The sequence below is a fragment of the Streptosporangium sp. NPDC051022 genome, from assembly GCF_040683035.1.
Lineage (GTDB): Bacteria > Actinomycetota > Actinomycetes > Streptosporangiales > Streptosporangiaceae > Streptosporangium.
Map to the genome: position 1 here is coordinate 161,227 of NZ_JBFBCF010000013.1, position 45,828 is coordinate 207,054.

General features: G+C 70.7%; 44 protein-coding genes, 1 pseudogene and 2 riboswitches (1 of these 47 only partly in view). Of the genes and pseudogenes, 23 read left to right on the top strand and 22 right to left on the bottom strand.

The window, feature by feature from the left end:
• The 5 genes in view from AB0N02_RS22225 to AB0N02_RS22245 are tightly spaced (at most 6 nt apart) and all read right to left on the bottom strand, a layout consistent with a single transcriptional unit that may run on beyond the window.
• Positions 1–320 carry the beginning of an enoyl-CoA hydratase gene (locus tag AB0N02_RS22225; protein WP_363949541.1) on the bottom strand. 457 nt of this gene lie to the left of the window's left edge, so the window shows 320 of its 777 coding nt (coding positions 1–320); its start codon is at positions 318–320; its stop codon lies beyond the left edge, outside the window.
• On the bottom strand, positions 317–1,195 hold the full coding sequence (mmsB, locus tag AB0N02_RS22230) for a 3-hydroxyisobutyrate dehydrogenase (RefSeq protein ID WP_363949543.1): 879 nt from the start codon (positions 1,193–1,195) through the stop codon (positions 317–319). Before mmsB ends, AB0N02_RS22225 begins: the two co-directional genes overlap by 4 nt.
• Positions 1,192–2,250, bottom strand: coding sequence for an enoyl-CoA hydratase/isomerase family protein (locus AB0N02_RS22235; RefSeq protein ID WP_363949545.1), 1,059 nt, complete (start codon positions 2,248–2,250; stop codon positions 1,192–1,194). Before AB0N02_RS22235 ends, mmsB begins: the two co-directional genes overlap by 4 nt.
• The gene (locus AB0N02_RS22240; RefSeq protein WP_363949547.1) at positions 2,250–3,389 is read right to left on the bottom strand and encodes an acyl-CoA dehydrogenase family protein; all 1,140 of its coding nucleotides are present in this window, start codon (positions 3,387–3,389) and stop codon (positions 2,250–2,252) included. The genes AB0N02_RS22235 and AB0N02_RS22240 overlap by 1 nt, the downstream gene beginning before the upstream one ends.
• 6 nt (positions 3,390–3,395) lie before the next feature.
• On the bottom strand, positions 3,396–4,895 hold the full coding sequence (locus tag AB0N02_RS22245) for a CoA-acylating methylmalonate-semialdehyde dehydrogenase (protein WP_363949550.1): 1,500 nt from the start codon (positions 4,893–4,895) through the stop codon (positions 3,396–3,398).
• Between the two features lie 199 nt (positions 4,896–5,094).
• A riboswitch (cobalamin riboswitch) is annotated at positions 5,095–5,279 on the bottom strand.
• A 185-nt stretch (positions 5,280–5,464) separates the two neighbouring features.
• A riboswitch (cobalamin riboswitch) is annotated at positions 5,465–5,685 on the top strand.
• A gap of 123 nt (positions 5,686–5,808) precedes the next feature.
• On the opposite strand from AB0N02_RS22245, the gene metE reads away from it, so the two are divergent.
• Positions 5,809–8,043 (top strand): 5-methyltetrahydropteroyltriglutamate--homocysteine S-methyltransferase, encoded by a 2,235-nt coding sequence (gene metE, locus AB0N02_RS22250; protein ID WP_363949552.1) that lies wholly within the window; start codon positions 5,809–5,811, stop codon positions 8,041–8,043.
• 259 nt (positions 8,044–8,302) lie between these two features.
• On the opposite strand, the gene AB0N02_RS22255 is transcribed toward metE, so the two are convergent.
• The gene (locus AB0N02_RS22255) at positions 8,303–9,124 is read right to left on the bottom strand and encodes a class I SAM-dependent methyltransferase (protein ID WP_363949555.1); all 822 of its coding nucleotides are present in this window, start codon (positions 9,122–9,124) and stop codon (positions 8,303–8,305) included.
• Positions 9,125–9,221: 97 nt separating this feature from the next.
• Between AB0N02_RS22255 and AB0N02_RS22260 the strand changes: the two genes are divergently transcribed.
• From AB0N02_RS22260 to AB0N02_RS22280, 5 genes are all read left to right on the top strand, one after another.
• A complete protein-coding gene (locus AB0N02_RS22260; protein WP_363949558.1) occupies positions 9,222–9,824 on the top strand; it encodes a TetR family transcriptional regulator in 603 nt (200 codons plus the stop codon).
• Between the two features lie 310 nt (positions 9,825–10,134).
• Positions 10,135–10,542 (top strand): YciI family protein, encoded by a 408-nt coding sequence (locus AB0N02_RS22265; protein WP_363949561.1) that lies wholly within the window; start codon positions 10,135–10,137, stop codon positions 10,540–10,542.
• The gene (locus tag AB0N02_RS22270; RefSeq protein ID WP_363949564.1) at positions 10,539–11,684 is read left to right on the top strand and encodes a DUF6596 domain-containing protein; all 1,146 of its coding nucleotides are present in this window, start codon (positions 10,539–10,541) and stop codon (positions 11,682–11,684) included. Before AB0N02_RS22265 ends, AB0N02_RS22270 begins: the two co-directional genes overlap by 4 nt.
• 178 nt (positions 11,685–11,862) lie before the next feature.
• On the top strand, positions 11,863–12,345 hold the full coding sequence (locus AB0N02_RS22275; protein ID WP_363949567.1) for a hypothetical protein: 483 nt from the start codon (positions 11,863–11,865) through the stop codon (positions 12,343–12,345).
• A gap of 78 nt (positions 12,346–12,423) precedes the next feature.
• The gene (locus AB0N02_RS22280; protein ID WP_363949569.1) at positions 12,424–12,909 is read left to right on the top strand and encodes a hypothetical protein; all 486 of its coding nucleotides are present in this window, start codon (positions 12,424–12,426) and stop codon (positions 12,907–12,909) included.
• Between the two features lie 160 nt (positions 12,910–13,069).
• On the opposite strand, the gene AB0N02_RS22285 is transcribed toward AB0N02_RS22280, so the two are convergent.
• Positions 13,070–14,203: an NADP-dependent oxidoreductase gene (locus AB0N02_RS22285; protein WP_363949572.1), complete on the bottom strand. Its 1,134-nt coding sequence runs from the start codon at positions 14,201–14,203 to the stop codon at positions 13,070–13,072.
• A 12-nt stretch (positions 14,204–14,215) separates the two neighbouring features.
• On the opposite strand from AB0N02_RS22285, the gene AB0N02_RS22290 reads away from it, so the two are divergent.
• On the top strand, positions 14,216–14,944 hold the full coding sequence (locus tag AB0N02_RS22290) for an AraC family transcriptional regulator (RefSeq protein ID WP_363949728.1): 729 nt from the start codon (positions 14,216–14,218) through the stop codon (positions 14,942–14,944).
• Here AB0N02_RS22290 and AB0N02_RS22295 read toward each other — a convergent pair.
• Together AB0N02_RS22295 and AB0N02_RS22300 are read right to left on the bottom strand one after the other, a co-directional pair.
• Positions 14,913–15,113: a hypothetical protein gene (locus AB0N02_RS22295; protein ID WP_363949575.1), complete on the bottom strand. Its 201-nt coding sequence runs from the start codon at positions 15,111–15,113 to the stop codon at positions 14,913–14,915. The genes AB0N02_RS22290 and AB0N02_RS22295 overlap by 32 nt on opposite strands.
• A 103-nt stretch (positions 15,114–15,216) precedes the next feature.
• Entirely contained in the window at positions 15,217–15,693 is a 477-nt protein-coding gene (locus tag AB0N02_RS22300) for a MarR family transcriptional regulator (protein ID WP_363949577.1), read from the bottom strand.
• Positions 15,694–15,792: 99 nt separating this feature from the next.
• Here AB0N02_RS22300 and AB0N02_RS22305 point away from each other — a divergent pair, with 99 nt between their 5' ends.
• Complete coding sequence (locus tag AB0N02_RS22305) at positions 15,793–16,908, top strand: epoxide hydrolase family protein (protein ID WP_363949580.1); 1,116 nt, start codon at positions 15,793–15,795, stop codon at positions 16,906–16,908.
• A gap of 79 nt (positions 16,909–16,987) precedes the next feature.
• On the opposite strand, the gene AB0N02_RS22310 is transcribed toward AB0N02_RS22305, so the two are convergent.
• Positions 16,988–17,923, bottom strand: a complete 936-nt coding sequence (locus AB0N02_RS22310; RefSeq protein WP_363949582.1) for a LysR family transcriptional regulator — start codon at positions 17,921–17,923, stop codon at positions 16,988–16,990.
• 135 nt (positions 17,924–18,058) lie between these two features.
• Here AB0N02_RS22310 and AB0N02_RS22315 point away from each other — a divergent pair, with 135 nt between their 5' ends.
• Entirely contained in the window at positions 18,059–19,297 is a 1,239-nt protein-coding gene (locus AB0N02_RS22315; protein WP_363949584.1) for an MFS transporter, read from the top strand.
• Positions 19,298–19,399: 102 nt separating this feature from the next.
• Here AB0N02_RS22315 and AB0N02_RS22320 read toward each other — a convergent pair whose 3' ends face one another.
• Positions 19,400–20,356, bottom strand: a complete 957-nt coding sequence (locus AB0N02_RS22320) for an alpha/beta fold hydrolase (protein ID WP_363949587.1) — start codon at positions 20,354–20,356, stop codon at positions 19,400–19,402.
• Positions 20,357–20,445: 89 nt separating this feature from the next.
• On the opposite strand from AB0N02_RS22320, the gene AB0N02_RS22325 reads away from it, so the two are divergent.
• The 4 genes and pseudogenes from AB0N02_RS22325 to AB0N02_RS22340 all read left to right on the top strand — a co-directional run bounded on the left by AB0N02_RS22325 (position 20,446) and on the right by AB0N02_RS22340 (position 23,367).
• Positions 20,446–21,075: a TetR/AcrR family transcriptional regulator gene (locus tag AB0N02_RS22325; protein WP_363949589.1), complete on the top strand. Its 630-nt coding sequence runs from the start codon at positions 20,446–20,448 to the stop codon at positions 21,073–21,075.
• Positions 21,032–21,844 carry a DUF4158 domain-containing protein gene (locus AB0N02_RS22330; protein ID WP_363949591.1) on the top strand — a complete coding sequence of 271 codons (813 nt, stop codon included), beginning with the start codon at positions 21,032–21,034 and terminating at the stop codon, positions 21,842–21,844. The genes AB0N02_RS22325 and AB0N02_RS22330 overlap by 44 nt, the downstream gene beginning before the upstream one ends.
• Before the next feature lie 89 nt (positions 21,845–21,933).
• The gene (locus tag AB0N02_RS22335) at positions 21,934–22,746 is read left to right on the top strand and encodes a phytanoyl-CoA dioxygenase family protein (RefSeq protein WP_363949593.1); all 813 of its coding nucleotides are present in this window, start codon (positions 21,934–21,936) and stop codon (positions 22,744–22,746) included.
• Positions 22,747–22,808: 62 nt separating this feature from the next.
• Positions 22,809–23,367, top strand: a pseudogene (locus AB0N02_RS22340) (AraC family transcriptional regulator).
• Positions 23,368–23,564: 197 nt separating this feature from the next.
• Here AB0N02_RS22340 and AB0N02_RS22345 read toward each other — a convergent pair.
• From AB0N02_RS22345 to AB0N02_RS22360, 4 genes are all read right to left on the bottom strand, one after another.
• Positions 23,565–24,569, bottom strand: coding sequence for a MerR family transcriptional regulator (locus tag AB0N02_RS22345; protein ID WP_363949595.1), 1,005 nt, complete (start codon positions 24,567–24,569; stop codon positions 23,565–23,567).
• Between the two features lie 6 nt (positions 24,570–24,575).
• Positions 24,576–25,244, bottom strand: a complete 669-nt coding sequence (locus AB0N02_RS22350; protein ID WP_363949597.1) for a HEAT repeat domain-containing protein — start codon at positions 25,242–25,244, stop codon at positions 24,576–24,578.
• A gap of 135 nt (positions 25,245–25,379) precedes the next feature.
• Positions 25,380–27,011 (bottom strand): penicillin-binding transpeptidase domain-containing protein, encoded by a 1,632-nt coding sequence (locus AB0N02_RS22355; RefSeq protein WP_363949599.1) that lies wholly within the window; start codon positions 27,009–27,011, stop codon positions 25,380–25,382.
• 74 nt (positions 27,012–27,085) lie between these two features.
• On the bottom strand, positions 27,086–27,736 hold the full coding sequence (locus tag AB0N02_RS22360; RefSeq protein WP_363949601.1) for a lysophospholipid acyltransferase family protein: 651 nt from the start codon (positions 27,734–27,736) through the stop codon (positions 27,086–27,088).
• A gap of 579 nt (positions 27,737–28,315) precedes the next feature.
• Between AB0N02_RS22360 and AB0N02_RS22365 the strand changes: the two genes are divergently transcribed.
• On the top strand, positions 28,316–28,870 hold the full coding sequence (locus tag AB0N02_RS22365) for a GNAT family N-acetyltransferase (protein ID WP_363949603.1): 555 nt from the start codon (positions 28,316–28,318) through the stop codon (positions 28,868–28,870).
• A 42-nt stretch (positions 28,871–28,912) separates the two neighbouring features.
• Here AB0N02_RS22365 and AB0N02_RS22370 read toward each other — a convergent pair whose 3' ends face one another.
• The 3 genes from AB0N02_RS22370 to AB0N02_RS22380 all read right to left on the bottom strand — a co-directional run bounded on the left by AB0N02_RS22370 (position 28,913) and on the right by AB0N02_RS22380 (position 31,897).
• The gene (locus AB0N02_RS22370; protein ID WP_363949606.1) at positions 28,913–29,893 is read right to left on the bottom strand and encodes a tyrosine-type recombinase/integrase; all 981 of its coding nucleotides are present in this window, start codon (positions 29,891–29,893) and stop codon (positions 28,913–28,915) included.
• Positions 29,894–30,156: 263 nt separating this feature from the next.
• Positions 30,157–31,530, bottom strand: coding sequence for a serine hydrolase domain-containing protein (locus AB0N02_RS22375; protein ID WP_363949609.1), 1,374 nt, complete (start codon positions 31,528–31,530; stop codon positions 30,157–30,159).
• A 40-nt stretch (positions 31,531–31,570) separates the two neighbouring features.
• Positions 31,571–31,897 carry a TetR-like C-terminal domain-containing protein gene (locus AB0N02_RS22380; RefSeq protein WP_363949611.1) on the bottom strand — a complete coding sequence of 109 codons (327 nt, stop codon included), beginning with the start codon at positions 31,895–31,897 and terminating at the stop codon, positions 31,571–31,573.
• Here AB0N02_RS22380 and AB0N02_RS22385 point away from each other — a divergent pair.
• Positions 31,896–32,552, top strand: coding sequence for an alpha/beta hydrolase (locus AB0N02_RS22385; RefSeq protein ID WP_363949613.1), 657 nt, complete (start codon positions 31,896–31,898; stop codon positions 32,550–32,552). The two genes, AB0N02_RS22380 and AB0N02_RS22385, sit on opposite strands and share 2 nt — an antisense overlap.
• A gap of 31 nt (positions 32,553–32,583) precedes the next feature.
• On the opposite strand, the gene AB0N02_RS22390 is transcribed toward AB0N02_RS22385, so the two are convergent.
• Entirely contained in the window at positions 32,584–33,741 is a 1,158-nt protein-coding gene (locus AB0N02_RS22390) for an erythromycin esterase family protein (protein ID WP_363949615.1), read from the bottom strand.
• 91 nt (positions 33,742–33,832) lie between these two features.
• On the opposite strand from AB0N02_RS22390, the gene AB0N02_RS22395 reads away from it, so the two are divergent.
• Positions 33,833–34,525: a TioE family transcriptional regulator gene (locus tag AB0N02_RS22395; protein ID WP_363949617.1), complete on the top strand. Its 693-nt coding sequence runs from the start codon at positions 33,833–33,835 to the stop codon at positions 34,523–34,525.
• A gap of 180 nt (positions 34,526–34,705) precedes the next feature.
• Complete coding sequence (locus AB0N02_RS22400) at positions 34,706–35,356, top strand: Tn3 family transposase (protein ID WP_363949619.1); 651 nt, start codon at positions 34,706–34,708, stop codon at positions 35,354–35,356.
• Between the two features lie 346 nt (positions 35,357–35,702).
• On the opposite strand, the gene AB0N02_RS22405 is transcribed toward AB0N02_RS22400, so the two are convergent.
• Positions 35,703–36,953, bottom strand: a complete 1,251-nt coding sequence (locus AB0N02_RS22405) for a DUF5074 domain-containing protein (RefSeq protein WP_363949621.1) — start codon at positions 36,951–36,953, stop codon at positions 35,703–35,705.
• 203 nt (positions 36,954–37,156) lie between these two features.
• On the opposite strand from AB0N02_RS22405, the gene AB0N02_RS22410 reads away from it, so the two are divergent.
• Together AB0N02_RS22410 and AB0N02_RS22415 are read left to right on the top strand one after the other, a co-directional pair.
• Positions 37,157–37,612 carry a class I SAM-dependent methyltransferase gene (locus tag AB0N02_RS22410; RefSeq protein ID WP_363949731.1) on the top strand — a complete coding sequence of 152 codons (456 nt, stop codon included), beginning with the start codon at positions 37,157–37,159 and terminating at the stop codon, positions 37,610–37,612.
• Between the two features lie 469 nt (positions 37,613–38,081).
• Positions 38,082–38,573, top strand: a complete 492-nt coding sequence (locus tag AB0N02_RS22415; RefSeq protein ID WP_363949623.1) for a tyrosine-type recombinase/integrase — start codon at positions 38,082–38,084, stop codon at positions 38,571–38,573.
• A gap of 4 nt (positions 38,574–38,577) precedes the next feature.
• Here the strand turns inward: AB0N02_RS22415 and AB0N02_RS22420 are convergent, their stop codons facing one another.
• On the bottom strand, positions 38,578–39,726 hold the full coding sequence (locus tag AB0N02_RS22420) for an NAD(P)/FAD-dependent oxidoreductase (RefSeq protein WP_363949625.1): 1,149 nt from the start codon (positions 39,724–39,726) through the stop codon (positions 38,578–38,580).
• A 280-nt stretch (positions 39,727–40,006) separates the two neighbouring features.
• On the opposite strand from AB0N02_RS22420, the gene AB0N02_RS22425 reads away from it, so the two are divergent.
• Together AB0N02_RS22425 and AB0N02_RS22430 are read left to right on the top strand one after the other, a co-directional pair.
• Positions 40,007–40,588 carry a helix-turn-helix domain-containing protein gene (locus tag AB0N02_RS22425; protein ID WP_363949627.1) on the top strand — a complete coding sequence of 194 codons (582 nt, stop codon included), beginning with the start codon at positions 40,007–40,009 and terminating at the stop codon, positions 40,586–40,588.
• A gap of 131 nt (positions 40,589–40,719) precedes the next feature.
• A complete protein-coding gene (locus AB0N02_RS22430) occupies positions 40,720–41,691 on the top strand; it encodes an alpha/beta hydrolase (RefSeq protein WP_363949629.1) in 972 nt (323 codons plus the stop codon).
• Between the two features lie 123 nt (positions 41,692–41,814).
• On the opposite strand, the gene AB0N02_RS22435 is transcribed toward AB0N02_RS22430, so the two are convergent.
• On the bottom strand, positions 41,815–42,687 hold the full coding sequence (locus AB0N02_RS22435) for an alpha/beta hydrolase (RefSeq protein WP_363949631.1): 873 nt from the start codon (positions 42,685–42,687) through the stop codon (positions 41,815–41,817).
• Positions 42,688–43,110: 423 nt separating this feature from the next.
• Between AB0N02_RS22435 and AB0N02_RS22440 the strand changes: the two genes are divergently transcribed.
• Together AB0N02_RS22440 and AB0N02_RS22445 are read left to right on the top strand one after the other, a co-directional pair.
• A complete protein-coding gene (locus AB0N02_RS22440; protein WP_363949633.1) occupies positions 43,111–44,133 on the top strand; it encodes a zinc-dependent alcohol dehydrogenase family protein in 1,023 nt (340 codons plus the stop codon).
• 307 nt (positions 44,134–44,440) lie between these two features.
• On the top strand, positions 44,441–45,697 hold the full coding sequence (locus AB0N02_RS22445; RefSeq protein ID WP_363949635.1) for a serine hydrolase domain-containing protein: 1,257 nt from the start codon (positions 44,441–44,443) through the stop codon (positions 45,695–45,697).
• Positions 45,698–45,828: the final 131 nt, after the last annotated feature.

Below are 45,828 nucleotides of genomic sequence, written 5' to 3' on the forward strand. Positions count from 1 at the left end.
AGCGCGTACCCCGCGACGGCCGCGATCGTGGGCTTGCGGATCTCGCCGAGCCGGTCCCAGGCGGAGAACCAGTCGGCCAGGTAGACGTCCATGTAGTCGTTGGGCTGCATCTCCTTGATGTCGGCTCCGGCGGCGAAGGCCCGCTCGGAGCCGGTGACGACGACGCAGCCGATGTCCGGGTCGCGGTCGAGCGCGGTGGCGGCGTCGATGACCTCGCCCATGAGCCGCAGGTTGAGCGCGTTGAGCGCCTTGGGCCGGTTGAGGGTGATCAGGCCGGTACGGCCCTTGCGGTCGAGCAGGATGGTCTCGTACTGCGTCATGAGCGTTCCCTGATGGCGTTGACGATCGCGGAGAAGTCCCTGCCCGCGCCGGGGCCGTCGGCGAAGGCGGCGTAGAGCTCGGCCGCGCGCAGGCCGAGCTCGGCGGCCACGCCGCTGGAGCGGGCGGCGTCGGCGGCCAGGCCGAGGTCCTTGGCCATGAGCGCGGAGGTGAAGCCCGGCCGGTAGTCACGGTTGGCAGGGCTGGCCGGGACCGGTCCGGGGACCGGGCAGTTGGTGGTCAGCGCCCAGCACTGGCCGGAGGCCGTCGAGACCACGTCGAACAGTGCCTGATGGGACAGGCCGAGGCGCTCGCCCAGGACGAACGCCTCGCTGACGGCGATCATCGAGGCGCCGAGGATCATGTTGTTGCAGATCTTCGCGGCCTGCCCGGCGCCGGGGTCGCCGCAGTGCACGACCTTGCGGCCCATGGCCGACAGCAGCGGCGAGACGGCCGCGAAGTCGGCGCCCCGGGCGCCGACCATGAAGGTCAGCGTGGCGGCCGTCGCGCCGGCCACGCCGCCGGAGACGGGGGCGTCCAGCGCGCGGTGCCCGGCCGAGACCGCGGCGTCGTGGGCGGCACGCGCGTCGGCGACGTCGACGGTCGAGCAGTCGGCGAACAGCGTGCCGGGCGCGGCGGCCGCCAGCACCTGTCCGTAGCAGTCGAGCACGTGCCGCCCGCTGGGCAGCATGGTGATGACCGTCTCGGCGCCGGTCACGGCGTCGGCCGCCGAGCGGGTGATGCGCACCCCGTTCCCCTCGGCCTGCCCGAGCGCCTCGGGGGACAGGTCGAATCCGGTGACGTCGTGACCGGCCCTGACCAGGTTGGCGGCCATGGGGGCGCCCATGTTGCCCAGGCCGACGAAGGCGATCGTCATCGGAGCCCTCCCGACAGTCCGAGTTCGTGCTCGCCCAGGGGCGCCAGGAAGCGGTCCACGTCGTCTTCGGTCACCTCTTCGAGGCGGGCCGGTGACCATCTGGGGGAGCGGTCCTTGTCGATCACCTGGGCGCGGATGCCCTCCACCAGGTCGGGGCAGGCCAGGGCCGCGCAGGAGACGCGGTACTCCTGGTCGAGCACCTCCTCCAGCGAGCCGAGCTCCCGGGCCCGGCGCAGCGCCCGCAGGGTGACCTTCAACGCCGTCGGCGACTTGCCGCCGATCCGCTCGGCCGCCTCCTTGGCGGCGCTCTCGCCGCTGTCCAGCAGCCGTTGCACGATCTCCTCCACCGTGGGCGCGGAGTAGCAGGCGTCGATCCACTCACGCTGCCCGGCCAGCTCGCCGGGCGGCACGGCGTGGGCGAAGGAGGCGACCGCCTCGGTCACCTCCCGCCGGGACAGCTCGGCGGTGAGCTCCTCCAGATCCGCGGAGGGCACGAAGTGGTCGGCCAGCCCGCAGGCCACGGCGTCGCCCGCGCCGATCGACGTGGCGGTGAGCGCCAGATGGGTGCCCAGTTCGCCGGGCGCCCGCGACAGCAGGTAGGTGCCGCCCACGTCCGGGACGAAGCCGATGGTGGTCTCGGGCATGGCCAGCATCGTGCGCTCGGTGACGACCCGCACGCCGCCGTGCGCGGAGACGCCGACGCCGCCGCCCATGACGATGCCGTCCATCAGGGCGACGTACGGCTTGCCGTACCGGGCGACGCGGGCGTTGAGACGGTACTCGTCGCGCCAGAACGCCGCCGAGGCGCCCCCCTTCGCCTTGGCGTCCTCGTGGATGGCGCGGATGTCGCCCCCGGCGCACAGGCCACGCTCGCCCGCCCCCCGGACGAGCACGGCGGCGACGGCGTCGTCGTCGGCCCACATCCGCAGCACGGCGTCGAGGCGGCGGACCATGTCGTGGTTCAGGGCGTTGAGGGCCTTCGGCCGGTTGAGCGTGATCAGCCCGAGACGGCCGATGACCAGGGTCTCCACTCCGGTGTCCGACAGTGTGCTCATCAGGCGGCTCCGGTCAGTCCGCGGGCGACGATGACGCGCATGATCTCGTTCGTTCCTTCCAGGATCCGATGCACCCGCAGGTCGCGGACGATCTTCTCGATGCCGTACTCGGTGAGATAGCCGTAGCCGCCGTGCAACTGCAGGGCCTGGTCTGCGACGGCGAAACCGGTGTCGGTGGCGAATCGCTTGGCCATCGCGCACAGCTCCGCGGCCCTGGGGTCGCCCGTGTCGAGCGCGGCGGCGGCGCGCCACACCAGTGCCCGCGCGGCCTCCAGCTCGGTCACCATATCGGCCAGGGAGAACTGCAGTGCCTGGGCCCGCAGCAGCTTGGCGCCGAAGGCCTCCCGGTCGGCGAGATAGGCGGTGCAGGCCTCCAGCGCCGCCTGCGCGCCGCCCAGGGAGCAGGCGGCGATGCCCAGGCGGCCGCCGTTCAGGCCGCTCATCGCGATCCGGAAGCCGTCGCCCTCCTCGCCCAGCAGGCGGGTGGCCGGGATGCGGACCCCCTCCAGGAGGACCTGGCGGGTGGGCTGGGCGTTCCAGCCCATCTTCTCCTCGTTGGGGCCGAAGGAGAGGCCCGGGTCGTCGCGTTCGACCACGAACGCCGAGATGCCCCGGGCGCCGGGGCCACCGGTACGGGCCATCACCACGTACACCTGCGCGGCGCCCGCGCCGGAGATGAACTGCTTGACACCGTCCAGGACGTAGTGGTCACCCTCGCGCACCGCTCGCGTACTGAGCGCGGCGGCGTCGGACCCGGCGCCGGGCTCGGTGAGGCAGTAGCCGGCCAGGGACCGCATCGAGCACAGGCCGGGCAGCCAGCGGGTGCGCTGCTCGGCGGTGCCGTAGTGGTCGATCATCCAGGCGACCATGTTGTGGATGGAGACGTAGGCGGCGATGGAGGGACAGCCGGTGGCCAGCGCCTCGAAGATCAGCGCGGCGTCGGTCCTGGACAGGCCCGAGCCGCCCATCTCCTCGGCGACGTAGACGCCGCCGAGGCCGAGGTCGGCCGCCTTGACGAGCACGTCCACCGGGAAGTGCTTGCGGCGGTCCCAGTCGACGGCATCGGGGGCCAGGTGCTCGCGGGCGAAGTCGCGGACCGTCTCCACGATCGCGACCTGGTCGTCGGTGAGTGTGAGCATCGTCCCTCACCCCATCGTGGGGATGACGAAGCTCGCGCCTTCCCTGACCCCGGAGGGCCAGCGCGAGGTGACGGTCTTGGTGCGGGTGTAGAAGCGGATCGAGTCCGTGCCGAACTGGTTGAGGTCACCGAACATCGACCGCTTCCAGCCGCCGAAGCTGTGGTAGGCCACCGGGACCGGGATGGGGACGTTGACGCCGACCATGCCGGTGTTGACCCGGCGGGTGAAGTCGCGGGCGGTGTCGCCGTCGCGGGTGAAGATGGCCACGCCGTTGCCGTACTCGTGTTCGCTGGGCAGCCGCAGCGCCTGCTCGTAGTCGGCGGCGCGCACCACCGACAGGACGGGCCCGAAGATCTCCTCCCGGTAGACGCGCATGCCGGGGGTGACGTGGTCGAAGAGCGAGGCGCCGATGAAGAAGCCGCCCTCGTGTCCGGCCACGTTCACCTGGCGGCCGTCGACCACCAGCTGGGCGCCCTCGGCGACACCGAGATCGAGATAGCCGCGGACCCGTTCCAGCGCGTCGGGGCCGACCAGCGGGCCGAAATCGGCGTCGGGGTCGTGGGAGGGGCCGACCCGCAGCCCGCCGATCCGCTCCACCAGTTTGGCCACCAGGGCGTCGGCGGTCTCCTGCCCGACGGGAACGGCGACGGAGATGGCCATGCACCGTTCGCCCGCGGAGCCGTACCCCGCGCCGATCAGGGCGTCGGCGGCCTGGTCCAGGTCGGCGTCGGGCATGATGATCATGTGGTTCTTGGCGCCGCCGAAGCACTGGGCGCGCTTTCCGCGGGCCGTCGCCGTCGTGTACACGTACTCCGCGATCGCCGTGGAGCCGACGAATCCCAGCGCGGCCACCCGCGGATCCTCCAGCAGGGTGTCGACCGCCTCCTTGCCTCCGTTGACCACGTTCAGCACGCCGGGCGGCAGACCCGCCTCGACGAACAGCTCGGCCAGCCGCAACGGTACCGACGGGTCACGCTCGGACGGCTTGAGCACGAAGGCGTTGCCGCAGGCGAGGGCGGGGGCGGCCTGCCACAGCGGGATCATCGCCGGGAAGTTGAACGGCGTGATCCCGGCGACCACGCCCAGTGGCTGGCGCATCGAGTACACGTCGATGCCCGTCCCGGCGCTGTCGGTGAACTCGCCCTTGAGCAGGTGCGGGATGCCCGCGGCGAACTCGACCACCTCCAGCCCGCGCTGCAGGTCGCCGTCGGCGTCGGCGACCGTCTTGCCGTGCTCGGACGACAGCAGCCGGGCCAGCGGCTCACGCTCGGCTTCGACCAGTCGCAGGAAGCACAGCAGCACGCGGGCGCGGCGCTGCGGGTTCCACCGTGCCCACTCCTCCTGAGCGGCCTCGGCGTCGGCGATCGCCGCCTCGGTCTCGGCCCGGTTCGCCAGCGGGACACGGGCCTGGACCCGCCCGGTGCCGGGATCGTGGACGTCACCGTGGGCACCCGATGCCCCGGGAACCTGTTTGCCGCCGATGAAATGTGTCAGCTCACGGACCATGAACGACCTGCTTTCGCCAGGTGGGATCCGAAGATGGGCGTGCCTCGCCCGCGGTCCAGCGCACCGATGGGCGGGCCGGAAACGGTGAACGGGTCAGGGCGCAGCAGGGCCGTCAGCGCGGGGGATCCTCCACCGCCGGGACGTTTCCGGGCTCGCGAGCGCGTACCGATGCCATGCGTGTTCGCTCCATCCTCGTGGACAACACGGATCAACCCGCGGCCGGTATCCTGACTCCCGGATCAGCGCACGTCATCCGGCCTTCCCGGCTCTCGCCAGTGGCCTCATACAGCGATGACGCACTCCCCGGTCACAGTGGCGGGACCGCGCCGGATTCACACCGGCTTCCCTGCACCGCGGGCCTTCACCCCGAAAATATAGTTGGACGTCCTAGTAAGTCCAGAGCGACCGGCCGGATATGTGGAAAGCCGTCGCCGCCGCTCACCGAGAGGCTCAGGTGGCGGCCCTTCGCCGCGCCTTCGGCCATCCGGTCGAAGGACCCGCGGAACGTGCCTCGGACCGGATGACGTCTCAGAGTACGGCGAAGGTATCCGGCCACCGCGTTGGCTGGTTAGAATCCCGCCGTGGATGGTTCGTCCGCGCCCGGCCGGGTGCGGACGTCGTAAGAGGGAACCCGGTGCGAATCCGGGACTGCCCCGCAGCGGTGAGTGGGAACGACCGCCGTCATACGCACTGGACCGAAGGTCTGGGAAGCGACGGCCAGTAGGTCACGCCTGAGGTTCAGGTGTGGTGCCCGCGAGTCCGAAGACCTGCCCTCCGCCCGTGCACCGGCCGGTGCGCGGTGGTCCGCGGCCTCGTGGGAGGGCCTGGGACGCGCCCGCCGGGGTTTTCCCTGCCCGTCGTGTGCCTCTTCCTCCTGCCCGGCCGCATGCTGGCAATAGCGAGGGAAGCTGCCATGACAACGACGATCCTCGGGTACCCGCGCATCGGCGCGCACCGAGAGCTCAAATTCGCCACCGAGCAGTACTGGGCCGGGCGCGTCGGCGAGGAGGAACTGCAGTCCACGGCCGCGACGCTGCGGCGGGCGGTGTGGACCGAGCTGCGGGACGCCGGGCTGGGGACGATCCCGTCGAACACCTTCTCCTTCTACGACCAGGTGCTGGACACCAGCGTCATGGTCGACGCGGTCCCCGACCGCTACCGGGCGCTGCCGGGCCTGGAGCGCTACTTCGCGATGGCGCGCGGCACCGCGGACATCCCGGCGCTGGAGATGACCAAGTGGTTCGACACCAACTACCACTACATCGTCCCCGAACTGGCCCTGGACGCCCGCTTCCGGCTCGCCGACGGCGCGCAGGCCAAACCCGTGGCCGAATACCTCGAGGCCAGGGCGTTGGGGATCGAGACCCGGCCGGTGCTGGTCGGCCCCCTGACCTACCTGCTGCTGGCCAAGGCCGCGCCGGGCTCGCCCGAGGGGTTCGTGCCGCTGGACCTGCTGGACGCCCTGGTGGAGGTTTATGCCGAACTGCTGGAACGGCTCGCCGGAGCCGGCGCCCAATGGGTGCAGCTGGACGAACCGGCCCTGGTCAGGGATCTCGGCGCCCGACAGGTCGAGGCGCTCGAGCGGGCCTACCGCCGCCTGGGCGAGCTGTCCAGCCGTCCGAAGATCCTGCTGGCCACCTACTTCGGCACCGTCGCGCCGGAGGCGTTGAAGGTGCTGGCCTCCACCGCGGTGGAGGCGGTCGGGCTGGACTTCGTCTCCCGCCCCGACACCCTGGACGCGGTGGCCTCGATCGGCGGGCTGCCCGGCAAGACCGTCGTCGCCGGCGTGGTCGACGGCAGGAACGTGTGGCGGACCGACCCGGCGCGGGCCAGGGCGACGTACGCGGTGCTGCTCGGGCTGGCCGGGCAGGTGCAGCTGAGCACGTCGTGCTCGCTGCTGCACGTGCCCGTCGACCTTGACGGCGAAACCGCCCTGGACCCGCAGGTGCGGGCGCGGCTGGCGTTCGCCCGTCAGAAGGTCGCCGAACTGGTGGCGCTGGAGGCCGAGCTGGATTCCGACGACCCGCGGGCGGCACCGGTGCCCGGCGCGGGGGTCGACGCCGAGGTCCGGGCCCGGCTGCAGGCCCTCGGCGACGTCCACCGGACCGACCGCACAACCCGCTTCGCCGCCCAGCAGGAGAAACTCGGGCTGCCCGACCTGGCCACGACCACGATCGGATCGTTCCCGCAGACCGCCCGGATCCGCAAGGCCCGCGCCGACCACAAGGCCGGCCGGATCGACGGCGCCGCCTACACCGAGGCGATGCGCGCCGAGGTCGGGCAGGTGATCCGGCTCCAGGAGGAACTCGGCCTGGACGTTCTCGTGCACGGTGAGCCCGAGCGCAACGACATGGTCCAGTACTTCGCCGAGCAGCTGTCCGGATACGCGGCCACCGACCACGGCTGGGTCCAGTCTTATGGGACGCGCTGCGTGCGCCCCCCGATCCTGCACGGCGACGTCTCCCGCCCCGACCCGATGACGGTGGAGTGGGCGGCGTATGCGCAGTCGCTGACGGCCAAGCCGGTCAAGGGCATGCTGACCGGCCCGGTCACCATGCTCGCCTGGTCCTTCGTCCGCGACGACCAGCCGCTGTCGCAGACCGCCCGCCAGGTCGCCCTGGCCCTGCGCGACGAGATCGCCGACCTGGAGGCGGCCGGGATCGGCATCATCCAGGTGGACGAGCCGGCCCTGCGGGAGCTGCTGCCGCTGCGCCGGGCCGACCAGGAGGACTACCTGGCCTGGGCGGTGGCGGCCTTCCGGCTGGCCACCTCGGGGGTGGCGGTCTCCACCCAGATCCACACGCACATGTGCTACTCGGAGTTCGGTGAGATCATCACCGCGATCGCCGACCTCGACGCCGACGTCACCAGCGTCGAGGCGGCCCGTTCGCACATGGAGCTGGTCGCCGACCTGCGCGATGCCGGGTACGCCAACGGCATCGGGCCGGGCGTGTACGACATCCACTCGCCCCGGGTGCCGACCGTGGAGGAGATGGAGGCCAACCTGCGCCGCGCCCTGAAGGCCGTCCCGGCCGACCGGCTCTGGGTCAACCCCGACTGCGGTCTGAAGACCCGCGGCTACGCCGAGACCGAGGCGGCCCTGGCCAACATGGTCACGGCCGCGCGCAACGTCCGGGCCGCCCACTGACCTGACTATCCGCGGCCGCCCCTCACGGAAGGGGCGGCCGCGGTGCGGTTGTGTGGCCATACAACGGTCATGAATTACGCATGATGACCTGACTTCCGAGCCTCAGCTTCAATAAGGGCCCATCACGAAGTCGGCGCGGCGGGCGGTACGACAAGGGGCAGCCGGGTACGGCGCGGCGCGAACCCGGACGGGCCGCCCGTGGCCAGGACGAAGGGGCGCCGCCGCGACCGGCCCGCGTGCCCTCGCGGTGGTGGACGACTCAGGCGTCCAGGGAGGCTGTGATCGCCATCGTGGTGTAAGCCATGGTGAAGCCGCCTCCGATCGCGTCGATGGCGGCCCCGACGCCCTCCAGCACCTCGGCCAGCTTGTCCGGTGGGAGTCGGGTGAGCCCGCCGGTGGTGGGCAGCAGGTCGAGCCAGTCGTCACGGCCGTAGTACTGCTCCCAGTCGAATCGCCACTGCTCCGGTTCGCCGAACCCGGCCACCTTCCGGATGCCGTCGGCGAACGTCGCGAACATCTCCTGGTAGATGTCCTGGGCTGGCCTCGGCGGTCCGGCGTTGAGCGGTGAGTCGGGCACCACCTTCCGGAAGACGGTGGCGAACGCCTCCGCGACGAGGGGCGGTGGGTCGTACACGTGCGCGAACACCGCCAGCAGGCCACCGGGACGCAGAACCTGCGCCGCCTTGGCCGCGCCCGCGACCGGGTCCACCCAGTGCCAGGACTGCCCGGCGACGACCGCGTCGAAGGTACGGCCGGCGGCGTCCCAGTCCTCGAACGTCGCCACCTCGACCTCGACCCCGGTACGGCGGGCGAACTCGGCCATCCGTACGTCCGGCTCGACACCCAGCACCTTGCACCCGGCCGTCAGGAACTGGCGGGCTTCCAAGCCGGTGCCGCAGCCGACGTCGACGATGTCGGGGCCGGGGGCGGCGGCGATGATCTGCCGCACCAGGGCATCGGGATAGCCGGGCCGGGCCCGGTCGTAGCGTTCGGCGTCGACCCCGAACGACTCCGCCATCTGCCTGGCCCTGTGGGGTTCGTTCCGCTGGGGCTCCGGTTGCTCCTGCATTAGAGTGGGCATGCGCCCACCATAGTGGGCGCATGCCCACTCGACAATCGGGCAACGGTTCGCGGTGAGCGAAGGCAAGCGAAGGCGCGTGAAGGAGGAGGAACGGGCAATGCCGACTGGAGTGGCCCTCCGGGATGTGCGGCAGCAGTTGTTCGACGCCGCCGAGCGCCTCCTGCTCCGGGACGGGGCCAACGGTCTGACCAGCCGGGCGATCACGGCGGAGGCGGGCGTCGCCAAGGGTGTCCTGCACCGGCACTTCACCGACTTCGACGCCTTCCTCGCCGAGCTCGTGCAGGACCGCATCACCCGGCTCGAGGGCCAGGCCGCCGCCCTGCGCGGCTCCGCCGGGACCGGCGACGTCGCCGGCAACCTGACCGGGGCGCTGATCGACCTGTTCGACTCGGTCGCCGTGGCGATCGTCGGTCTCGTCATCTTCCGGGATGAATTGCGTGCCCGGCTGCGTCAGGCCCGACCGGCTCCCGGCATCCCGGTCCTGACGGATGCCGCGACCATGATCGCCGCCTACCTGAACGAGGAGTGCGAGCTGGGACGCATCGCGGCGGACGCCGACGTGGATGCGCTGGCGCTCTCCCTGATCGGGGCCGGGCACATGCTGTTCGCCAGCAGGGAGGGGGGTGCGCCGGGGCCTGGGGAGGTCGGCAAGGTCGTGAACGCCGTCATCGCCGATGTCGTGCAAAGACGACTGCTGTGAGCCGATGATCGGTGTCCGTGCGGGCCGCCGTCATCCCGGGCGCCGGCAAAGTGCGGAGTGCTCCGTGCTCATCCCGCCGTGATCGTTGTCCTCCTGCCGTCGAAGATCCGCTCCCGCGGCCGCTCTCACGGCGATGCGGAGATGGGACTCATCCGTCTACGAGCGCAGCGGCGGCGACCAGAAGAAGATTCTGGAAATCAGGGCGCTTCCGGGTGTCGAGAACGTGGTGCCGGCTCCGTCCCAGGGACGCGAGCGGCCACGACGGGCCGCGCGACGAAGAAGACGAAGAAGACGAAGAAGGAGAACCACCATGAAGTACCTGCTGCTGAAGCACTACCGAGGTGGCCCGACCCCCGCTGTCGACTGGGCGCCGATGGACCAGTGGACGCCGGAGGAGGTCGACGCGCACGTGCAGTTCATGCGCGACTTCGCGGCCCGCCTGGAGGAGACGGGTGAGTTCGTCGACGGACAGGCGCTGGCGCCCGAGGGCGCGTTCGTGCGCTACGACGGCGAGGGGCGCCCGCCGGTGATCGACGGTCCGTTCGCCGAGACCAAGGACCTCATCGCCGGCTGGATGGTCATCGACGTGGAGTCCTGGGATCGCGCGGTCCAGCTGGCGGGGGAGCTGTCCGCCGCTCCCGGGGCAGGTGGCGAGCCGATCCACGAGTGGCTCGAGGTCCGACCGTTTCTCACCGAGTCGCCCACGGTGACCGAGTGAACGAGTCACTGCTGCGGGAGCTCGTGCCCGCGGTGATCGGTGTCCTCGGCCGACGCGGAGCCGACTTCGCGTCGGCCGAGGATGCCGTGCAGGAGGCCCTGATCCGGGCGCTGGAAACCTGGCCGGACGATCCACCGCGCGATCCGAAGGCATGGCTCGTCGCGGTCGCGTGGCGCAGGTTCCTCGACGCCACCCGTGCCGAGGCGTCGCGGCGGGGGCGGGAACTCGCCGTGGAGGCTGAGCCTTCCGCCGGTCCGGCGCCCGCCACGGACGACACGCTGCGGCTCTACTTCCTGTGCGCGCACTCCACCCTGCCGCGGAGCTCGGCCGTCGCCCTGACGCTGCGCGCGGTCGGTGGCCTGACCACGCGGCAGATCGCGGCGGCATACCTCGTCCCCGAGGCGACCATGGCGCAGCGGATCAGCCGGGCCAAGCGGCGGATCGCGGGGCTGCCGCTCGACCAGCCCGGTGATCTCGGGACGGTGCTACAGGTGCTCTACCTCGTCTTCAACGAGGGCTACGGCGGAAACGTCGACCTGGCGGCCGAGGCGATCCGCCTCACCCGCCAGCTCATCGCCCTGACCGACGAACCCGAGGTCGCCGGGCTGCTCGCGCTCATGCTGCTGCACCATGCGCGCCGCGCCTCCCGCACCGGCCCGGGAGGGCGCCTGGTGCCGCTTGGCGAGCAGGACCGGTCGCGCTGGGACACCGGCCTGATCGCCGAAGGGGTGACGATTCTGCAGACCGCGCTGGCCCGCGACCGGCTGGGCGAATACCAGGCGCAGGCCGCGATCGCCGCCCTGCACGCGGATGCCCGGAGCGCCTGCGAGACGGACTGGGTGCAGATCGTGGAGTGGTACGACGAACTGCTGCTCCTCACCGGCAGTCCGGTGGTGCGGCTCAACCGCGCGGTGGCGGTCGGGGAGGCCGACGGACCGCGGGCCGGTCTGGCGGCGCTGGCCGGGGTGAACCCCGACCTGCCCCGTTACGCCGCGGTGACGGCGTACCTGCACGAACGCGCCGGTGACCTCGAGCGCGCCGCCGCGCTGTATGCCGAGGCCTCCCGTGCCGCTACCAGCGTGCCGGAGCGCGATCACCTCACCCGAGAGGCCGCGCGGGTGCGGCAGTCGCTGCGTCCGTGAGTGCGGCAGTGGTGGTACGGCGGCCGGTGGCGGAGGGGGCGAGAGTGCGGTCCGTGTGTCCGTGCCGGAAGATGGGGCGCCTTTTGGGGCCGCGACGAGGGTGACAACAGTCGGTCTTTCTCGTTACGTAGTCATTCGGATACTCTTCGTGAGATTTCTCATCGCAGGAAGGGATCACATGAAGGTTTCCCGTCGTGTCCTCGCCGCCTGCACCATGGCGCTCATCACCGGTGGCGCGCTAATCGCCTCCCCCTCCGCCTCAGCCGCCCCCCGGCGCGACACCGTCTCCGCGCACACGGCCAGGGCGGCGGTCACCGACCTCAGGGAAGTCGTGAACCAGCTACCCGATCAGGTGGATTTCCTCAAGCAGGAGGACGGAAGCGGACTCAGAGTTCCCCCCAACGGCCAGTGGGTCAACTCCATCTGGATTCCCTGGGTCGGCGGCGACAACGAGATGGGCAAAAGCATCATCGTTTACCGGAATCTGCGCGCTCGCTACTGGATCTTCCAGGATTACTGGAACCCCACCGACCTGATCAGGTACAGCACCACCAACAGCTACCACCAGAGCCTGCCCGTACCCGGCAGCAGCACCGGCGGCGGTAGGAAGCGCCTCACCATCCGCCCCGACGGCTCGCTGTTCATGGAGAACACCAACTAGCGCGGACAACCGCCGATGATCCCCACAACAACGATCCGGCGATTTCATGCGGGTCGCTCGCCGCAGGAAGGCAGTCACATGGAAATCTCCCACCGTATCCTCGCCGCCTGGGTCGCAGCCCTCATCACCGGCAGCGTGCTCACCGCCACCCCACCCGCCGACGCCGCAGTGTCCGGCTCCCGATACGGCGCCGAATCCGTCGGCACGGTCAGAGCGGCGGTCACCGACATCAGGGAAATCCTGAACCAGCGATCCGAGCAGGTAGACGTCTTCATCAGAGAGCGCCATGCCGCGATCACGATCCAGCCCAACGGCCGGTGGGCCGGCTCCATCTGGGTTCCCTGGGTCGGCAACGACAACGAGATGTCAAAAAGCCTCATCGTCCACAGTGACCGCGCCTATCAGGTCTTCCAGGACTACTGGGACCCCAGCAACGCGGTCGAATACGTCCTGGAGGGAAACTACAAAGACGGCCAGCGCGTAGCGGGCAGCAACACCGGCGGCGGCAGGAAGCGCCTCACCATCCGCCCCGACGGCTCGCTGTTCATGGAGGCCACCAACTAGCCGGACCCACCGTTCACCTCCGGTGCGCCGATCGGCCCGGGCGGCCACGGAGTGACGGAAACCCCGCTGCACGATGCCGCGCACGCCCTGACGCACGTGCGCGGCATCAAGGACACCGGCGGCGGCCACCGCGTGCCGCCGCCAACGACGCCGATCTTGATCATGCCTCCACCTTCACCGTGACCTTTCCGCGAATAAGGCCGCGCTCGGCGGCCCGGTGCAGGTCGGCCAGGGACTCCAGCGGGCGCGCGTCCACCTTGACGTGAACCACGCCCTTGTCGATCAGCGCCACGAGCTCGGTCAGCTGGCCCGGGTCGTTGCGGGCCACGAACCGGACGGCGCGCGGATGTTCGATCGGCCGTGTGATCGAGACGAACTCCTTGGCCAGCCGTGTCACCGAGGCGGGCACGTCGGCCACCAGGTTGATCAGCACGTCGTTGCCGCCCGGCAGGGGAGTGGTGGTGTAGTCGACGACCTCGTCGGCGCCCAGCGCCCGCACGGCGGCGGCGCTGCGCGGGCCGGCGGTCGCCACCACATACGCGCCCGCGTGCTTGGCCAGTTGCACGGCGAACAGCCCTACGCCGCCGCCCGCCCCGTTGATCAGCACCCGGCTGCCGTAGCCGATGCGGGCATGCTCGAAGACCGCCTGCCAGGCGGTGAGCCCGGCCACCGGCACGGCGGCCGCGTCCGCCAGCGGAATCCGCTCCGGCGCCCTGGCCAGCAGGCTCGCCTCCGCGACCGCGTACTCGGCCGCCGCCCCGTCGACGAGCCCGATCACCCGGTCACCGGGGGCGAGGTCACCCGCCCCGGTGACCACGGTGCCCGCGACGTCCCAGCCCAGCGTGTGCGGCAGCGTGGTACCGAGCACGTCCCGCAGCAGGCCCATCCGCAGGCCGACCTCCGACGGGTTGAACGACGTCGCGGCCACCCTGACGAGTACCTCGCCCGGCCCGGGTTTCGGCACCGGCACCTCGTCCAGCGAGATCACCGAGGCGTCGCCGTACTCGTGGATGCGGGCGGCCCGCATGGTGCCGAGGAAGTCCGCGGCGTGCTCGCTCGCCCACGTCTCGAACGTGCTCGCGGGCACTCCGGTGACCTCCTCCACGGTCCCGGTGGCCGGGCCGGGCTCGGCCAGATCGCGCAGCATCCCGTCCACGGCCGACACGGGCCACCCCAGCCCGAGCAGCCGTGCTCTGGCCTCCTCCGTAGGCTCCTCCTCCCAGCGCACCGGCCGGCCGATCGCTGCGCCGATCGCCCGCCCAGCCCCGTCGCGGAACCCGACTGTGACCCCCATGCCCACGCCGAGCTGTTCGCCTCGGCCTCTCTGGAGGGCACCGGGCCCGTCACCGTGACGCTCTGCGGCGGTTACCGGCTCGATCCCGGCCGGGCGCATCCGCTGCTCAGAGGGCTGCCCGCGATGATCCACCTGCCCGCCAGGCTGGGGCACAACACCGAGCTGCGCACCACCGTCGAGTTGCTCGGTAAAGAGATCGACGACCCGCGGCCAGGTGCCGACATGGTGGTTTCGGCGCTGCTGGACATGCTGCTGCTGTACATCCTGCGGGCCTGGTTCGACGTCTCGATGGAGCACTGCAAGGTTGACGGCTGGGCCACCGCTCTGGCTGATCCGGCCGTCAGCGTCGCACTGGACGGCATCCACCGCGACCCCGCTCACCCGTGGACGGTCGAGTCGCTCGGCCGCCGCGCGGGGCTGTCCCGCGCGGCGTTCTCCCGCCGCTTCACCCAGCTCGTCGGGCAGCCGCCGCTGACCTATCTGACCTGGTGGCGGCTGAGCACGGCCGCGCACATGCTGCGCGACTCCGACGCCGCACTGAGCGAAATCGCCGGTGCGGTCGGCTACGGCTCGGAGTTCGCCTTCGCCAACGCCTTCAAACGCCAGTACGGCATGGCCCCCGGCAAACACCGCCGCCTGGGTTGCCCGCCTGCAGGCCGAACGGTGGCAGGCACCGGGTCGGGGCAGGCCGACGGCTACGCAGCAGGTTTTAGTTCGAGAATCCCCCCTTGGGACGGGTGATCTCCAGGTTGGTTCCGTCCGGGTCGATGAAGTAGGCGACCTGGATGCCGAGTGCTTCATCGCCGATCAGCGTCCGCACGTGGTCACCGGGGAACACGGTGTCGCCGTGCAGGCCCCGTTCGGCCTCGTCGAGCAGTTCCCGCGCCCGGTCCAGGTCGCCGAGCCGCACCTGGAAGGCGGCCTGGCTGTGCCTGGTCGCGTGACCGCGCCCGGTGACGGCCCGCCTGGATGCCCTGGTGGGGGCGAGGCTCGGGACGGCGTGGAAGGACGGGCTATTGCGCGTCGTGCGGGCGGGGGTGCGAGGGACGGTGGTGCTCGGTCAGGACGGTGAGCAGGTGGGTGAGTTCGTCCTGCTGGCCGGGGGTGAGGGGGGCGAGGAGTTCGCGCTGGGCGTCGGCGATGAGCGTGTCGAGGCGCTCCAGGTGGCGGTGGCCGGCGGGGGTGAGGGTGATGACGTTGCGGCGGCGGTCGGCGGGGTCGGGCTCGCGGCGGATGTGTTCGGCGTCGGCGAGCTCGTTGAGGACGGCGACCATGTCGCTGCGGTAGATGCCGGTGCGGCGGCTGAGTTCGGCCTGGCTGGCGGCACCGGCTTCGGCGAGCGCGACCAGTGCGGCGAAGTGCCACTTGCGGGCGCCTTCGGCGGCCAGGCGCTCGCTGACGAGCCGGTCGGCGACGATCGCGGCCCCGGCGAGCAGGCGGCTGGGGATGGCGCGCAGCCGGGCCGGCGCGGGTTCGGGGGTCGGGCTCATGGTGAATCCTCCACCTCTTGTGTTAGTGCCACTAACAGTCTAGCTTCATTAGTGTCACTAACGTTCGAGCTTCGAATGAATCTCCCTGGAGAGAAGACCATGATCAAGCCGTTCCGCATCGACATCCCCCAGTCCGACCTCGACGACCTGGCCGACCGCCTCTCCCGCACCCGTTGGCCCAACGAGATCGCCGGCGCCGGGTGGGACTACGGCTTCCCGCTGGCGCGGCTGAAGGAGCTCGCCGAGTACTGGCGCACCCGCTACGACTGGCGTGCGCACGAGGCCAAGCTCAACGAGCTTCCGCACTTCACCACCGAGATCGACGGCCAGAACATCCACTTCGTCCACGTCCGGTCCTCGAAGCCGGACGCGCTCGCGCTGATCCTCACCCACGGCTGGCCCGGTTCGTTCCTGGAGTTCCTCGACGTGATCGGGCCACTGTCGCGAGACTTCCACCTGGTGATTCCGTCCATCCCTGGTTTCGGCTTCTCCGGGCCGACCCACGAGCGCGGCTGGGACATCGTCCGGGTCGCGCGGGCCTGGGCCGAGCTCATGCGCCGTCTCGGATACGAGCGCTATGGCGCGCAGGGCGGCGACTTCGGCTCGGGCATCTCAACGGCGCTCGGCGCGGTGGCGCCCGAGCAGGTCGTCGGGGTGCACGTCAACTACCTGCCGACCCGGCCGATCCCGGACGCCGACATCGAACTGTCGGAGACGGATGAAGCCCGGCTGGACAAGGTCAGGCAGCTGATGGCGAATCGCCCGCCGTACCAGGCTCTGCAGGCCACCACCCCGCAGACCGTCGGCTACGCGCTGACCGACTCGCCGGTCGGCCAGCTGGCCTGGATCGCCGAGCGCTTCGCACAGTGGACGGACCCTCGCTCGCGGATCAGTGACGAGCGGATGCTCACCGACATCTCGCTGTACTGGCTGACCGCCACCGCGGCCTCCTCGGCGCGGCTGAGCCGCGAGACTCCGCGGCGGATCGAGCCGTGCCCGGTACCGGTCGGCGTGGCGGTGTTCGCGCACGACATCACGCAGTCGGTGCGGCCGCTGGCCGAGCGGCTGTACGACATCAGGCACTGGTCGGAGTTCGAGCGCGGCGGCCACTTCGCCGCGATGGAGGTACCCGAGCTGCTCGCCCAGGACGTCCGGGACTTCTTCCTCACCCGCATCGGGCACGACCAGCGGGAACCGCACCGACGAGCCGGATGATCGCGGCCCGGTCGGGGAAGAGCCCGAGTCTGCCTCCTGACTTCCGGTCCGTCGGCCCAGCCTGCCGGGGCGGCGGCGTTCAACGCGGGGTCACCCAGTCCGGCGCCCAGGTCCCGGCGGCGCCGTGGCCGGTCGCCGTGGCGGAGAGGTGGGCGCGGAGGGTGGCCAGCGCGGGGTGGGGGTTGTCGCGGTGCCACAGGAGCGAGTGCGGGTAGACCGGCGTGGGGCCGGTCACCGGGATGCGGCGCAGGCCGTGGCCCGCGGGCCAGACGAGGCGGGTCTGCTCGCCCATGAAGGTGGCCAGGGCCGGGGTGTCGGCGACGGTGTCGAGGAGCGCGTCGGAGCCGAAGTTGGGGCCGGTCGCCTCGATGGTGAGGCCGAACTCGGCGACGAGGTCGTCGTAGTAGGCGGACCACTCGGTACCGGGGACGATGCCGGGCATCCAGATCCGGTGCCCGGCGAGCTGAGCGACGGTCACCGACCGGGCGCCCGCCAGCGCGTGGGCGGGCCCGGTGAGGAGCTGGAGCGCCTCGTCGAGCACCCGGACGGACTCGATGTCCTCGGGGAGGGGCCGGCCGGGCATGGCGACGGCGCGGAAGGACGCGTCGATCGCACCGGACCGGATGGTGGCGACGGCCCTCTCGATGTCGAACAGCATCACCACGTCGAGGTCGATCTCGGGGTGCGCGCGGTGGAAGCCACGCATCAGGCCCGAGGCCGCGCCGCGCGAGTTGATCACGTCGACGCGCAGCGGACGGCTGCCGGCGCGCACGGACGCGACCGCGCGCTCGGCGGCGCGCAGCAACTCCCGGGCGTGGGGCAGGAACGCCTGCCCGTCGATGGTGAGCTCGGCACCACGCGGCGTGCGGGTGAACAGCCGCACGCCGAGGTCGCGCTCCAGCGCGGCGATGCGCTTGGAGACGGCCTGCTGGGTGACCGCCAGCTCGGCGGCGGCCTCCTGGAACCGCCCCGCGTCGGCGGCGGCGACAAAGGTCCGGACGGTGTCGAGATCCATACGGACACCCTACGAGATACAACCGTTGGTTGTGCCCTGATGGCCCTTCGGTTGTTTGATCCTCGAGTATGGCGCGCGCTTTGATGTTTCCGATCGCGGATCGGTTGTGCGGGTGAGTGGCGAGGAGCGCCGGGCATGCGGAGCGGGCATCGGTTGGGACGGCGGTTCGGGTGGCTCTGGGGGGCGTACGGGACCAGCGCGCTCGGCACGTGGCTCGCCTTTGGCGCGTTCCCGCTGATCGCGATCCAGGTGCTGCACGCCGGGCCGGTGGAGGTCGCGGCGTTGTCCTCGATGGGGGCTTTGGCGGGCGCGGCCGTGGCGGTGCCGCTCGGCCCGTGGGTGGAGTTCCGCCGCAAGCGGCCGGTGCTGATCGGGATGGACCTGGTGCGGTTCGCGGCACTGCTGACGATCCCCGCCGCGTTCGCGCTCGGCGTGCTCTCCTTCGTCCAGCTCCTGCTGGTCTCGGTCGTCGTCGCGGCGGCCGACATCACCTTCCGCGCCGCCTCCGGCGCCTACCTGAAGACGCTGCTGCCGGCCGAGCGCCTGCTCGTCGCCAATGCCCGATTCGAGTCGACGGCCTGGACGACCACGATCATCGGACCGCCGCTGGGCGGTGCCGCGATCGGGCTCCTCGGTCCGGTGGCGACGGTGGTGGCCGACGCGGTCAGCTACCTGCTCTCGGCCCTGGGCATCGGCGCGATGGGCGGCCGGGAGCCGCGGCCCGAGCGCGGGGAGGCCGCGCGCATGCGGGCCGGGGACCTGCTCGACGGCTGGCGGTTCATCCTCGCCGACGCGACGCTGCGCCCGCTGTTCTTCAACACCGCCTTGTTCAACGGCCTGGTGATGGCCGCCGACGCGCTGCTGGCCGTCCTGATGCTCGGCCAACTCGGGTTCGCGCCGTGGCAGTACGGCCTCGCCTTCGCCGCGCCCGCGATCGGCGGGCTGCTCGGTTCGCGGCTGGCCCGGCCGCTCGTCACCCGGTTCGGGCAGCACCGGGTCCTGGTCGTGGCCGGGACACTGCGCGCGCTCTGGCTCGTCGGCCTGGCCTTCCCGGGGCCGGGCACCGGAGGGCTGCTGCTGGTGATGGGCGTCGAACTCGGGCTCATCTTCTGTTGCGGGGTCTTCAACCCCGTCTGCGCCACCTATCGCCTCGAGCGCACCGCGACCGATCGGGTCGCCCGCACGCTGTCGGCCTGGGCGGTGACGACCAGGGCCTCGACCGCGCTCCTGACGGCCGTCTGGGGCGTGCTGGGCGGCATGCTCGGCCCGCGCACGGCCATCGGCCTGGCCGGTGTGCTCCTGCTGGCGACCCCGCTGCTGCTTCCCCGACGCGCCGCGGCACGGCAAACAGCGGCTCACGTGCCCGATGCGTAGTCGTCCCCGGCGTGCGATCTCGCGTGTCGGGGCGCCCTCGTCACCCAAGGAGAGAAAACGACCGCTGTGCCGTTCCGGAGCGCGCTTCACCGGCTCGTGTCATCACGGTGTGTCGCCGGTGTCGCCGGTGTGGCCGGTGCGGTCGACTTCGTCGGTGAAGGCGAGGACCCGGGCGTTGACGCGCTCGGGGAACTCGCCGTTGATGGCGTGGGAGGCGTCCGGCCACAGTTCGACGACGCCGCGGGCGAGCAGGCGACGGGCACGCAGGGCGGCCTTTCGCGGATCGTGGATGATGCTGCGCCCGGCGATGAGGGCGAGCACCGGCACGTCGGCTCCGGCCACCTGGTCGTCCGTGGGGTACGTCGGTGGCGGCAGGAAGGCGGTGAAGTCCCGCATCCCAGCCGATATCAGGTTGGCGACGGGTTCGTCGTCGGAGGCGTCGGCTCCGCCGGAGATCCAGCTCAGCAGCCTCCGGCGCCACGACTCGGGGAAGAACGGTACCGCCGAGCCCAGTGAGACGACGACGACCTTCCAGGTGATCCGGCCGAAAAGGCAGGCGGGATCGAGCAGGCTCACCGAGGCGATCTTCTCCGGGGCGCGCAGGGCGAGGTGAAAAGCGCTCCACCCGCCGATGGACACCCCGACGAGGTGCACCCGGTCGTGGCCGAGCCGGGGCAGCAGCTCCGCCAGCCAGTCGGCCTGGTCGGCCGCGCTCGTGAACGCCCGGGTCTGCACCGAGAGGCCGGGCTCGCCGAGCAGGTCGACCGTGTAAACCGGCCGGTGGGCGGTGAGGCCGGCCAGGTTCGGCTCCCACATCGGGGTGGACGCGGTGCGTCCCGGCAGCAGGAGAAGCGGTACGCCGTCGCCGGTGCCGAAGCGATGAACCCGGACGGTCCCGAAGCGGGTCGCCACGTCCTGGATCTGATCGGGTTCGGGAAGCTCGGCCATGGCCCGGTCGTAGGCCTTCCGGTAACGCGCGAAGGCGGACGCGTCGCGGAAGTGGCCGAGCCGCCGCCGGTGGAACGCGGCTCCGATATTGGGTTCCACGAGGTCGTTCACGTACGGGACCCTCCGTCCGCCTTTCGCGATATGATCGTATTGTATCAATATCACGATACGTTCGTATCGCAAAGAGGGGAGGCAGGGCCGTGCCGAAGCAGGTGGACCACGCGGCGCGGCGGGCGGAGATCGCCCATGCCGCCCTCAGGCTCTGCGCTCGGGAGGGCCTGGCCGCTGTGAGCATCGGGCGGGTCGCCCAGGAGGCCGGTGTCTCCAAAGGGCTCGTCCAGCACTATTTCGCGGCGAAGGCCGACCTGCTGCGCGCGAGCGCGCACCTGCTTAGGCAGGAGATCGAGCGCCATGTTCGCGCGGCGCTGCGGGACGCCGACAGCCCGGCCGACACGTTGCGGCGCACGCTGCTCGCCGTCGTCGAACTGGGCGTGCGCGCTCCCGTGCTCCTGCTCGCCGGGCACGCGTTTCTGGCCAGGGCCGCCGCCGACCCTGAGGTACGCGGGCTGTACCGCGCGGGCGGCGACGCGGTCCATCGCGAGATCGCCGCGCTCGTGGCCGCCACCGCTTCGGAACCCGGCGTCGATGCCGGCGCCGAGGCCCACGTGCTTCTCGGGCTCGCGCGCGGCCTGGCCGACGGCGTGCTGGTCGGGGAACTGGGCGTCGCGGAGGCGGCCGCGGTCGTCGACCACCAGCTCGGCCGGATCGGCCTGCCAGCCGTGGCCGGTGCGGAGCCGGGCCAGACGCCACCGCCGGCCGTCTCCGTCTGAACATCGCTCTTCGAGACCTCGGCCTGGAGAACCGGCGCGTCCCCTGGACGGCGACTGGGAGCTGGTAGGAAACAAGACAGGCGCGACACGTCTGGGCTTCGGCCTGTTGCTGAAGTTCTTCGAGCAGGAGGGCCGGTTTCCCCGGCACGCGGGCGAGGTACCCAAGGCTGCCGTTGACTACGTAGCGGGGCAGGTGAAGGTCGATCCGGCGCTATTCGCGGAGTACCGGTGGTCGGGGTCGACGATCGAGTACCACCGGGCGCAGGTGCGGGAAGCGCTGGGGTTTCGGGAGTCGACCCGGGCGGACGAGGAGGTGCTGGCCGAGTGGCTGGCGGACAAGATCTGCCCGACGGTGTTCACGGATGAAGGGCTGCGTGCGGCCCTGCTGAGGCGCTGCCGTACGTCGAAGATCGAACCGCCGGGCCGGGTGGAACGGATCGCGGGCGCGGGCAGGGCGCGGTTCGAGCGGGAGTTCTGCCTGCAGGTGCTGAACGGGCTGTCGGCAGACTCGGCGCTGCGGGCGCCGGAGGGCACGGTCCGGCAGGTGGTGTTCCCGGCGGTGTCCGGAGGGGAGGCCACCTTGCAGGCGCTGGTGGCCGAGGCGAAGGCGGACGCCAGGGCCTACAAGGACTGGGGCCGCACCGTATCCAGGCCAGCGGGCCCGGCCAGGGCCTGCACCCCTTCCGGGACCCGGACGCCGTCGAAGACGATGAAGGCTGACGGCCGACGCACCACCTCTTCCGGGCACGAGCTCAAGCGGGTGGCGTGACCGGGGACCACGCGCCCATCCTCATACCCGACAAAGGCGGTGCGGAGAATGTCGGGTGACCGGGGCCGGTGTCGCCGCAGGATGGGGGCATGGATGACACGACCTTGGTATCCTGCTTCCTGCGCGACGGCTTCGTGAAGCTGGAGGGCGCCGTCGCGCCGCGCGTGGCCGCGGACTGCGCGCGGCTGCTGTGGCGGGAGACGGGCTGCGACCCGGACGACCCGTCGACGTGGACGCAGCCCGTGCACTGGGTGGCCGGCATGGCGCAGGGACCGTTCGCCGCCGCCCCCAACTCCCCGTCCCTGCACCACGCGTACGACCTGCTCGTCGGCGCGGGACGCTGGGAGCCGCGCTACTCGCTGGGCACGTTCCCGCTGCGCTTCCCGCACGAGGAGGAGCCGGACGACGCGGGCTGGCACATCGAGGGGAGCTATCTGCCGGAGGGCGAGAGCTGGTACTTCACGAATCTGCGCTCCCAGGGCCGGGCGCTGCTGATGCTGTTCCTGTTCAGCGAGGTCGGTGAACAGGACGCCCCGACCCGGATCCGGGTCGGCTCACACCTCGACGTGCCGAAGGTGCTGGAGAAGTACGGGGAGGACGGGGCGAGCGGGCTGACCCTCGCGCCCGATCTGGTGGCGGCGTCCGACCACCGGCCACTCGCCCTCGCCACCGGGTCCCCGGGCGACGTCTTCCTGTGTCATCCGTTCCTGGTGCACGCTGCGCAACCGCACCATGGGGTGCGGCCGCGCTTCATGGCCCAGCCGCCGCTGATGCCGGCCGCGCCGTACGAACTGGAGCGGGCCGACGGCGCGTACTCGCCCGTGGAGATCGCGATCCGCCGGGGCCTGGGACGGGATGCCCCCGGTCCGGACGGGGACGGCACCGACAGCAGCGCTGGGTAGACGTGCTTCACGACCATCGTCGGCAAGGTGGCCGTGAAGAGGGATGAGGAAGGAGGCCAGGCATGCTGGAGCGGCTGAACCAGGCCATGGAGCACATCGAGTGCCATCTCGACCAGGCCGTCGACGTGGAGGAGCCGGCACGCATCGCGGCCACCTCGGAGCACCACCTGCGCCGGATGTTCTCCGCGCTTTCGGGCATGCCGCTGTCGGAGTACGTCCGGCGCCGTCGGCTCACCCTCGCGGGCGCCGAAGTACTCGCGGAGCGTGAAACGCTGCTGGAGATCGCGGTGCGCTATGGCTACAGCTCCGGTGAGGCGTTCGCGCGGGCGTTCCGTGCCATGCACGGCATCGGATCAGGCGAGGCCCGGCGTACCGGCGCCGCACTCAACTCCCAGTCCCGGATGGCCTTCCGCCTCACCATCGAAGGGAGCAGCAGTATGCGGTACCGCGCTGGCACCACAGGCCATCCAGGAGCTGTGGCGGGACGTGTTCACCGAGTGGTTCCCGTCGAACCCGTACCGCACCCGCACCGGCCCCGAGATCCTGCGCACCCACCTGTCACCGGAGAAGACCGAGGCCGACGCCGAACTGTGGCTCCCGGTGGAGCCCGAGCACGGCTGAACACCGCGGCACACCCCCGGGCAGGCGTGGGCGAGCCCTACGGAGCCGGCCTTTCTCACCAACCGAAGCGCTCCGTCACATCGAGTTTCTGATGCGAGATCCTGCAAAAAACCTTCTAATCCCGACACCCCTCAAGGACGCCGCTCAAGATCAATTCCTGCTTTGGGGCTGGGGCCACGTTCGGGAGCAGAGGGCCTTTACCGTGCGTTGCGTAGCTTGAGGATGTATGTCGCAGTAAGCGCGACGACACGGTCTTCGTCATGTGACAGATCCGCGAGGGCACGTGACGTCGTGGTCCCCGGGATATCCGCGAGCGCCTGTGTCAGCCGCCGGCGTGCGGACGATTCGACGGTGCCGGGGGCGAGGCGGTCGACGAGCCCGGTGCCGATCTGATCCGTCAACGCGGCATCACTCGCCAGCGCGCCCAGCGCATCGGCCGCGTCGACGTCGTTCACCCCCTCGACGATCATGTCGATGAGCGTCGGGACCGCGTCGGCCACTCCACGTGCCCCGAGCGCCAGAGCCGCACACCTGCGGACCACGATGTCGGAGTTCGCGAGGGCGTCCCGCAGCAGTGTGGTCGCCTCACCGTCCGGAATCTCGGCGATGGACTGGACGGCACGTTTCCGCACCTCGGCCGCCGATGAGCCGAGGCCCTCCGCCAGCAGTGCCAGTCCGCCCTCGCCCGACTGCGCCAGAGCCCATCGAAGGGCTCCGGCGACGTTCGGGTCCGTCTCGCTCAACGCCGCCTCGACCAGAGCCTCCACCGGCACCGGAACCTCTTCGACCGAGGACAAGGCCGCGCGCTGGCGCTTCCCGGCGCTCTCCGACCCCAGGGCCTGGAGGAGCGCGACGATCTGGAGGACCTCCTCCCAGCCGGCGGGGTCGGCGGCACCGATCCGGCGGAGTCGCGTGAGCAGCTCCGTCTCACTCGCGATGCGTTCCCGCGTCTGGCGGATGAGGTCGTCGACGAGCTCCGAGGGCATGAAGCCGGGATCGTCCAGCGCGCGCCCGACTTCACGCAGCGACAGTCCCAGTGACCGCAGGCTCTCGATATGGAAGATCCGCCGGATGTCCTCGTCGGAATACTCTCGATAGCCGGCCTCGGTACGGCCCGTCGGCCGCACCAGGCCGAGCGACTCGTAATGCCTGAGCATGCGGGCGCTGACCCCGGACCGCTGCGCCACATCACCGATCAACACTGCACATCACCCCTCCTGACCGGTCGTGCCGAGGGCCACGACGCGCTTCGCCTCCTCGATCGCGAACTCGAATCCCGCATCAGGGTCGTGCAACAGCCGCTCAGTGGCGATCGCGTGCTGACGCACGCGAGGGTCGGGATCCGTCGTCGCGGCGCGCAGGGCCGGCATGATCACCTTATCGAGCGCGATCAGCGCCCGGCTGAGGCTCAACTGCGTCTCACGCCCGCCGCGCCCGAGCTGTGTCACCAGCACTCCGGCCAACTCGGGTTCTTCCCCTTCGGGCACCAGTACGACCGCTGTTCGCCAGGCGCTTCGGGCGACCTCGTCGTCGGCGTCGGTCAGGAGCGCCCGGGTGATCGCCGGCCACGCTCGCCGATCCCCGATCTTGGACAGCGTGTGCAACGCCTGGCTTCGTGCCTGCGCACGCTCCGAGCGGAGTTCGTCGATGAGCTTCGGGACCGTCAGCGACGACGAGTGGCGGGTGAGTGCCCACGTGAGCATGTCGCGCACGTAAAAATCGGGCTCGATCGCGCATCGTTCGATGAGCTTGTCGACGAGCCGCGGGTCCGGGGCCGTGCCGGCCGTGAGCGCTGCCTGCAGCCGCGCCGACGAGCTGCTCTCCAGCCCCTGGAGAGCAGCTCGCATCGTGTTCGTGTCCTCTTGCGGTACGGTCATCGGGACCACCTCCTTGGCCACAGTGAAGGCCTTGTCACTGTGTCAAGGTCAAGCGGAGCCACGCCGTCGAGGCGTACCGTTCGTCGGCCCGCACCGGCCCTGTACGGGCTCGCCGGTCCGGGGCCGGCCGGGAGGTCAGCCCAGGGCGCGCAGGAAGTGCGCGGCGACCGGGGCGGCGACCGCGCCGCCCCCTGACCCCTCCTCGACGATCACCGCGAAGGCCAGGTCGCCCCGGAAGCCCATGAACCACGCGTGGGTCTTGAGATCGTCCTGCGGGCCGTACTCGGCGGTGCCGGTCTTGCCCCGGGTGCCGGCGGGCAGGCCCGCGTCCTTGGCGGTGCCCTTGGTGACCACCGCGGACATCAGCTGATGGATCTTGGGCTTGATGCCGTCGGGGAGCTGCTGCGGCTCGGTCTTCTGCTCGATGGACGGCACCAGTGTCGGCGGGCGCCAGGTGCCGTCGGCCAGTGCGGCGGCGACCGAGGCCATCACCAGCGGGCTGGCGGTGATGCGGCCCTGCCCGAAGGACTCGGCGGCCAGTTCGGCGCCGCTCTGGGCCTTGGGGAAGCTTCCCTTGGTCGCGGGGACGCCGATGTCGAGCGGCTTGTTGAAGCCGAACAGTTCCGCGGCGCGCGTCAGCTTGTCGGCGCTGAGCCGTTCCTGGGTCAGCGGGGCGAAGGTGGTGTTGCAGGAGTAGGCGAAGGCGTCGGTGAGGGTCACCGCGCCGTAGCCTGCGTGGTGGGAGTTGCGGATCGGCAGCCCGCCGACGGTGACGTCCTTGGGGCAGGTGACCCGGTCGCCGGGGGCCATGCCGCCGTCCAGCAGCCCGACGGCGGTGATCGCCTTGAAGGTCGAGCCGGGAGGATAGTTGCCGTCCAGGGCGCGGTTGAAGCCTCCCTGGTTGTTCACCACGGCGAGGATCTCGCCCGTGGAGGGCTTGATCGCCACCATCGAGGCGGTCTGCTTCAGGTCGCGGACCGCGTCGGCGGCGGCCCGCTGGACCCGCAGGTCCAGGCTGGTCTGCACGGCCTCGCCGTCCTTGCCGTCGATCTTGCCGAGCGACTTGACCGTCTTGTGGTCGGTGCCGACGATCTGGATCTCGGTGGCCGGCGTGCCCGCCAGGCTCTGCTGGAAGGTCTGCTGCAGCCCGCCCCTGCCGATCGGGTCGCCCGCCTTGTAGGGAGTGCCGAGGGCTTTGACGTCCTTGGCGGTGGCCTTGTCGAGGTAGCCGACGAGCTGCTGGACCGAGCCGCCCACGTCGCCGCCGTCGATGCGCTCGCCGCCAGCGGCGGTGATCTGCGCCCGCTGCGGCCACTTGGTCTTCAGGGCGAACGCGGCGCCGCCGGTCAGGTCCGGGTGCACCGCCGTGGGCGACCATTTGACCCGCCAGTAGTGGTCGACGACCGCCAGGTCGATGGTGCCGGTGTAGCTCCAGCTGCCGATGTCGCGCAGCCGCAGGGTGGCGGTGTAGGTGGCCTGGCCGGTGCCGTCGCCGGTCTCGCGCGCCCCGTCGAGGCGGATCGCGGCCGACTCGACCGCCAGGTTCTGGCGCATGTCCCGGTAGGTCTTGTCGAAGGCCGGATCCGGTGTGCCGATCTCGGCGCGCATGGCGGTCAGGTCATCCGCCTGCCAGGCCGCGACGAACCGCTGCGCGGTCTCCTGAGGGGTGCCGCGGGTGTGCAGAAACCACCAGGCGCCCCCGCCCGCGGCTCCTGCCACCAGTACGACGGCTGTCGATGTGATCGCGATCGTCCTGCCGCGTGGCACCTGACCATCCCCCTGTTCTCCGGCTCCAGAGGTCGCAGCTTAGCGTGACCAACCCGATATATGACGACCGATGGTTAGTTATCCTTACTGCGGCTGGGGGCATAGCTCGTCGCGTACTCCTGGCCCGACAGTTCCCTGATCGCCTCCATGATCTCGTCGGTCACCCTGCGGCGGTCGCGGGCGTCGCCGTATGAGCCGGTGAACGTCATGGGCTTGCCGATCCGTATCCCGATCCGGCCGAGCCTGGGCACCGAAGAACCGATCGGCAGCACCTTGTCGGTGCCGCTCATCGCCACCGGGACGACCGGCGCGCCGGTCGCCAGGGCCAGCCAGGCGACTCCGATCTTGCCCCGGTACAGACGGCCGTCGGGTGAGCGGGTGCCCTCGGGGTAGATGCCGAACAGTTCGCCGTCCTTGAGCACCTGGGCGGCCGCGTCCAGCATGTCCTGCGCGGCGGTCGGGCTCTGGCGGTCGATGGGAACCTGCCCGGTGGCCCGCATCCACGCTGCGGTGACGGGGTTGCCGGTGAAGTATTCCGCCTTGGCGACGAAGCGCACCTGGCGGGGGAGCACCAGTGGCAGGAAGGTGGAGTCCAGGACCGACAGGTGATTGGACGCCAGGATGGCCGGGCCGCTTCCCGGCACGTGCTCTACTCCGGTCACCGCGGTCGGCCACAGCAGGTGAAGGAAGGGAGTGCTGACGATCTTGGTCAGGCGATAGAGCACGGACTCTCCTCATGGGACGGGATCACCACACTAAGTGGTGATCCGCTGGCCGGCGGGTGTGGGCGCCCGCACAAGCGATGCCCCCATGTTTGTAGCCATCCTCCAAAGCCACAGGCTTTTTCTAGGACGAAACCTCAACAAACGAAACGCCCCGCAGGAGCGGCAGCTCTCACGGGGCGGAACGTTTTAGTGCCGATGTGGCGGTCGCCTCCTCGGCGAGAGGCACAACACGGCTCCAGCCGAACGGTATTCCGTGAAGGCGGTAATTTGCGGCCCGGGGGACACAAACCACATCGGCACGATCACTCTAACGGACGTACGCCGGTGGTTATTCCGCACCCGTGCTCGCGGCGTGTCCTGCCGGAGCGGGAGCGGCCCGCCCCATGCAGGTCACGCCCCTGACGGGGGCCGCCGATCACCCGCGAACATCGCCCCCGCGCCCCCGCGGCTCCGGCGGCTCCGGCGGACGCGCGAGCGCGTGGGGACCGCCGTCGGCGGGCCCGGCCGGGGCGTCGCCGGGACGTATGCTCCAAGGGCGGGACGCGTCCTGCGATCACGCGAAGGGGCGGAGGGGCACGGGTGGAGACCGAGCGTCTGATCATGCGCAGGTGGAGGCGTGCCGATCGGGAGCCGTTCGCGGCGCTGAACGCCGACCTCGAGGTGATGGAGCACTTCCCGGCCCCGCTCGGCCGGGAGCAGTCCGACGCCCTGGTGGACCGGATCGAGGCGGGTTTCGACGAGCACGGCTACGGGCTGTGGGCGCTGGAACTGCGGGCCACGGGGGAGTTCATCGGCTTCACCGGGCTGGCCTGGCAGACCTTCGAGGCGCCGTTCACCCCGGCGCTGGAGATCGGCTGGCGCCTGGCCCGCCCCGCCTGGGGGTACGGCTACGCACGCGAGGCGGCCGCGGCGGCGCTCGCCCAGGGGTTCGGCGTGACGGACCAGCCGGAGATCGTCTCCCTGACGGCGGTGGGCAACCTGCGCTCCCGGGCGGTGATGGAACGCCTCGGCATGGTCAGGGACCCGGCCGACGACTTCGACCACCCCAGGGTCCCCGAGGGGAGCCCGCTCAGGGCGCACGTGCTGTACCGCATCGGCCGCGACGCCTGGCGGACGGCCTCCGCGGCATCGTGACGGGGGCGCCGCGCCCTGCCGGAAGAGCGCGGCGCCGGCGGCTCACAGCGGCCTGGCGGGGGGCAGGGTGATCCTGTCGACGGCCTCGCGGCGGCGGCGTTCGGGGCGGCGGTCGTAGCGGGCCGTGGTCGCGGGGGAGGAGTGGCCGACGAGCGCCTGGGCGGTGGCCAGGTCCACGCCCGCGTCGAGCAGCTCTCCGATGAAGGTGCGCCGGAAGTCGTGCGGGGTGCGCGGGGCCGCCCCGGCCTGCGCCAGCCGCCTGGACAGGACGTCGGCGACGGCCTGCCCGGTCATGGCCGCCGGTCCGGCTCCGTCGGCGCGCAGCCGTAGCGAGCCGTACCTGCCGATCGGGCAGAACAGCGCTCCCGCGGCGCCGCCCCGTACGGCCAGCCAGCGCTCCGTCCGGCTCATGGCCTCGGGGGTGAGGTAGACCATCCGCTCCTTGTCGCGCTTGCCGCGCACCCGCAGCGAGCGTGATCCGGGGTCGTAGTCGGCCAAGGTCATCCCGGCGATCTCGGCGCGGCGGCAGCCGGTGGAGTAGAGCACGGCCAGCAGGGCGGCGTCGCGCACCCCGGAGGGGGAGTCGTCGCCGTCGCACGCGGCCAGCGCCGCCCCGACGACCTCGGGCGGGATGTGCTGGCCGGTGGGGAGACGGGTGTGCGCGACGGTCGGCAGGTCCGCGGCGCGGTGGTACTCCTCGGCGGTCATCTGGCCCAGCCGCCAGGCCTCGCGCAGCACCCTGCGCAGCGCCACCAGATGTTTGTTGACGTAGGCGGGGGACCAGCCGCGCTCGGTCATCAGGGCGCGGATGCGCACGGTGTGCTCATAGCGCAGCAGGTGCCAGGGCCGGCCCGCGCCGGAGGAGACCTCGTCTCCGGAGACGAGGGCGGCCAGCCGGTCCAGGCAGCCGCGCATGGCGCGGCGGGACTCGGGGCTGGACAGGGAGTCAAGGTACACCCGGTAGGGGTCCCGGGCGGGTTCGACGCTGCTGCGGGGTGGTTCGGGTACGGCCGGCGCGCTCACCGTGCCGACCCTACCGGTTATTACTGATCTACATTGTAAAGGCGCCCGGTCGGTTCGAAAATGATCTTGAACAGAAAAAACACCCCCGCATCCACGGAGAAAGGCACGGCCGAGGTCGTTCTCGCCGTCGCTGTCAGGGGTGGGGCCCTCGTCTCCATGGCCGTTGCGTCAGATCGGTCGTGGGAGGCCAAATCTCGCGGGTACGAGCTCGTTCGCGGCGGGACGGCGCGGGTCCCGGGACCCGCGCCGCCTGTGCCGGTGGTTCAGCGGATTCGCCGGGCCGCTCTGCCTCCCAGGTGCAGGAATGCGATCTCACCCGTGTCGTCGCGCAGGAAGCGGCCGACGGTGTGCTGCGGGTCGGTGGCGATCGTCACGTCGTCGCAGCCCTCGACCAGTGCGAGCGGCATGTCGGGCATGCCCTCCACGCCGGCGGTCACCAGTTCGGGGCGCAGCACGAAGCGTGCCGTCAGTTTCTCGTCGACTTCGAAGGTCCACTGTCCCGCGTCGTAGCTGCCCGCGTATTCCGGTGTGGGTTCGCGCAGTGTCAGCCGTAGGGTCTGCGGTTTGGCGTCGAGGAGGTGTTCCAGGCACCAGTCGGTCACCAGTTTGCCCAGGGTTTTGCCGGGGGCGGAGTTGGTGAGCGTGGTGACGGCGAAGCCGTGTTCGGGTGCCAGTACGAATGTGGACAGTTGCAGGTTGCCGATGTTACCGCCGTGGGTGACCATTCGTACGCCCGCGTGTTCCTCCAGGAGCCATGGCAGTCCGATGCCGGTCCAGGGTGTGCCGACCTGGACGTGTTCTTCCTGCATCAGTTCTCTGGTGGTGGCTTTGAGTGGTTCTTCGCCGTTTGTGCCCAGGTGGAAGGCGGCGTAGCGGAGTTGGTCGCGTACCGAGGACAGCAGTCCGCCCTCGGGCATGCCTTCGCGGAACAGTCCCCATGTGTGTGCGGTGTGCGGGCCGTCTTCGCGTACGGCGTGGCCGACGGCGTGTGGTCGTGTCGCGGCCTCCCAGGGGAAGAAGAAGCTGGAGTTCATGTTCAGGGGGGTGAGCACGATTCGGCTGATGGCGTTCTCGTAGGGCTCGTCGCACACGACCTCGATGATTCTGCCGAGGAGTCTGAATCCGGCGTTGTTGTAGGAGGCGAGTGTGCCGGGTGGGAAGAGTTGGGGCAGTTGGTGGTAGGTGTCGATCGAGGCGGCCAGGGCGCCGGTGTCCCAGCTTTCGCCGTCGTCGATGTCGCCGAGGAATCCGCCGGTGTGGGTGAGCAGGTGGCGGATGGTCAGTTTGTCGGCGGCGTGTTCGTCGGCGAGGCGGAGGCCGGGTAGGTACTGGCGTACGCGTCCGTCGAGGTCGAGCCGGCCGCGCTCGACGAGGTGCATGATCGCTGTCGCTGTGATCGTTTTGGTGGTCGATCCGATCTGGAACAGTGTGTCGCCTGTCACGGGGGCCGGTGCGTCGACGCTGGTGACGCCGGTGGTGAGGATGTGGTCGGTGCCGTCGAGGAGTATGCCGACGGCGGCGCCGGGGACGTGGAGGGTTTTCGCCTCGTTGTCGAGCAGGCTCTGCAGGTGGTTGAGGTCGGCCATTCGTTCATCCTGCTGGTGGTGGGGGTGGTGGGCTTCGTCGGTTCGCACCATTTCCGTGGTGTTGTTCATCTGTGCCGCTCGGCGCCGGTGATCAGCGCCGGTGTGTCCGCCCTGTTGTTCGATGGGTTTCTTCGTCGGTGGGGAAGGTTCGGGTCAGCAGGGGTACGAGCAGGTTGTCGACCAGGTCGGTCAGGAAGTCGTGGTCGAGCGGCTGGCCGAGGATCGTCCGGCGTATGATCTGGCCCTCGGCCACCTGGTGTGCCAGTTGGGTCGATGTGTGGGCAGGGACCTCGCCGCGGGCCGCGGCGCGTTCCACGATCGTCCGGAACGGTCCCCGGTCCTCGTCCGCCACGTGTGAGCGCAGGGTCTCTGCCAGGTGGGCGTCGGTCCGCATCGCGTGGACGAGCCCGGTCATCATGAGTGGACCGCAGGGGCCGGGCTACGGTGTCGAGGCCGAGGTCGACGACGTGATCGCCGTCATGGAGCACACGGGTTCGAGCCTGGTCTTCGGGCACAGCTACGGTGGTCTGGTCGCCCTGCACCTCGGGTTGCGGAGAGGGGTGGCCGCGCTGATGGTGTACGAGCCGGGGGTGAGCATCGGGGGGTCGTTCGACGCCCGCTGGCTGCCGTCTTTCACCCACCTGCTGCAGGAGGGCAGGCATGTCGCGGCGATGACGGCCTTTCTCAAGGGCACCCGGCTGGCCCCCGTCGGGAACGCGCCGGCGCCGGTGTTCCGCGTGCTGGCGTTCTTATTGTTGCGCGGGGCCGGTGGGCGCGACGCGCGGGCGATGATGGCGACGACTCCGGCCGAGATCGGGGAGATCGCCCGTCTTGACTCCGATGGCGCCAGGTACGCGGGTGTCGCGTCCCCGGTGTTGCTGATGGGCGGTGAGAGGTCGCCCGCCTACCTGACCGGCGTGCTGCCTCGTCTGGCGGGGGTGATGCCCGACGCCCGGCACGTGGTCTTGCGTGGGCTGGACCACAATGCCCCCGACCTGAACGCGCCCCAGGTGGTCGCCGGGCGGATCCGTGCCTTCGCCCGGGGGCGGCTTCCCGAAGAGCGGCCCCGGTAGCGAGGACGACCCGGTGTGCCGCCGGGGCCTGTCATCCCAGTCTGACGGCCTGTTTGAGGAAGACGATGCCGTCGATCGTGTCGAGGTGGGCCGGGTCCAGCGGGAAATAGGCGAAGTCGCGGGAGGTGCGCGGGGCGGGTTTCGCGATGGTCTCGGCCAGGCGGCGGGCGTCGATGAGAGAGTGGTCCCACGGGAGCGTGGACAGGATTCCCTCGACGGTGTCCGGGGGCGGGGCGTCGTCGCCGGCCGTGCCGAGGGCCGAGGCCAGGAAGGCGTACCGGTCTCCCAGGTGCGCCGCGGTGATCGCCCCCGCGCTCCACCACTCCAGCAGCTGGTCGCCGAGCGGCATGAGGCTCTTGTTCCGCTGCAGGTGGAGGTTGTGGGTGAAGACCAGGGCCGGGCCGTGCTCGGTGACGGCGCGCAGGTTGGCGGCCATCATCGCGTCCCGCAGGGCCGACAGTCGCGTCACCCGTGCCGGGGACGTGTCGGCCATCCAGTGGTGGTAGCGGAGCAGGCCGACGGCGGTGCGTCCGTACAGTGCCGCGCGCTCCCTGTCCTTCGCGCTCAGTCGTGGCGTCTGGGTGTCGAGCAGCGCCACCAGGTCGTCGGTGATCAGTCGCAGCCGCCGGGCGTCGGCGGACTGGCCGATCGACTGGGAGGGGTCCATGACCGTGGCCTCGTTCGACCATCGGTCGTCCGGGCCGAGCAGTGTGTCGAGGGTTTCCATGGTGTGGGGGAGCGGGCCGTCGAGGAGGGTGTGGAGGGCGGTGAGCGCCTGGCGCGGGCTCGCCGCCCAGTACTCCAGCGGGCCGTCGAAGCCGAAGAACCGGAGCTTTTCATCGTGTTCCTCGTTGTAGGCCCGCATCCAGCGTACGAGCTCGCGGTTGGCCGGGATGGTGCCGAAGTTGTGGCTGAAGCCGCGTTCCATGACGTCATCGAGCGTGCCCGCGCCCGTGGCGATGTGGTCGTCCACCACGAGGCCCTTGAGGCAGTCGCTCTCGATGGCGAACGACCGGTAGCCCTCGTGCTCGACCAGGTGCCGGAAGATCTCGTTGCGCAGCTCGCCCAGCTCTCCCACGAAGTGCCTGGCCTCGCCCAGGCCGAGCAGCAGGGGCTTGGCGGGAAGCGAGTGCAGGAACGCCGAGACGCCCGCGCCGTCGAGTGGCCGGGCCGTGTCCTTGATATCCATGCCTTCAACGGTATCGTTGAACTCTCGGTGTAAACTTTGCCGGGGAAATTTCCGCTTTCATCGTGATGGACCTTCAATCGGTGATGCATCCATGAGGCCGGTGGACCTGGCGCGCGAGCACGGTCTGTCCACCCAGGCGATCAGGAATTACGAGGACGCCGGCATCCTGCCCGCCGCCGAGCGCACCGTTCACGGCTATCGCACCTATACGCCGCTGCACGCGCAGGCCCTGCGCGCGTTCCTCGCCCTCGTGCCCGGGCACGGTCACCAGTCGGCCGCGTCGATCATGCAGGCGGTCAACCGGGGTGCCGTCGAGGACGCGCTGCGGCTCATCGATGAGAGCCATGGCCAGCTCCTCGGCGACCGCCGCACCCTCCAGGCGGTCGAGGCCGCGCTCCGTGATCTGGCGCCTGTGCCGCAGGAGCGTGGCGACATGTTCGTCGGTCCCCTGGCCGGGAGGCTCGGCGTCCGTCCCGCCACCTTGCGTAAGTGGGAGAGGGCCGGGCTGGTCCGGCCGCGCCGCGATCCGCGGACGGGCTATCGGATCTACAGTGCGGACGACGTGCGGGACGTCCGGCTGGCCCACCAGCTCAGGCGGGGCGGTTACCTGCTGGAGCAGATCGCCCCGCTGATCGCTCAGGTTCGCTCCGCCGGAGGTGTCGCCCCGCTGGAGTCGACTCTGCGTGACTGGCGGGCCCGCCTGTCCGCCCGGGGCCGCGCGATGCTCCAGGGTGGCGGAGCCCTGGACGCGTACCTTCGCGCCCGCGATTCCGGGTGTCGGTAAGAGTCGTGCAGCCAGGTACACGCGATTGAGTTAGCCCAGGTCAGCGATGCCGCTGACGGACCGTTACGGGATCTTTCTGGGATCGCCCGACGTAGATGATCGGCTGCGGTCAGTATTGGTCCGGATTCGTGGGGTATGCGGCGGCTTGGCTGACCGCTTCGCGAGAGAGCCGGATGCCGCGTGGCGCGTGTGCTGGACGAGAACGAGCTCGTTGGGAACTGGACGCCGGTCGGGGACGAGCTGGATCAGCTATCGGGCCGACGGGGCGCGACGAAGCTCGGGTTCGCGCTTCTTCTGCGGTTCTTGGACTCCACCCACTTCTCGGCCTTCGATCAGAACATCTTCACCGAGTGGCACTCCCGCTATCGCAGGGCCAAGCGCGGTGTGCTGATCTACTGGACGGTCGAAACCGGCGGGTCCATGGCCGTCCACTCCCAGCTGATCTCCTGCTCCGCGTCCGAGGTGCACGCCATGGTCGAGGGCGCGATGCGGCACGGCATCGACATGGAGATCGAGCAGAACTTCGTCGACTCCCACGGCGCCTCGTTCGTCGGGTTCGGGATCACCCGGCTGCTGGACTTCGACCTGGTCGCCCGGTTCAAGCAGATCAACAAGATGAAGTTGTGCCTGCACATCCTCCAGTCGGCGCTCGGCCTGATCAACACGCTGATGATCCAGGACACCCTCGCCCTACCCAAGTGGGAGAACGTCCTGACCGACGCCGACCGGCGCGGGCTCACCCCGCTGTTTCACACCAACATGACCCCCTACGGTGAGATCCAGCTGCGCACCGACCGGCGCCTGGACCTCACCGACCTGCCGACTGCATAGCGCCGGACCGCTCGCCCGTCCGGCCGTGCCGGGCGGGTTCGACCTGGACGACTTCGCCACCGAGACCGCCGCCGGCACTGTCACCTGCCCGGCCGGGCACACCGCCTACTTCACCGGTAACACCGGCAAGAACGCGCCAGCTTCGGCACGGTCTGCGACGGCTACGGCCCCGGTGCACCACCGCCGAGGCCTCCGGGCGAGCAACTCCAGGAAACATCCATGCCGGTACGGTATGCCGGACCTTCCCGCGTACCGGCCGGTCCGGCCGCCGGATGCCGGTCACAGGTCTGCCCCACACGGCGCAGGGCACCGGTGACCGCTCACCGGGCCCCGCGCGGTCGCGGGCTCAGGTCACGGTGAAGGTGAGCGGGCCGCCCAGGGTGGCGTAGGCGTCGTTGTACAAGTACCAGGCCGCGTAACGGCCCGGTACGGGCACGCTGCCGGTGTCCAAGGTGACGCTGCCGGCGGCGTTGGGCGCGTACGCCCAGGTGAAGGAATTCTTCTTCCCTATGGTTGCGCCGCCGTCATCGGGGTAGATGCCGACCCAGTTCCTGCTGCTGACATTGCCCGGCGCGGTGGAGTAGCGCACCTTGAGGGGCGCGCCCTTGACCACAGTGGGCGTGTTGGTGCGGAGGGGAACCCCCGGGCCGAACGCGACGCTGCACGGATGCCTACCGGCGGCGACCGTGCCGGTCACCGTGTTGGTGGCGACGTCGATGACCGACAGTGTGTCGGTTAAATGGTTGGGGGTGTAGACGAACGTGCCGTCCGGGGAGGCAGCGAGTGGGCCGGCCTCCCAGAGCGGGATGGTGGCCACGACCTTGTTGGCGGCGGAGTCGATAACTGATATCGGGCCGTCGTCGCAGCTGACGTAGACGCCCGCTCCGTCGGGGGTGATCGCCATGCCGTAAGGGGGCGATCCCACCCCGATGGAGCGGCTGATTGTGTTGGTGGCGGTGTCGATGACGTGCACAGCTTTGCTGTGGTTGCCGGCCACGTACACCCGGGTGCCGTCGGGGTGCATCGCCAATCCTCGGCACAAACCGTTGTTCGTGGGCACGGTGGCGATAGCCGTGTTGGTCGCGGTGTCGATCACCGACACACCGGTGTCATCCCGGGTGGCGTAGATGCGGCTGCCGTTGGGAGTGACGGCCATGTATTGCGCACCGGCGACCGGAATCCTGGCGCTGACGGTGTTGGTCGCGGCGTCGATCACTACGATCACACTCGTACTCTGGCCGGCAACATACACGTTCCTCCCGTTGGGGGAGACGACGAGCGTTGCGCAGCGAAACGCCTCCTCGACCGTGGCGGTGACCGTGTTGGTCGCCGTGTCGATCACGGACACGGAATTGTAGTCAGGGTTGGTGGCGTAGGCGCGGGTGCCGTCCGGGCTGACCGCGACGTCCGATGGACTAGAAAAACCAAAAGCAGCAGTCCGGATGGTCGCAGTAGTGGCGCCCGTCGCGGTGTCGATCACCGACACCGCGCGGTCACCGACGTTGGCAATGTAGGCCAAACCCCTGGCGCCCGTTGCCGCTATTGGAAATGCCATGGACTTCTTCGCCTTCCTCTGCGCGTCGATGCAGCCCAGCACGCCGTCACGTATCCGGATCTGCGTATATAGCTACACCAAGGGAACCCACGACCGGCCATCGCAGACCACACGAAATCTGAGACAGCTGGGCCAAAGCATACGTTGACGGATAGAAATGATCCATTGCTTCCTCATGGCGGAAAACCGGCAACGATGGAACCGCGCTCCGGTGCCGTCGCGACCCCCTGGGCGCCGACGCGGATCTGCGGGTCGCCGTCCTGGCCAGTCCCCTGCCATTCGACGACGAGACGTTCGACAACGTCGTCGCATCCCTGGTGCTGCACTACCTGGAAGACTGGGGACCGACACTGGCCGAGCTGCGGTGCGTGCTGAGACCCGGCGGCCGGCTCCTCGTCTCGGTCCACCACCCTTTCGGCATCGCTCTCCACCAGCACATGGCCGGGGAGAAGCCCAAGTACTTCGAGACCCGCAGCCGGATCGACGAATGGACCATGGGCGGGCAGACCGCCCAAATGAGGTTCTGGGACCGGCCGCTGCACGCGATGACCGACGCCTTCACCGCGGCGGGCTTTCGCATCAGCGCCATCAGTGAACCACCGTTCACGCCGGAAGCCCGCGACGTGTTCCCCGAGGAGTTCCGCGAGATCACCGGCACGAGGTTCCTGTACTTCTTGTTCTTCGTTCTCGAAGCCGGCTGACGATGCCTCGTAACGATCAATCGTTCGTGACTTAGCGCTTCAGTGGGCGATTCCCGCCCACTGAAGCGCTAAGTCACACTGAGCGTGGCCTCGGAACTTCGGGCCTAATCCAACGCGCCGATGCCGCCCTCCCATTTCAAGCTTCTGATATCTCTCAGTATCAGAAGCCAGCCGCAGGCTCAGCTTCTGATATCGCGGCCCTGGGCTACGCTTCGCCCAGCGAAACCACTTCTGATATTGCGAGGGTCATGCGGGGCGGCAGTACCAAGCGGTACCCGAGGCGTTCGCCACCGTTCACGCCGCCTACACAGCGGCGCTGAAGCGGGCCCCGCTGGACGGCGACACCCGCCGCGCCTACGGCTCCCGGGTCCGAACCTTCCTCGCCTGGCTCAACACCAGTGGCCTGGACGGCGACCCGCTCACCGACGCCCACGACCGCGACTTCGCCATCCGCGACTACAAGACCCACATGAAGACCGTGTTGCACCGCGCGTCGAACACCGTCAACGCCCACCTCACCGCGCTGGACCACTTCTTCGCCCAGCTCGGTCTCGGCCCCGCCGTGGTCCGCCGCGACGACGCGCCCAAGCTCGCGCCCCGCGCCCTGGACGCCCGCCAGCAGAAGCGCTACCTGCGCGCCGTCGAACGCCGCCCCCTCGCCCGCGACCGCGCCTCCTGGCCCGGCGCCGACACCCCGGCGCTGTTCCTCAACCGCCGCGGCGGGCGTCTGTCGACCCGGGCGGTCGACCAGCTCATGGACGAACTCGCCGCCGACGCGGGCGCCCTTGCCCTGTCCGCCCACATCCTGCGGCACACTTTGGCGACCAACCTGCTGCGCGCGGGCGTCGACGTCGTCGTCGCCGAACTCCTCGGCCATGCCCGACTCGACACCACGCGCCGGTACACCCTACCCACCCACGCCGACGCGGAGCTGGAGCGGAGCTGGAGGGGCTGGGGCTGACCGGTCAGTGCGGGGGCGGGCCGAATCCTGCGTTTTCGTGGCTGTCGTATCGCTCGAGCAGGGCCTCGGCGCCGTTTTCGAGGATCCGGGCCGCGTTCGCCGCGCGGGGAAGCATGGTCTTTTCGTAGGTGCCGACGGCTTCGCCGATCGTGGTGGAGCCGGCCAGGGCGAGGGCGAGTTCGCAGCCGTCGAGCATGGCCAGGTTGGCGCCGACGCCGAGCGGGGGCATGAGGTGGGCGGCGTCGCCGAGCAGGGTCACGGTCGGTGTGTGTTCCCAGGTGTGCGGGACGGGCAGGGCGAACAACGGACGATCGACGTACGGCCCGTCGTTGTCGGTGATCATCTGGAGCATGGGGGGTGACCAGCCGGAGAAGGCGTCGAGCAGCCGGGCGCGGATCCCTGCGGTGTCGCCGGCGTGCAGCCCGCCGGCGGTGATCCAGTCGGCGGGCAGGCGCTGGATGATGTAGACGCGGATGTGGTCGCCGCTGTTGCGCTGGGCGAACAGGGCGCGGTCGCCGTCGGCCGCGGCGGCGCTACCCTGGCCGACGAGCGTGGCGAGGCCGGGGTGTGCGTTCTCGACGTCCTGGAACCAGGCCTCCAGGAAGCCGACCCCGGTGTACCGCGGTGCGGCCGGCGACACCGCCGGGCGGACCCGGGAGAACGCGCCGTCGGCGCCGATGACCAGGTCTGTCTCGATGGTCGTGCCGTCGGGGAAGTGCATCCGTCGCGGGCCGTCGGCCGGGCCGCTGACCTTCTCGACGGCGTGGTCCCACCGTACGGTTCCCGGCTCCAGCGAGTTGAGCAGCAGATCGCGCAGCAGGCCCCGGTCGATCTCGGGTTTGAAGAGTTCGTCTTCGGCCGGGATGTGGTGGCTCAGGATCCGCCCGGCCGGATCCAGGCGGCGCATCTCCTGTCCCTCCGGGCGTGCCAGCCTGAAGAACTCGTCGATCAGGCCGGCCTCGCGCAGGGCGAGCTGCCCGTCGTGGGCGTGCAGGTCGAGGGTGCCGCCCTGGTTTCGCGCCTCCGGGTGCGGGTCGCGGTCGTAGACGGTTACGGGGATGCCGTGTTTTTGCAGGATGCGGGCGCAGGTGAGGCCGCCGGGTCCTGCTCCGATGATGCTGATTCTCGCGGTGGCGGGTGCTGGTGGGTTCATGGCTGTCCTGTCGTTCATGACTGTGTGCGAGCCGTGGCGGGATTGCGGGCGCGTCCCCTGTGGCGCGGGGGCGGCGGGCTGTGTCGGCCCGCCGATCCCTGTGAGGTCGTCGCGGCGGGGTGTTCGGGGCATCCGGTCGCGTGTCGCGGCTGTTCGTGCCCGTCGTCCCTGGGATCCCGGGATCCGGGGGGGATCCCGTCACCCCAGAAAAGCAGAACGAGTAAAAAAGTGCAACAAGTCAACTAATTGTCGGCGACCACTTTTGGGGTAGGGTGTGCGCATGGACAAGCCACCTGCCGTCGGCCGCCGCGAACGCAAGAAGGCGGCCACCCGTCAGGCGATCGCCGACGCCGCCCTGCAGCTGTTCCTGGAGCGGGGCTATGACCGGGTGAGCATCAGAGACATCGCCGAGGCGGCCGATGTGTCGACCACAACGCTGTTCAAGCACTTCCCGGGCAAGGAGGCACTGGTCTTCGACCGGGACGAAGACCGGGAGGCGGAGTTGATCGCCGCGGTACGTCGGCGCCCCGCCGGTCAGGGCATCGTCGACGCGCTCCGCGAGCACGTCCTCACGTCCTGGATCCCGGTCGCGACCCACCCGCTCCGGGCCGAGTTCACCGGTCTCGTGGACTCCACGCCGGCGCTGCGGGAGTACGGCGAACGTATGTGGACCCGGCACACCGCCGCCCTCAGCGCGGCCATCGCCGATGACGCCGGGGTGAGCCACGACGACATCGCCTGCCGGGCGCTCGCCCGGTTCGTGCTGGAGATACCGGCGCTCGCCCAAGGCCGGCAGGATCCTCGAACGGCCGTCGAGGAGGTCTTCGACCTCCTCGCGCACGGCTGGCGCCCGCTCGGCTGACGTCTTGCGGGGGCCGTGGACTTAGACGTCACGCACCGGTTCATGGACGTCGGTGTCCAGGTGACGCGGGGAGAGGGGCGGCGGGGGTGGGGCGGGACATCATGGGGCCACGTGATGTGAGGAGACCCCGGATGCCCTACAACTTTGACCCTGAGCTCGCTCCGTTCGCCGTCGATCTGCTGCCCGAGCACGATCTGCGCGACACGGTGACCTCCAGAGAGGTGCTCAAGGAGTTCTTCAGCTCGATGCCGAACGGTTTCCCCGACACCGTGGTGGTGGAGGACCGGGAGATCCCGGGCCCCGCGGGGCCGGTGCGGGTGCGGGTTTACGCTCCGCGTGAGCGGGCCGGGGAGGCGGCGCCGGCCATGGTCTTCATCCACGGCGGCGGGTTCATCGTGGGGCAGGTGGAGATGGGCGACGCGCTGTTGTCGTCCCTGGCCGAGAACATGGGTGTGGTCTCGGTGTCGGTGGATTACCGGCTCGCGCCGGAGAATCCGTACCCGGCGGGGGTCGAGGACTGTTACGCCGCGCTGGTGTGGACCGCCGAGCACGCCGACGAGCTGGGGATCGATCCCTCGCGGATCGCGGTGGGCGGTGAGAGCGCGGGGGGTGGCCTGTCGGCCGCGGTCGCGCTGCTGGCCAGGGACCGCGGCGGTCCCGCGCTGTGCCTGCAGTACCTCGGCATTCCCGAGCTTGACGACCGCCTGGAGACCACTTCGATGCGGCGGTTCGTCGACACTCCCGGCTGGAGCCGCGACAAGGCTGAGATCAGCTGGGACTTCTACCTCGGTGAGGCGCACCGGCCCGGTGACGCCGATGTTCCGATCTACGCCGCGCCGTCCAGGGCTGAGGACCTGTCGGGGCTTCCGCCCGCGTACGTGGTGGTCTGCGAGTTCGATCCGCTGCGCGACGAGGGGCTGGCGTACGCCTCCAAGCTCGTTCAGGCCGGTGTCCCGGTCGGCCTGCAGATGTATCCGGGGACTTTCCACGGTTGCTCCTGGGTTCCCGACGCCCAGGTTTCCCGGCGAATGCAGGACGATCTCGTGTACGCCCTGCGCCGCGCCTTTCACCCGGCGCCTGCCGGCTCTCAGGTGAGTGCCTGAACGAGTCGGGCGCCCGGCGGGTCCGGGCGTGACGGCCGGGGCGGTATGCCCGTACCACCCCGGCCGGTCGAGGTAGACCGCCGTCGTCGGCGATCAGGTGGCGCGTGACCGCTTAGCCTGCGGTCAGTCCGTGGCGAGAAAGTCGCGGATCTTCGCGGCGACGCGGGGGTAGTCGGGGCCGAACCAGATCATGTGGCTGTCGGCGCGGCTGTCGACCAGTTCGGCGTTCGGCATCGCCGCCACCAGGGACTCGGCGTGGGCGAAGGGCACCGACCGGTCGTGGCGGGTGGCGATGACCAGCGCGGGCTGCCCGGCCTCCGCGGCGCAGTCCGGTACGGGGAGCATGTCGGCGACGAAGCCGTGGCCCGAACGCATCGCGGTGAACAGCCCGGTCAGCGTCGCCCGCTCGGCGGCTGACAGGCCCGCCATGAGCCGGTGGACCGGCAGGACCGACAGCTGACGCAGCAGCACGCGCAGCCCCAGCGACGGTGCAGTCCGGAGCAGGGACCGCATGATCACCCAGGTGCCGGCCTCCAGGCGGGCGTTGAACACCACCCGGCCGCCCAGCCGGGTCAGCCGGTCGGGCCAGGGCAGGAACCCGACCGCGCTTTGCAGGATGATGCGCTCGACCAGGTCCGGGTGGCGGGCGGCCAGGGTCAGTGCGGTGCGCCCGCCGGCCGAGATGCCCACGACCGCGGCGAGGCGCCGGACGCCCAGGCTCCGGCACAGCTGGGCGGTGGCGTCGGCGAAGCCGGCCGGCGTGGTTCCGGTGGTCGGCGGTGTATGTCCGTAGCCGGGGCGTGAGGGCGCCAGCACCGTGAAACCGGCGTCGGTGAAGACCTCCTCACCCAGTGCCAGTCCCGCCCGCATGTGACCGCCGTGGAAGACCGCGACCGTCCTGGGGCCGTCGCCCTCCAGCCGGTACTCCACCGGGCCGGCGGGCAGGCGTGCGACGGTGGTGGCGCGCTCGGGGAAAGCCGCCCGGAAAGCGGGCACCGTGACACCTCCGTTCGGGAGAGGGAGATCACGCCTCCGGCCGAAGGGCCGGTCGGCGGCGAACGGACAGCAGCTGCTTGATCGGCAGGTGGAACGTCTGGTTCGGCGCCCTGGGCATCGGCCCCGCGGGCAGGTCGAATTCCTGCAATATAGCCAAAGTGTCGGCACCGGCGGCGCGTCACGTGAGCGCCGGCGCTCCGGCCGTCGACGCGTACCTCACCCGGGCGACCGTCGCGCGGACGTCATCCACGCCGGACCGTGGCGGCCGCACCTCTCAACGGGTTCAACGGGTCCTGGTCAAGTCCGTCTGACCAGCGATTTCGCGGGAATGAACCAGGAGGCGCGGCCGGTGGGGCCGCCTGCCGCCGCCGCTCCGGGTACGGGGCCCGGATTTCGTCACCGCGGGGATCAAGGAGATCCATCATGCGTGGAGCAGTTCTGTACGCCCCGGGGGAGATCCGCGTCGAGGATCGCCCGGACCCGGTGATCGCCGAGCCGACCGATGCGATCATCCGCCTGTCGGCCACCTGCGTGTGCGGCTCGGACCTGTGGCCCTACCGGGGGGTGGAGAAAGTCGACGGGCCCGCCCCCATGGGGCACGAGTACGTCGGCGTCGTCGAGGAGATCGGTGACCGGGTCACCACCGTCAGGCCGGGACAGTTCGTGGTCGGCTCGTTCTTCGCCTCCGACAACACCTGCGAGATCTGCCGGGCGGGCTACCAGAGCTCGTGCGTCCGCCGCGAGCCGATGGGGGCGATCGGAACCCAGGCCCAGCTGGCGCGCGTTCCGCTCGCCGACGGCACCCTGGTCGCCACCCCCGAGCCGCCTCCGGCCGATCTGGTCCCGAGCCTGCTGGCCGCCTCCGACGTGCTGGCCACCGGCTGGTTCGGCGCCGTCGCCGCCGAAGCGGGCCCGGGCAAGACCGTGGCCGTCGTCGGGGACGGCGCGGTCGGCCTGCTCGCCGTACTGGCCGCCGGACAACTCGGCGCCGAGCGGATCATCGCGATGAGCCGCCATGCGCCCCGGCAGGAACTCGCCCGTCACTTCGGCGCCACCGACATCGTCACCGAACGCGGCGAGGAGGGCGTGGCGCAGGTCAAGGACATGACCGGCGGGCTCGGTGCTCACAGCGTCATCGAGGCGGTCGGCACCCAGGAGTCGATGATGCAGGCCATCCGCTCCACCCGGCCCGGCGGCCACGTCGGCTATGTCGGGGTCGCCCACGGCGTCGAACTGCCCGGCCAGGAGCTGTTCTTCTCCCACGTGCACCTGCACGGCGGCCCGGCCCCGGTGCGCCGCTTCCTGCCGGAGCTGATCGGGTTGATCTGCGACCGCGTCATCGACCCGGGTAGGGTCTTCGACCTCACTCTTCCCCTGGAGCGGGCGGCCGAGGGTTACGAGGCCATGGACGAGCGCCGTGCCGTCAAGGTGCTGCTACGCCCCTGACCTCCCCGAGGCGCGCATCCCCGGGGGTGCGGAATTCGCCGCCGGGAACGCGGTGAAGGCGGGGTCGAGGCCGGCGGCGGGACGAGGCACCCACGCCCGGCGTGGTCGTCGGCCGGGCGGCTGACAGCGCGCTGAGTGCGGTTTGTGAGCGGCGGGCTGGAGGGTGAGGTCGTCCGACTCACCCATCACCCGGAGGAACGGGTCAATGTCCCAACGTGTTTTCTCACCCGATCGCGCGGTACGGCCGCGCCGGCCGCGCACGGTCACGGCTTCGGCGCCGGCGGCGGGCCCGGCCGTGACTCCGGCCATGAGCCTGACCGTGACTCTGGCCGTGAGTCTGGCCATGAGTCTGTCCATGGCCGCGGCGTTCCCGGCCGCCGCCGCGGCCACGCCGTCCGCGGCCTGGAGCGGCACCGGGGTGCAGCGCGCCCAGCTGCAGCAGCTGGCGCGGAAGCTGGTGGACGCCGGGGCGCCCGGCGTGATCGTGCGGGTCGACGACGGCCGCGGCCGGCCGGTCGAGATCGCCGAACAGGCCACCTGGACCAGACGGGATCACCTGCTCAAGGCGGGGGACGAGTTCCGGGTGGGGTCCAGCACCAAGACCATGATGGCCACGCTCCTGCTGCAACTGGTCGCCGAGGGCAGGCTCGCCCTGACCGACCCGGTGGAGAAGTGGCTGCCGGGCAAGGTGCCCAACGGCGAGGCGATCACGCTGCGCATGCTGCTGAACCACACCAGCGGCCTGTTCGACTACACCGAGGACGCCGCGCTCCTGCCGTCGTTCCTCGGCACGGATCGGCGGCGGTGGAGTTCGGCGAAGCTGCTCGACGTGGGGGTGAGGCACGACCCGCTGTTCGCGCCGGGGACGAAGTGGTCGTACAGCAACACCAACTACGCCGCGATCGGCGCCGTCCTGGAGCGGGTCACCGGTGCGGGCCTGGCAGACCTGGTCCGGGACCGGATCGCCCGGCCGCTCGGTCTCCACCACACCTACTACGCCACGGACGGCACCTGGCTCGGCCCCTACGCCCGCGGCTACGAACCGGACGCCGCCCACATGCCGCCGGCCGTACCGGCCGAGTTCAGGAACTTCGCCGGGACGCGCCGCCACGGACACGTGGACGTCTCCGGCAACGACCCCGGGTGGGGCGGGGCGGCCGGGGCGGTGGTGTCCACCACACGGGACTGGTCCCGGTTCCACACCGCGCTGATGTCCGGCGAGCTGCTGCCCGCAGCCCAGCTGGAGCAGATGCGCACCACCGTGCCGGTGGACCCGCGCCGGCCGGACGGGCCCGGCTACGGGCTGGGCATCCAGACCGGCGCCCATCCGTGCGGCACGTTCTGGGGGCACGACGGCGGCATCCCCGGCTACCTCACCGTCAGCGTCACCGACCGCACCGGTGGCCGCACGGCGACCGTCCTCGTCTCGACGGAGTCCTGGATCGAGTTCGAGGCCGACCCGAAGATCGCCGAGGCCGCCCAGGCGCTCCAGACCGCCGCGATCTGCACGATGTTCGGCAAGCCCGTGCCGGCCGCGGCTCCCGCTAGCCGACCGGCACGCTGACGGGCGCTGCGACGGGCGCTGCGACCGGGGCGGTGACCGGGGCGGTGACCGGGGCGGTGACCGGGGCGGTGACCGGGGCGGTGACCGGGGCGGTGACCGGGGCGGTGACCGGGGCGGTGACCGGGGCGGAC

What these genes read in the sequence shown, in the direction of transcription:
- mmsB (WP_363949543.1), bottom strand. Translation starts at nt 1,195, where the DNA reads ATGACGATCGCCTTCGTCGGCCTGGGCAACATGGGCGCCCCCATGGCC.
- AB0N02_RS22235 (WP_363949545.1), bottom strand. Translation starts at nt 2,250, where the DNA reads ATGAGCACACTGTCGGACACCGGAGTGGAGACCCTGGTCATCGGCCGT.
- AB0N02_RS22240 (WP_363949547.1), bottom strand. Translation starts at nt 3,389, where the DNA reads ATGCTCACACTCACCGACGACCAGGTCGCGATCGTGGAGACGGTCCGC.
- AB0N02_RS22245 (WP_363949550.1), bottom strand. Translation starts at nt 4,895, where the DNA reads ATGGTCCGTGAGCTGACACATTTCATCGGCGGCAAACAGGTTCCCGGG.
- metE (WP_363949552.1), top strand. Translation starts at nt 5,809, where the DNA reads ATGACAACGACGATCCTCGGGTACCCGCGCATCGGCGCGCACCGAGAG.
- AB0N02_RS22255 (WP_363949555.1), bottom strand. Translation starts at nt 9,124, where the DNA reads ATGCCCACTCTAATGCAGGAGCAACCGGAGCCCCAGCGGAACGAACCC.
- AB0N02_RS22260 (WP_363949558.1), top strand. Translation starts at nt 9,222, where the DNA reads ATGCCGACTGGAGTGGCCCTCCGGGATGTGCGGCAGCAGTTGTTCGAC.
- AB0N02_RS22265 (WP_363949561.1), top strand. Translation starts at nt 10,135, where the DNA reads ATGAAGTACCTGCTGCTGAAGCACTACCGAGGTGGCCCGACCCCCGCT.
- AB0N02_RS22275 (WP_363949567.1), top strand. Translation starts at nt 11,863, where the DNA reads ATGAAGGTTTCCCGTCGTGTCCTCGCCGCCTGCACCATGGCGCTCATC.
- AB0N02_RS22280 (WP_363949569.1), top strand. Translation starts at nt 12,424, where the DNA reads ATGGAAATCTCCCACCGTATCCTCGCCGCCTGGGTCGCAGCCCTCATC.
- AB0N02_RS22285 (WP_363949572.1), bottom strand. Translation starts at nt 14,203, where the DNA reads ATGGGGGTCACAGTCGGGTTCCGCGACGGGGCTGGGCGGGCGATCGGC.
- AB0N02_RS22300 (WP_363949577.1), bottom strand. Translation starts at nt 15,693, where the DNA reads ATGAGCCCGACCCCCGAACCCGCGCCGGCCCGGCTGCGCGCCATCCCC.
- AB0N02_RS22305 (WP_363949580.1), top strand. Translation starts at nt 15,793, where the DNA reads ATGATCAAGCCGTTCCGCATCGACATCCCCCAGTCCGACCTCGACGAC.
- AB0N02_RS22310 (WP_363949582.1), bottom strand. Translation starts at nt 17,923, where the DNA reads ATGGATCTCGACACCGTCCGGACCTTTGTCGCCGCCGCCGACGCGGGG.
- AB0N02_RS22315 (WP_363949584.1), top strand. Translation starts at nt 18,059, where the DNA reads ATGCGGAGCGGGCATCGGTTGGGACGGCGGTTCGGGTGGCTCTGGGGG.
- AB0N02_RS22335 (WP_363949593.1), top strand. Translation starts at nt 21,934, where the DNA reads ATGGATGACACGACCTTGGTATCCTGCTTCCTGCGCGACGGCTTCGTG.
- AB0N02_RS22350 (WP_363949597.1), bottom strand. Translation starts at nt 25,244, where the DNA reads ATGACCGTACCGCAAGAGGACACGAACACGATGCGAGCTGCTCTCCAG.
- AB0N02_RS22375 (WP_363949609.1), bottom strand. Translation starts at nt 31,530, where the DNA reads ATGGTGCGAACCGACGAAGCCCACCACCCCCACCACCAGCAGGATGAA.
- AB0N02_RS22385 (WP_363949613.1), top strand. Translation starts at nt 31,896, where the DNA reads ATGAGTGGACCGCAGGGGCCGGGCTACGGTGTCGAGGCCGAGGTCGAC.
- AB0N02_RS22380 (WP_363949611.1), bottom strand. Translation starts at nt 31,897, where the DNA reads ATGATGACCGGGCTCGTCCACGCGATGCGGACCGACGCCCACCTGGCA.
- AB0N02_RS22390 (WP_363949615.1), bottom strand. Translation starts at nt 33,741, where the DNA reads ATGGATATCAAGGACACGGCCCGGCCACTCGACGGCGCGGGCGTCTCG.
- AB0N02_RS22395 (WP_363949617.1), top strand. Translation starts at nt 33,833, where the DNA reads ATGAGGCCGGTGGACCTGGCGCGCGAGCACGGTCTGTCCACCCAGGCG.
- AB0N02_RS22415 (WP_363949623.1), top strand. Translation starts at nt 38,082, where the DNA reads ATGAAGACCGTGTTGCACCGCGCGTCGAACACCGTCAACGCCCACCTC.
- AB0N02_RS22420 (WP_363949625.1), bottom strand. Translation starts at nt 39,726, where the DNA reads ATGAACCCACCAGCACCCGCCACCGCGAGAATCAGCATCATCGGAGCA.
- AB0N02_RS22425 (WP_363949627.1), top strand. Translation starts at nt 40,007, where the DNA reads ATGGACAAGCCACCTGCCGTCGGCCGCCGCGAACGCAAGAAGGCGGCC.
- AB0N02_RS22430 (WP_363949629.1), top strand. Translation starts at nt 40,720, where the DNA reads ATGCCCTACAACTTTGACCCTGAGCTCGCTCCGTTCGCCGTCGATCTG.
- AB0N02_RS22440 (WP_363949633.1), top strand. Translation starts at nt 43,111, where the DNA reads ATGCGTGGAGCAGTTCTGTACGCCCCGGGGGAGATCCGCGTCGAGGAT.
- AB0N02_RS22445 (WP_363949635.1), top strand. Translation starts at nt 44,441, where the DNA reads ATGAGCCTGACCGTGACTCTGGCCGTGAGTCTGGCCATGAGTCTGTCC.